Genomic DNA, 54,557 nt, shown 5'->3' with positions numbered 1-54,557 from the left:
ACACCTCCGACGGCACGGGCCTGCACCACCTGGTGTTCGAGGTGGTCGACAACTCCATCGACGAGGCGCTGGCCGGGCATTGCGACGACATCGTCGTCACCATCCACAGCGACAACTCGATCTCCGTCACCGACAACGGCCGCGGCATTCCCACCGGCGTGAAGATGGACGACAAGCATGAGCCCAAGCGCTCGGCCGCCGAAATCGCGCTCACCGAACTGCACGCGGGCGGCAAATTCAACCAGAACAGCTACAAGGTGTCGGGCGGCCTGCACGGCGTGGGCGTGAGTTGCGTGAACGCGCTGAGCGTGAAGCTGCGCCTCATCGTGCGCCGCGAGGGCAAGATCCACGAACTCGAATTCAGCCGCGGCTTCGTGCAGAACCGCCTGCTCGAAACCGTGAACGGCGTCGAGGTGTCGCCGATGAAGGTCATCGGTGACACCGACAAGCGCGGCACCGAGGTGCACTTCCTGCCAGACACCGAGATCTTCAAGGAAAACGCCGATTTCCATTACGAGATCCTGAGCAAGCGCCTGCGCGAGCTGAGCTTCCTGAACAACGGCGTGCGCATCCGGCTGCTCGACGAACGCACCGGCAAGGAAGACGACTTCTCGGGCACCGGTGGCGTACGCGGCTTCGTGGAGTTCATCAACAAGGGCAAGACCGTCCTGCATCCGAACTCGTTCTATGCCGCTGGCGAAAAGCCGGCCGACACCTACGGCGGCATCCCGGGCACGCACATCGGCGTCGAAGTGGCGATGCAGTGGAACAGCGGCTACAACGAGCAGGTGCTGTGCTTCACCAACAACATCCCGCAGCGTGACGGCGGCACCCACCTCACGGGCCTGCGCGCCGCGATGACCCGCGTCATCAACAAGTACATCGAAGAAAACGAGTTCGCCAAGAAGGCCAAGGTCGAAGTCACCGGCGACGACATGCGCGAAGGCCTGTGCTGCGTGCTGAGCGTGAAGGTGCCTGAGCCCAAGTTCTCGAGCCAGACCAAGGACAAGCTGGTGTCCAGCGAAGTGCGCGCGCCGGTGGAAGACATCGTCGGCCGCCTCTTGACCGACTACCTGCAGGAGCGCCCGAACGACGCCAAGATCATCTGCGGCAAGATCGTCGAGGCCGCCCGCGCCCGCGAGGCTGCGCGCAAGGCCCGCGAAATGACGCGCCGCAAGGGCGTGCTCGACGGCATGGGCCTGCCCGGCAAGCTGGCCGACTGCCAGGAGAAGGACCCCGCGCTGTGCGAGGTCTATCTGGTGGAGGGCGACTCCGCCGGCGGCTCCGCCAAGCAGGGCCGCGACCGGAAGTTCCAGGCCATCCTGCCGCTGCGCGGCAAGATCCTGAACGTGGAGAAGGCGCGCTACGAGAAGCTGCTCACCAGCAACGAAATCCTCACGATGATCACGGCCCTGGGCACCGGCATCGGCCGTGCCGGCGCCACCAGCGCGGGCGGCGGGGCGGACGACTTCAACGTCGCCAAGCTGCGCTACCACCGCATCATCATCATGACCGACGCCGACGTTGACGGCGCCCACATCCGCACGCTGCTGCTCACCTTCTTCTACCGGCAGATGCCGGAGCTGGTGGAGCGCGGCCACATCTACATCGCGCAGCCGCCGCTGTACAAGGTGAAGGTCGGCAAGGAAGAGCAGTACCTGAAGGACGGCCCCGCGCTGGACGCCTTCCTGCTCAAGGTGGCGCTGAAGGACGCGAGCATCGAGACCGGTGGCCCCAACTCGACCACCCTCTCCGGCGACACGCTGGCCGAGCTCGCGCGCAAGCACCAGCTGGCCGAAGCCGTGATCGCGCGGTTGCGCAACTTCATGGATGCCGAGGCCCTGCGCGCCATTGCCGACGGCGTGGCGCTCGACCTCGACACCACGCCCGCGGCCGAAGCCTCGGCCGTGGCGCTGCAGGCCAAGCTGCGCGAGCTCAACACCACCGGCGTGCCGGCCGAGGTGAGCAGCGAGTTCGACGCCCGCACCGACAAGCCGCTCTTGCGCATCAGCCGCCGCCACCACGGCAACATCAAGAGCAGCGTGCTGACGCAGGACTTCGTGCACGGCGCCGACTACGCCGCGCTCGCCGAAGCCGCCAACACCTTCCGCAATCTCCTGAGCAGCGAGGGCGCCATCGTCCGCCGCGGCGAAGGCGAGCGCGCCAAGGAAGAAAAGGTGGCCGACTTCCGCATCGCGATGAAGTGGCTCATCGGCCAAGCCGAGAACGCCACCTCGCGTCAGCGCTACAAGGGCCTGGGCGAAATGAACCCCGCGCAGCTGTGGGAAACCACCATGGACCCGACCGTGCGCCGTCTGCTGCGCGTGCAGATCGACGATGCCATCGAAGCCGACCGCGTGTTCACGATGCTGATGGGCGACGAGGTGGAGCCGCGGCGCGAATTCATCGAGCAGAACGCACTGCGGGCGGCGAATATCGACGTCTGATGGCTGAAAATTCCCGACCCGGTCGGTGAAACGAAAAAAGGAGCGGCCAGCATTGCTGGGCGCTTTTTTTTCGAGCCATAAGACCCACCAACCCGCCGCGCCGAGTCGTCTCGACAGCCCTTTGTCGCCCATTGGTACTTTCACCAATAAGCCCTGTTTTGTCAGGCAAAAGTCAGCAGAAACTCTCAGAGTTGAGTTCTAAAGTATTACTTCTGCTCGCGGACCTTGCCTTGGCCTTGTTTGAGGAAAGGCGCCCAAAAGCGATCTGGAGGGTGCGATGTGCGTCACCAGCATGAATTCCGTCGTGGCTTCGGAAACGACGTATCGGGTGTGGACGGACGATCCCGCCGGCTTCTCTACCCAGAGGATCACGCCGATGCACCACAGCTTCCACGAGCATCCGCTGTTTCAGGTGCCTGAACTCGTGAAGCTCGGGATGGAACTCTCGAAGCTGGACCAATGCAGGTTCATGAACCCGGACAGGACGGTCGCGTCCAGGCTCGCGCACGACAGCCGGCCGCCCGACGGGCGCAGCATTGCGGAATTCTTCAAGCGCGTGGAGGAGCCGGGCTCGTCGGTGGCCTTCTACAACATTGAAGTGATCCCGCGCTATCAGGCCCTGCTGATGTCGGTGGTGAATTCGATGCGCGCCCTCGTCGAACGCGAGCAACCGGACATCTTCAGGGTGAACGGATTCGTTTTCTTCTCCGCCCCGCCTTCCGTCACGCCCTTTCACATCGATCGCGAGAACAACTTCTGGCTGCAGTTGCATGGCCACAAGATCCTCAACGTCTGGGACCACCGCGATCGCAGCATCGTGCCGGCGGATGCGGTGGAGGATTTCATCGTCACGCAATCGCTCGGGAAAGTGCGCTTCGACGAAGCGTTCTTGCCGCGCGGGTTGGAATTCGATGCGCAGCCCGGGGATGCCGTCTATTTCCCGAGCACCTCGCCTCATATGACGAGATCCACGGTCGACCGGACTGCCGCCCCTGGCGATCGCCTGTCGATCTCCATCGGCGTGACTTTCTACACCGCGGCGACGCGCAAGGTGGCCCGCATTCACCAAGTGAACCGGCTGATGCGCAAGTGCGGAATGTCTCCCTCCTATCCGAGCGAGTCGCCCCATGCGGACGCCGCCAAATCCGCCGTCGGCGGCCTGGTGGGCGCCTGCCGCGCGCGGCTCGGCGCAGCGCGCGCCCAGTTCATCTGCATGACCTCCGCGCGGCGAGTCAAGCACACGCCGCCGCCGGGCTCCTATTGAAAGCCGGCCTGCCCGCTCGAAACGGGGCAGCGCCGCCTTGCCGGCCGGCCCGGCTCATCAGATCGACCGGTGCACGCGAACCGTGCTCCTGCCGCCCCGGCCACCCTGCACCATGCGTGCGACGCGTGCCAGGCCGCCGGTCCCGCTGGCCGCACGGCCGACCAGCGCACCGCCGGCGGCGCCCGCCAGCAGGCGTCGCGGTAGCGAATGGCTGCGCCCCGCGGTCAAGAGCAGCAGGAGGCCGGCACCAAGCACGGCAAGGTGCTCGCCGGGGAAGCCGCGCCGCTGCGCGTCCATTCTTCGCATGGCTTTGATCCTGGATCCGATGGTCATTTGAAGCTCCTTTTCTGTACGAACTTTCTTCATAGCGAGCGGTTCGGTGCACCTCTGTAGGCGCCGAGGACGTGCACCGCGTCGAATCGGGCCCACAGCGCGGCACTCTCAGGGTTTTCATAGAGAAGAACCCCCGAAAGGGCGCCGACGCCCGTCACACGTCTGTCATCAGCTATTAAAACAATAGCGTTCAGTACTTCCCCGAGGATCCTTCCTCGTAAACGCTATATCTAGCCCGACTCTTGCTAAGCAAAATCCTCGACGGATTTCACGTCACCCCATGATCGAGGACTCGAAGCAATGAACCTTATGCGTCTGCGGCAGCCGGTGGCTGCATTGGTACTGGGCGGCACAGCAGCATTCTTCGGGACGATGACATCGGCCCATGCGTTCTCGAACCCGCCCATCCAGATGGCGCAGGGCGTCGAATACATGTGCGGCGGCACGAACAAGGCCGAGGCGGCCTTCATGCAGATGGTCTCGCCGCGCTGGGCAGCCACCATCGAGTTCGGCATCAACGACAGCGCGCAGCGCGGCAATTTCCCGGTGCGCGCGGCGGTCCAGGTGCGCGAGAAGTACACGGGCCGCCCCGTGATGGAAGCGCAGTCGCACGGGCCGTACATGCTTGCGCGGCTGGATCCGGGCGCCTACGACGTGAACGTGACGCTCGGCGGCCTCACGATGACGCAGACGCTGACGGTGATTGCGGGCGTGCCGGCCCGGGCGGTGTTCATGTGGCCGTCGAACTTCGACATGGCCTCGGTGATGCCGCCGATGCCGCAGGCACTCGCGCAGACCTCGGCGGCGCGCTGAGCTTCCCCTCTGTCTTCTTTCCCGGCCCCGGCCGGGTCCGGCCCTTTCCGTTAAGCCTTGCCTAAGCCGTGCGCCGCACAGTGGCGCCGTGGCTTTCCCCGGCCACGCAGACTGGCAAGCAAGAAAGGACCAGACCATGATCGCCCGGATTTCATCGCAGACGCGGCCCCTGGCGGCCGCCATGCTGTGCGGCGCCGTTCTTCTCGCGGCGCTTTCCTCTTCGGCGCACGCAACGTTCAACCCGCCGATCCGCATGACGCACGGCATCGAATACATGAGCGGCGGCATCGGCAGCGACGAGGCCAAGCTGATGGAGACGGTGGCGCCGCGCTGGCCGGCCACCTTCGAATTCGCGATCAAGGACCACAAGGGCGCCGAGTTCGCCTCCGACGTGCGCGTGACCGTGCGCGACAGCCACGGCACGGCGCTGCTCGACAACGTGGAGTCGGCCGGTCCGTTCATGGTGGCGCGGCTCGACCCGGGCACCTATGAAGTGGAGGCTCGCTTGCGCGGAAACACGCTCAAACAGATGCTGCAGATCAGGCCCGGCACGCCCGCTCGGGTGGCATTCGTGTGGCCGGCGGGCACCGATATGGCTTCTGCCGGCACGCGCGCGGTGCAGTGATCGGCGAGCACCGGCCCGGCGGCGGCGTGCCGGAACGGGGGCTTTGCCGCTCACGTCGATCGCAGCGCACGCTATCCGGCTGCCCGGCGCTATAGAAAAAATAGCGGGGCGCTGGCCGGAGACCGCCTTGAATGCGCGGCATGCGCCTTGCAGATGCCGTGTCCCGGGCCATGCCCGTTCCCATTGCCCCCATGCCGATACGTTCCCTGAGCGTGCTTACCGCGCTCCTGCATGCCTACATTGCGCTGCGCCTGCTGCCAGCGCTGGCCATGCTCACGCCGGCCTGGCCGCTCGCGCTGGCCGCGCTCGCCATCTCGGCCTTGACGATCCCGCTGCCTTTTGTCTCGCGCCGCGCCGGACGCAAGGCCTCGACGGGCGAACTGCTCCAGTGGACGGGCCTGATCAGCATGGGCTGGTTCTCCTCGCTGTTCGTGTCGACGCTGCTGCGCGACGCGGGGTTGCTGCTCGCCTGGCTCGCGAGCGTGCTGTTCGGCGCACCGGTGCCCTGGCATGTCGTGCTGCCCTGGAGCGCGATGGCCGTGCTGGTGCTGGCCACGCTGGTGTCGATGGTCGGCTTCCTCAATGCCCGCCGCACCGCGGACGTGAAGCGCGTCGAGGTTCCGATCCGCGGGCTGCCCGCGGCGCTCGAGGGCTTCACGATTGCGCAGCTCAGCGACATCCACGTCGGTCCGACGATCAGGAGCGCCTACATCCAGCGCATCGTCGACGCGGTGAACCGGCTCGGCGCCGATGCCATCGCGATCACCGGCGACCTGGTGGACGGCAGCGTGGCCGAGCTGCGCGAGCACATTGCGCCGCTGGCCGGCCTGCGCGCGCGCCACGGCACCTTCGTCGTCACCGGCAATCACGAGTACTACGCGGGCGCACATGCATGGATCGACGAGCTGCGCAGGCTGGGCCTGAAGGTGCTGCTCAATGAGCACGTGGTGCTGCAGACGCGCAACGTGCGGGGCGCCCAGAACGACGAAGAGCTGTTCGAGAGCCAGCTGGTGCTGGCGGGCGTGACCGACTACACCGCCGGCCACTTCGACGCCGCGCACGCCAGCGACCCGCACCTGGCGCTGTTCGATGCGCCGCCGCTGGTGCACACGCGGGTGCTGCTTGCGCACCAGCCGCGCAGCGCGACGCTGGCGGCCCAGGCCGGCTACCAGTTGCAGCTGTCGGGCCACACGCACGGCGGCCAGTTCTTTCCGTGGAACCTGTTCGTGCCGATGCAGCAGCCCTTCACCGCCGGCCTGCACCGGCTGCACGACATGTGGGTCTACGTGAGCCGCGGCACCGGCTACTGGGGGCCGCCCAAGCGCTTTGGCGCGCCGTCCGAGATCACGTTGTTGACGCTGGTGATGGCGCGCGGCTGAACGCGCCGGCGCGCTCAGCCGCGCAGTTCGGCGGCCAGCCGCCGGGCGTTCGAGGTGGCTGCAGCGTGGATCGGCTTCAGCCCTTCGCGCGCAATGCGCACCGCCGCGCCCGAAAGCCGGCTGGCCGTGCCCGCCGCCCGGGCCGTGGCTTGCACGAAGGCGTCGCTGCGCTCCGCAGCCTGCGCGGGGGTGACGCTGCCGGCCATTGACAGAAAGGCCCCGGCACTCAGAAGCCATTGCTGCAGCGCGCGGTTCGCCAGCGAGACATGGCTGCTGTGCCATTGCCTGACCATGGCGGCCCCCGATTCACCCGCGGCGGCGAGTTTTTCATTTCCCATGAGTTGAAACTCCGCGAGATCGGCCGCGCTGGGCGCGAGCCCCGCCTTGGCCATGCGCCCGGTGCGCATCTGGATCACGGACCCGGAGGACAGCAGCATCTCCTGGGTCTTGAGGGCCACGTCGACCCACAGCATCAGCGGGTTGGACAGGCGAGCGACGGAGGTAAGGGATGGCATGGGCGATCTAGGAGGACGGATGAGCCCCACTATAGACGCGAGGCGCAGCAATTGCTGCACCGCAACAAAATCGACTCCGCATTTCTGTTGAACAAGTCCTACTTTCCGACATGGCAATAGCCTCGACCCAAGGCGCGGACCGCAGCGGAAAGTAATTATTTCTTTTCTTTCCTTTCATTATTTGCAGATAACAACCACATCATGAAAGCACACAGGTCCGCGTCCCTCGGGGCCGCCGTGTTCGCAGGCGTCCTGAGCCTGCTGGGCGCACCGGCTCATGCGTTCGAAGACAGCGCGCGCGGCTTTTATTTCGAGGGCGGCCATGCGCCGCATGGCGACAAGGGCGGCACCGAGTCGGCCACGGTGGGCGTGACGCTGCCGTGGTCGCCGCGCCAGCCGGTGCACGAAGGGGCGCTCACTTCGTACTGGGACCTGTTCGCGAGCCATTGGCATGCGCCGGCCCTGGGCAGCGGTTCGCGCAACTACACCCAGATCGGCGCGATCTACACCTGGCGCTACCGCTTCGACAGCGGCAGTTCGCCATGGTTTGCCGAAGGCGGCGTCGGCGGCACGGTGATGGACCACCTCTACAGGACGCCCGACCGGACCTTCAGCACCGCGTTCCAGTTCACCGAGGTGCTGGGCGTGGGACGCAGCTTCGGCGAGAACGGCAAGCATGAACTGACATTGCGGCTGCAGCATTTTTCGAACGCCGGCATCAAGAAACCCAACCCGGGCGAAAACTTTGTCCGGCTGCGCTACACCTATCACTTCTAGCGCTTCAACGGCGCGGTATGCCGCCAGCGCCGCGCGCGCAGTTCGGTGACGAAGTAGGCCACCGTGGCCACGCCCAGCGGCAACAGATAGTAGAGACCGCGGTAGACCAGCAGCACGCCCAGCAGCCGGCCTTGCGCCACCTCATGCGAGAGCAGGGCAAGGAACACCGCCTCCAGTACGCCCAGGCCCGCCGGCACGTGCGTGACCACGCCGGCCACGGCGGCCACCAGCAGCACCGCGAGCACCGTGTGGTAGGCCACCGCGCCCTGCAGCAGGACCCAGATCACGCTGCCGATCAGCGCCCAGTTCAGGCACGACATGGCCAGCTGCAGCCAGGCCATCCGAAGAGAGGGCACCTTGAACGGATAGTGGCGCAGCCGGAACACGTGCCCGCTGGCCAGGGCGCACAGCACGAAGTAGCCCGCGGCCAGCAGCAGCAGCACCGCGCCCAGGATGCGCAGCCCGCCATTGCCGACCTTCCATTCGGCCGGCAGCGCCAGTGGCCAGAAGCAGAAGGCCAGGCCGGCCACCACCAGGTAGCCGAGCCAGTTGGTCAGCATGCTGAAGCCGAGCACGCGCGTGATGGTGCCGTTGGGAAGGCCCAGCCGCGAGTAGAGCCGGTAGCGGAACGCCACGCCGCCCACCAGCGAACCGAGGTTGAGGTTGAAGGCATAGCTGATGAAGGTCACGCCCATGACGGTGCGGGCGCCGAGCGGATGGCGCGTGAGATGGCGGCCCAGCAGGTCGTAGGTGCTGTAGGTGGCAAAGCTGCCGGCCGCCAGCGCGCCGGCCAGCCACAGCGTGGCCGCGGGCAGCGCGCGCATGGCGTCGAACACCTCCTGCCAGTCGATGGAACGCGCCTGGCTCACGAGCAGCCAGGCGATCAGGCCGAAGAAGGCCCAGACCGCGCTGCGCCGCAGCCAGGGCCACCAGGGCCGGCGCGCGAGTCTCGCGGTGCGTGTGGTCACTGGGCGGCCTCCATGCGCTTTCGGAACGGCCGGTGGGCGCTCATGCCGCTTCCGTCGGCGTGGCCCCGTTGTCGCCGGCAGCCTCGCGCTTTTCGCGTTTTTCGCGCTTCTCGGCAAGCTCGGTGGCCTCGGCCGGGGTGAGGCGCGGCACCTGCCGCGGCAGCCAGCCCAGCCACGACGGATACCAGCGCAGGAAGTGGAAGATGAAGAAGCTGCGCGCCAGCCGCCAGCCGCTCCATCCGGTCTCCAGGTCGGCCACGCCGATCTGCTGGCAGCTCTCGCGCATCAGCTTGTCCATGCGCTCCCACAGCAGCTGGTTGAAGGCCTTGCCGCGCGCGAACACGTTGGCCTCCAGGTTGAGCGACAGGCTCAGCGGATCGAGATTGCTCGAGCCGACCGTGCTCCACTCGTCGTCCATCAGCGCGACCTTGGCATGCAGCGGGCGGTCGCAGTATTCGTAGATGCGCACGCCCGCATGCAGCAGGTGGTGGTAGAGCATGGTGGCGGCCGTCTTGACGATCGGCATGTCGGGCTCGCCCTGCAGGATGAGCCGCACATCCACGCCGCGCCGGGCCGCACGGCGCAACTCCTTGATGAGCCTGTAGCCGGGAAAGAAATACGCGTTGGCAATCACGATGCGCTTGCGCGCGGCGCGGATCGCGGCCAGGTATTCGCGTTCGACGTCGCCGGTGTGGCGGCGGTTGTCGCGCGTGATGAGCACCGCCTCCACATCGCCGACAGGCTCCCGGTCGACGGGCGGCGCCTGCTTGAGCCGGCGTCGGAACCAGCGCGGCCCCTTGTCGCCGAGCGCGATGGCGCGCAGCACGAACTGGTGGATCTGCGCCACGACGGGCCCGCGCAGCTCCACCGCGTAGTCCTGCTTGGCCTTGGGCCCGAAGTCCAGCAGATGGTCGGCCGAATAGTTGATGCCGCCCACGAACGCGAGTTCGCCATCGACCACCACGATCTTGCGGTGCATCCGCCGAAACACGTTGAGCCGCTGGCCGAGGATGCGCTGCCCTGGATCGAACACCCGCACCCGCACGCCCACGGCGCTCAACTCCGCGATGAATTCGCGCGACAGGTCCGGCGAGCCAAAGCCGTCGACCATCAGGTCGATCTTCACGCCGCGCTGGGCCGCCGAGCGCATGGCGGCATGCAGCGCAAGGCCCACCTTGTCCTCGAACAGGATGAAGGTCTCGATGATGACTTCGCGCTGCGCCTCCCGAATGGCATCGAACACGCGCGGGAAGAACTCCTCGCCGTTCTCGAGCAGCGCAATGCGGTTGCCGCCCACCCATCGGCCGACGTTATCCATGGCGTTCACCGCAGGTCATGGGTGGGGCCCGCTTCAAAGATCGATGTTCGCCACCAGCGGCGCGTGGTCCGACAGGTGCGACCAGGGCTTGCGCGGCAGCACCACGGGCGCGTGCACGCCCGCGTTGCGAACATAGATGCGGTCCAGCGGCAGCAGCGGAAAGCGCGCCGGAAAGGTCTTGGCGGCCGAGCCGTTCGCATGCACGAAAACCTCGCGCAGCGCGGCGCCTTCCTCCAGCACCTGGTGGGCACGGCCGCGCCAGTCGTTGAAGTCGCCCGCGACGATCAGCGGCGCATCGGCCGGCACCTCGTCGCGCACGATGTGCAGCAGCAGTTCCAGCTGCTGCTGCCGGTGCGCCTCGGCCAGGCCGAGATGCGCGCAGATCGCATGGACGTCGACCGTGCGGCCCGGCAGCCGCAGCACGCAATGGAGCAGGCCGCGCTTTTCGGGCCCGGCCACCGACACGTCGTGGTTGCGGAAATGCACGATCGGAAACTTGGACAGCACCGCGTTGCCGTGATGGCCCCTCGGGTACACGGCGTTGCGCCCGTAGGCGAACTGCGGCCACATGGTGTCGGCCAGGAACTCATAGTGCGGCGCCTCGGGCCAGTTGTTGACCTTGCGCGAGTGGCGCGAATGGGTGCCGAGCACTTCCTGCAGGAACACCACGTCGGCTCCCACCGTGCGCACTGCGTCGCGCAGCTCCGGCAGGATGAACTTGCGGTTGAGCGCGGTGAAGCCCTTGTGGGTGTTCACCGTCATGACCTTGAGCGAAGTCGGCGCTGCGGCGGCAAGTGGAATCGGTGAGGAAGACATCGGTGTTGTGGTTGTACGTTGCCGCGCCCGGCGCGCCTGTAGGAACGCGCCACCTTCTTTGCCGCCTTTCACCAGGCGACGGCCGGCTCCTACAGGCAGGCCTGCCACACCCCGACACGGGGCGCATGGGGGGCCTCCTACGGTGGTTTTCAGGCTGCGGGAAACAAGCCAGCGGTCTTATTCATCATCACTTTCAAAGGAACGCACCATGAAGCACGCAATCCTTCGCGCCACGGCGCTGGCCGGCCTGATGGCCGCGGCCGGTGCCGCCATGGCGCAAGCCACATCGATACCCGCCCAGCCGGACCCGGCCGTGGGCGGCCAGGCCAGCACGCAGACGCCTGCCGGCGTGCCCAACCCGCCGCAGCGCCCCGACGCCAACATGCCGGTGTCGCGCGAAGCCGTGAAGGCCGAGGCGCGCGCCCACAATCGCAACAACACCAACAACCTGGTGCCCAAGGGCGAGGCGACCACCACCATGAACGGGCAGCCGAACGCGATGCCGCAACCCACCGGCGAGATGTCGCGCGCCGAGGTGAGCCAGCTGGCCCGCAAGCCCAAGCCCCAGTTCGGCCAGCGCGGCGAGCGGCCGGACGTGCCCACCAACCCGATCGAAAGGACCGGCACGCCCCAATAGCCGTCCATGTACGAAGAAAGCCCGCGGTGCTCGAGGCATCGCGGGCTTTCTTCATGGGGGCGCCGCTTCCGGCGCCCTGATGATGGTCAGCTCTTGGCGGGTTGCCCGTCAGTGGCGCCGTGACCATGGTGGCCGCGGTGGCCATGCATGCCGACGTGCACCGTCTCCGCGTCGAAGGTCTTCTGCTGCTCGGGCGTCAGCGCCGCATAGAAGGCTTTGGTGGCTTCGGCGCGCTTGGCGAACCTGGCGCTGCGCTCGGCCTGGCGGGCCTGCATGCGCTCCAGCCGCTCGGGCGTGGTGAGCTTGGCGAATTCCGCACGGTCCATGCGCTGCGCACGGGCCCCGGCCGGCGGCTGGCTGGCCGCTGCGAACGTGTTCCACGCGCTTTCCTGTCCGGCGTTCAGCTTGAGCTTTTCCTTCAGCGCGGCAAGCCGCTGGGCGCGGTGCTCCTGCATGCGCTCCATGCGCTGTGCCGGGTCCATGCGCTTGTGCTGCGCCTTGGGTGCTGCGCTGCCCTCGGCCTGCGCAACGGCGGCGGTGGGCGTGGAAGTCGAAGTGCCGGATGCCGCCGGAGCCTGTTGTGCAAAGGCGCCCGAAGAGGCGAGGGCGGCCGAGCCCAGAAGGCTGGCCCAGACGATGCGTTGGCGAAGAGAGATCATGAGAAGTGCTTCCTTTCGAAGAAGCCCGCCGCCAATGGGCAGCAGGTGAGACGAAGTGTGGAAGACCTCTGTATCGGCGAGGTGAGCCGGAAGTGAGCGTGCGTAAAGAATCATGAACGCGCAGGCTCTTCGCGCCCGCGGCGTGGCTTACTTGGGCCTTGGCGGCTTCAATCCGCGATCGGGCCGCTGCAGCTTGCCCGCGCGCAGTTCGCCCACGGCCAGTGCCACGGCACGGGCCACGTTGCGCACTTCCTCCTGCACGCCTTCATCGGCATCGAGGCTGTCGTGGCTGGTTGCGTAGGGCTCGTAGTAGCCGATGTAGCGGTCGAGCCGGGCCTGCGCGCCCGCGTCGACCAGGCCCATCCAGTCGAGCCAGTCCGACAGGTTGCGCCGCACGCTCTCGGCGCCGGCCACGTCGCCGTGCACCACCAGCCCGTAGACCCGTCCCGCCAGGTGCTTGGGATAGCCCCAGCCCTGGAGCTCGAGGGCCTTGGCTTCATCGGGCTTCTTGCCGTGGGTGCTGGTGGGGTCGGGGTTGCCGCCGTCGGCGCATACCAGCCGGTCGGTCATGAGCTTGAGCGGACTGGCGGACTGATACCAGTGCGTGGGCGTGAACAGGATCACGCCGTGCGCGGCCACCCAGCGCTCGTAGATCTCGTTCATCCAGTCGCCGGTCTGGCGCATTGCATGGTTGGGATAGCAGCTGCAGGGCCAGTGGCACAGCGGCATGGCGGTGGACACGCAGCCCTTGCAGGGATGGATGTGGCGCCCGTAGTCGGAGGCGAGCAGGCTCAGGTCGAGCACGTCGACGTCAATGCCGCAGCCATCGAGCACTTCGCGCGCGAGCTGCAGCAGCCGCCAGCTCTTGGAGATCTCCCCCGGGCAGGTGCCGTCGTTGCGCGGCGAGCCGTTGACCAGCAGCACGCGCGACTTCGTCTGCGCCTGGCCCCAGGCGGCCTGCGCAGCGTTGATGCGCGCCCTGGCTTCGAGCCAGTCGACCGAAAGTTCGTAGTCGGGGTCGGCATGGCCGGGTCCGGCCTTGCGCGTGACGGGCGCCTTGCGGCCCTGTTCGTAGGCCTCCCATGCGATGAGCTCGATGCGCTGCAGCGCCTCCTTTTCGGACTGGAAGGCAGGGTCCTGGAACGGCTGCATGAAGCGCTCGTGGAACTGGTCGCGCTTCAGTGTTTCGGGTGCCTGTCCCTTGCGGACCTCGGGGGCTTTGATCGTGCGGTGGGGCATGGCGGCCAATCTATGCCCCATCCGTGCGCCCGTGACCTGCGGGCGATGCCGATTTTCGGTAGGCCTGCGACTACATCAAGCGCCGAACTTGCCGCTCTGGAAGTCCTCCATGGCCTGCCTGAGCTGCTCCTGCGTGTTCATCACGAACGGGCCGTACTGCGCGATCGGCTCGTGCAGCGGCTTGCCGGCGATCAGCAATGCGCGCGCCGGGCTGTGGTTGGTGGCCCCGGCGCGCAGCACCACGCCATCGCTGCCGGGATCGTTCGCAAGAATGGCCATGCGGCGCGTGGGCACCTCGCTGCCCGCGATCCACACCGACTCGCGGAATGCATAGACGAGCGCGTTGTGGTCGTCCGGCAGGGGATGGGCGAACTCGGTGCCGGGCGGCAGGGTGATGTCGAGGTAGAGCGGCTCGGTGTGCTCGCGCCGAACCGCACCCTCGATGCCGTGGCTCGCCCCCGCGATCACGCGCACGTGCACGCCCGCCGCGGTGGTGTATTCCGGAATCTCCTCGCTCTGGATGTCGCGATACCAGGGCTCGCGCATCTTGTCCTTGGCGGGCAGGTTGAGCCAGAGCTGGAAGCCTTCCATCAGGCCGTCCTCCTGCTCGGGCAGTTCGCTGTGGACGAGCCCGCGGCCGGCCGTCATCCATTGCACGCCGCCGTTCTGCAGCAGCCCTTCGTGGCCGGCGCTGTCGCGGTGCCGCATGCGGCCCGCGATCATGTAGGTCACGGTTTCGAAACCGCGGTGCGGATGGCTGGGAAAGCCGCCGATGTAGTCGCCCGGGTTGTCGCTGCCGAAGGCGTCGAGCATCAGGTAGGGGTCGAGCCTTTTCTGCAGCGGCTGCTGCAGCACGCGGGTGAGTTTGACGCCGTCGCCATCGCTGGTGGAAACACCGGCCACGATGTGGTCGATGCCGCGCGGCGTGGCCACGGGATCGGTCGGGTGGTTGGCGTGGTGGTTTGCATTCGTCATGCAGCCATGGTGGCACTAACCGCCCAACCGCGCCACCCGGTAGGAATTGCGGAATCTGCCTCGGCGCGCTGCTGCGGCTTCAGCGCGGCCACTGCTGGCGCTGCCAGTAGCGGTACTGCCACTGCGTCGAGAAACCGGCACGCCGGTAGAGCGCGTGGGCGGCCATGTTGTGCGCGTCGACCTGCAGGAACACGCGCTCGAAGCCGCGCTCGAGTGCGGCCCGCGCGAGGCCCGCCAGCACGCGCCCGGCCAGGCCCCGGCCGCGCTGCGACTGCTCGGTTCGCATGCCGTGCACGCTGGCCCACCCGTGGCCGAAGGCCATGGCGCCCGCCGCGACGGTCCGGCGGCCCTCGCGCACGCTGGCATAGAGCGAGCCCTGGGCGCGCGACAGCGCCCGCACGCGGTGGGCGCCGTCCACGGGATCGAAGCCCTCGCCGAGGAACAGGGTGGCCCAGGCGTCGTCGGGCGCAAGGTCGACGTCGGCCAGCGCGGCGCCGGCCGGCGCCACCTCGCGCATGCGCCGTGCGGAGCCGATCTGCACGCAGGTCGGCGAGTCGCCGACGTAGTGCCGCTGCTCCAGCTCGGACTGCAGCGCCACGAAAGAGGGCACATCGGCCAGGCGGAACGCGGGCACGAACTGGCGGCGGTCGTAGCGGTCCTCGATGCGGTCGATCGTGCGGCCTGCGACCGGTTCGCGGTGCAGCGGAACGGCCGACCTGGCGCGCTTGACGGTGCCATCGTCGAAGGGCAGCAGCCAGCCGTCGAGCTCTTCGACGGCCAGCGGCGAAACGGCGGCCACGGTGGCGCGCTCGATGGCTTCGACCTCGTTCATGGAAAAGCCTCCGGTGCGGTGAATCTGGCGGCCGCCACGCTCTTGAGCAGTGACTCGCGCTGGTTGCGGCTGATGCCGCGCACGCTCTCGGCGACCCATTTGGTACGGTCCGGGTCGATCTGCCCGTCGCGCCGCCATTGCTCGAGCACCGCCTGCGGCTTGTGCAGCATGGACGCGAGCCAGACCGCCTGCGCGGGCTCCAGGCTGCGCGCGGAGCGCTTGAAATAGCGCCGGGCGGCGGCTTCGGCGCCGCACAGGTTGCCGCCCCACGGCGCGTTGTCCAGGTAGAGCTGCAGGATGCGCGCCTTGCCCAGCGTCTGTTCCATTTCGACGGCGTAGAGCAGCTCGCGCAGCTTGCGTTCCGCCGTGCGGTCGCTGCCGGTCACCAGCATCTTGGCGAGCTGCTGCGTCAGCGTGCTGCCGCCGCGCTTGGGCTGGCCTTCCTTCTGGTTGTTGTCGATGGACGCGACGATTTCCGTCAGGTCGTAGCCGGCGTGGGTGAAGAAGCGCTGGTCTTCGGCCGCGATGACGGCGCGCGCCAGCCAGCTGTCGTTGGCCAGCTTCGACGGTGCGCCGCAGCTGGTGCGCGCGCCGAGCATGGCTTCGGTGCCCAGCCCCTCGACGGTGAACTGGCTGACTGTGGGCTGCACCGTGAATGTGGCCTCGGGCAGCATGACCTGCCCGCGCAGCGCCAGCGTGCCGCCGATGCGGGCGCGCTGCAGCTCGGGCAGGTTGGGCGCGAGCACGGCATACCAGCGGGCAATCGGTGCGTCCTTGATGTCGGCGCTGAGCTGCAGGCCCCTGCCCTTGGGCGGGAGGTGTCCTTCCCATTGGCCCTGGAGCATGGCGGCCGCGTCGGCGCTGCGGGGCGTGGCCTCGATGGTGCCGGCCAGCGTGTTGCCGTCCCGCTTCACGGTGGCGACCAGGCCCTCGAACACGATCGGCTGCGCGCCGAGCGCGGCAACCTCGGCGCTGCAGGGCGCGCAGCGCACTTCGAACACGCCCGCCGCGTCCTTCCAGGCGAAGTGCAGGGTGCCGAACCGGCTGTCGAACGCGTGCCCGTCCAGCCGCGGCGCGAACCAGGACGAGGTGGCCAGGCGCACTGCCGTCGGCACGCCCACCGCCATGCGCAGCGGGCCGGCCTCGACCGTGGTGCTCCATTCGCCCGCCGCTGGCGCAAGCACCAGTTTTACTATCAGGAAGATAGCAACGCACGTTGTCACGACAAGGGCCAGCAGCCCGTAGATCACGAATCGCAGAAACTGTTTCACAAAACTCTCATCACATCGGCCTCGCCACCGTCACAGCTTGCCACGGACCGCTCGAGCGTCCACTGGCCGCCGCCCAGTACCAGGCTGAAGTGTCGGTGAAAGCCGTGCCTTCGGCATCCACGATGCGCTCGCAAACGCGGATCTTTTGCGTGCTGTGCCGTTGCGCAACAAAACAGCGCCACAGCCGCTCCTGCACATCGCGTTCGAGGCGTGCCTGCTCGATGCGAAAACCGAGCGCGCGGTAGCAGTCGGCCGCCGGATGCAGCATGCGCGTGGGGGCATTCACCGCGCGCATCACGATCGTCTGCGTGCCGTCGGTCATGCGGCCGATGGCGCCCGGAAAGCGGTCGGCAAAGCGCTGCTCGACGTCGCCCAGCGCCAGCGGCCGCAATGGAATGCCGTCCCACTGGCTGGGCCATTCATGCGAGGCCATGGCCATCGGAGCTTCGGGCGGCGCACGCAGCGCCGCCGCGGTCGACCACAGCACGCACAGCAGTATTGCGAGCGCAAAGGCCGTCTTGTGGCCGATGCGGTTGATGAAATGGTTGGCAAACAGGGCTTCAAAGAACCGTGTCGACATGGCGGCCTCCTTGGGTGGTGATCAGGCCCGGGATCGGCTGCTCGGCGAACGGGGGCTCGGTGCGCACCGGCACCATCAGGCGCGCGATGCCGCCGCACACGGCGGCCAACACCAGCAACCCGAGCAGGTTGTGCGCCCAGGGCGCCAGCGGATGGCCTGCGCCTTCGAATGCAATCAGCATGCTGTTGCGCAGGATGTTGCCGCCCAGCACCAGCAGGCCGACCATCGGCAGCCGGCGCAGGAAGCCGCGGTCGCTGCGGCGGGCCCAGAGGGCAACGGCGCACGCCGTGAAGTAGCCGAGCCACACCATCTGCACGCCCGAGCACGGCGCATCGACGATCACCAGCCGGCCATCGACCACCAGGCTCGCGCCCTCGCGCGCCACGCTGAAGGCCGGCGCCAGCAGCCAGCGGCTCGCCTCGGCCGTGAGCACGCGCAGCGGATAGCCCGCATAGAACTGCAGCGACGACAGCAGCGGCAGCGCGAGCACCGCCAGGCCAGCCACCGGCAGCGCGGCCACGCGCCGCGGCAGGAAGGCCAGCAGGCCGCATGCCAGCGCCAGCACGGCCACCAGGCCCGTGGCGAGCGGCGGCAGCGCGGGCAGGGCGCCGAGCCCGGTGCGCAGCACGGTCGCCAGCACCGTGCCGGCGCCCGCCAGTGCGAGCCAGCCCAGCTGCGGCGCGGCCCGCAGTTCGCGCCGGCAGCGCCATGCCAAGGCGGCGAGGGCGGCCAGCGCCAGCAGGCCCAGCGGATCGTCGGAGCCGTCGCGCAGCCGCCGGACCATCCAGGCCCAGGTCGGCGCGAGTGCGGCGAATTGCAGTGCGAGCCAGCCGGCGGCCGGTGCGCGGTCGACGTGGATGCCCCAATCCACGATGCGCGGATGGCGATGGGCGAGTGCGGCCAATGACATTTTTCTTTTCCTGGCTCAGGCCGTGAAGCGGCGCGGATCGTTGCGGCGCGCGCGGCGGCGCAGCATCGCGAGCATCGACAGCACCACGGCAATGGCCCCCAAGGTCTCGGGCTCCGGCGTGCTGGGCACCTCGGCGCCGAGTGCGAGTTCGCTCACGCCCTGCGGCAACGGCAGCGGCTGGTTCACGCCCACGCTGTTCTGCGGCGCGGGGTTGCGCACCACCTTGTCGACGGCGATGAAGCTGGTGTACTGGGTCAGCAGGCTGTACTTCAGGCCGAGCTCGGTGATGCGCTCCTTGAAGGCGCTGCAGCCCTCGAGCGTCTCCTGGTCGCTCAGGCTCTGGATGCGGTGGCGCGCCCACAGCGTGCGCAGCGCGGCGGTGTCCTGGCGCAGCTGCGGGTCGATGCGCAGTTCCTGGCGGTACGGGCCATTGGCACCCTGGCCTTCCACGATGACACGGCCCCTGGCTTTGCCTTCCGAATCCGCGCGCCACTTGCCGAACACGATCACCGGGCGCTCGCCCAGCACGTCGGGCAGCGCCTGCGGCTCCACGTCGTACACGTCGAGCCCGCCGAAAGTCACCTTCACGTTGGTGAGCACCGGCGACTCCACCATGCGGCGGAAGCGCGCGGCCTGCTCGGGCGCCTGGATCGGGTCGGTGATGATGAAGGGCTCGCCCATGCCGGCGCGCGCAATGCCTTCCATCAGGCTGCGGTTCACCGACGAACCGATGCCGAAGGCGAACACATTGGCCTTCGAAAGATTCTTGCGCACCAGTTCGAAAGCCTCGCGCTCCACGCTCACGTAGCCGTCCGTCACCAGCACCACGGTGCGCGAGACCTTCTCTTCCTTCGGTTCGGCGTAGACGCGCTTGAGCGCGGGAATCAGCTCGGTGCTGCCGCTGCCGCTGTAGTTCTGGATGGTGGCCAGCGCCTGCTCGATGTTGGCGCGCGTGGCCGGCACCGAGCGGGGAGAGAGCATCTTGTTGCTGCCCGAGAACAGCAGCACGTTGAAGGTGTCGCTCGGCCGGAGGCCGCCGATCAGGCGTTCGAGCACGGTCTTGGCGGTGTCGAGCGGAAAGCCGTGCATCGAGCCCGAGATGTCGACCACGAAGATGTAGTCGCGCGGCGAAATGGCGCTGGCGGCCACGGCCTTGGGCGGCTCGACCATCGCGAGGAAGAAGTTCTCGGCGCCGCCGTCGGTGTTCTGGCCCTTGTAGAGCATCAGGCCCGATTCGATCCTTTCGCCCGCAAGGCGGTAGTCGAGCACGAAGTCGCGATTGTCCGCGGGCCGGCCGTCGGGCGCGAGTGCGATGTCGGCGTGCCGGTCTTCGTCGCTCTTCTTCACCTCGATGGCGTGGGACGACGAGCGCACCTCCTTCAGCCCCATGGGCGTGTCGATGCTGGCCTTGAGCCTGAAGCTGGTGTTCAGCGCCACATCTGCGCGCAACGTGGGCTGCGCCACCCACTTGGCCTGGGCGTTCTCCGACTGCGGGCTGCTGTAGCGCGGGCCCACCACGGTGGGAAAGACGAACGCATAGTTGCCCGACTGCGGCACCAGCAGTTCGGTGTAGCGCAGCTCCACCTTCACGTCGTCGCCCGGCAGGATGTTGGCGACGTTCATCTGGAACACGTTGGGCAGGTGCTGCTCGAGCAGCGCGGCGGTCTTGCCTTCCTTCTTGGCGGCGTCGTACTCGATCTGCGCCTGCTGCTTCTCGCGGATCTGCGCGGTGATCAGGCGGTCGGCCAGGCGCACGTTGAGGCCGCTGACCGCAGCCTTGGTCGAGCCCGGAAAAACATACTTCGCCTCGATGGCGCGCTGGCCTTCGTTGCGGTAGGTCTGCGTGACAGTCACGTCGGCAATGACGCCCGATATCTTCACCGCCACCTCGGTGGCCTTGAGCGGCAGGCGGTCGACCGAGGGGTCGTCGCTCTTCACGAAGAAATACGGGCTCTCGGTCTTCAGCCGCGGGCCCGGTGCTTCCTGGGCATGCACGGGGTTGAGGCTGAGCGCGACGAAGCCCGCCGTGGCCAGGCTCACGGTGGCGAGCCAGAGCCAGCGGCCGGGACGGGTGGAGGTGTGGGCATCCATGGCGGTGTGGTGTTGGTGTCCGTGCGAACTTGCACAGCCGCAACTGTCGGCACCGCGCGAGAAGGAAATTGGAAGGCTGCTTGAAGTCCGGCCACCGGATGCCGCGTTGTGTGAAGCCTGTGTGAAGTCCGCCGGCGGCCGCGCTTCACACGCGCTTCGGATGGCGCGGCGAGCATCGCGGCTTCGACAACCGACGAGGAGAAAAAACATGTTCCAGTTGCTCAAGGCCCTGCAGGGTTCGATGCTGGTCAAGGTGGCCGGGCTGCTGATGCTCACGCTCCTGCTGTGCATTCCGCTGGCCGAGATCAATGCGATCAACCGGGAACGCGGCCACAGCCAGCGCGAGGCGGCCGAGGAGCTTGCCGCCACCTATGCGGGCCCGCAGACCGTCGTGGGCCCGCTGCTGCTGGTGCCCTACGTGGAGCGCTGGATGGAGCCGCTGCGCAATGCGCAGGGCCGGGTGATCGGCCAGGAGGCCCGCAGCAAGGAAATGACCCACGTGATGTTTCCCGACAAGCTGCACATCGAGGGGTCGATGGCACCGCACGAACGCTACCGCGGCATCTTCAGGATTCCGTTCTATACGCTCGACGCCACGCTCGGCGGCGGCTTTGCGGCTTTCGATCCCCGATCGGTGGCGCACAGCGAAACCGATTCGCGTATCGAGGTCAAGGCACCATTCATCGTCTTCGGCGCAAGCGACCTGCGCGGGCTCGATGGTTCGCCTTCGATCGCGATGAACGGCGAGGCTTTGGGTTTCAGGCAGCGCGTGCCTGGCCTGGCAGACGATGCCCCGCTGTCCGACGGCATCCACGCACCGCTCACCGGCGCCGCGCTGGCCGCATGGGAGGCGAAGGCGCCGCTGCCCTTCGAGATGAAGCTCGGGCTGGTCGGGCAGGACACGCTCTCGATGGTGCCGATTGCCGACGAGACCACCGCCCACCTGAAGTCGCCCTGGGCGCATCCGAGTTTCGGCGGCCGCTTTCTCGCTACCCAGCGCGAAGTGACGCCGCAGGGCTTCGATGCGCACTGGCGCGTGTCCTCGCTCGTGACTTCCGCACGCGAGCAGGTGCGCGCCGGGCTGTCGGGCCGCGGCGATGCCGCCAGTGCCGCCACGGCTGCTGCTGTGGCTGCAACCAACCATGCGCAACGCAACCTCGGCCCGCTGCAAACCTTCGACGTCTCGCTCGCGCAGCCGGTCAACGTCTATTCGATGAGCACCCGCGCCGGCAAGTACGGCGCGCTCTTCATCGGCCTGGTGATCATGGCGGCCTTCATGTTCGAGCTGTTCCGCAGGCAGCGCATGCATCCGGTGCAATACGGGCTGGTCGGCCTGTCGATCGCGCTGTTCTTCCTGCTGCTGCTGGCCCTGTCCGAGAAGCTGGCGTTCTGGCTGGCCTATGCCAGTGCGGCCGGCGCGAGCGTGCTGCTGCTGGGCATCTATTTCAGCGCGGTATTGCAAAGCTGGAAACGCGGCGCGGGCTTCGGGGCCTATGTCGCGGTACTCTATGGCGCGCTTTACGGCCTGCTGGCATCGGAAAGCAATGCCCTGCTGCTCGGCGCCCTGCTGACATTCGGCATGCTGACGGTGCTGATGCTCGCCACGCGCAAGGTCGACTGGTATGCACTGTCGGCCGGGAACCCCCGAACGCCCGAGCCGGTCTTACCTGAGGCGGCCGCGTCCGTGTAACCAACGCTACGGACTGTTTTTTTCCTTACCTTTTTGCCATTGATTCCCATGGACGATTCTTCTCCTTCCACCGAGCCCGCGCGCTCGCAGCGTTCAGCGAAGCTGCGGCGCGCGGCGCGGTGGAGCGCCATCGCGCTCGGCTGCGGCGCGCTGGTGCTGCTGGTGGCCGCCGTCGTCGCGGTGGCCGCCATCTATCCGCGGCTGCCCGACATTTCCGAGCTGGCCGACTACCGGCCCAAGCTGCCGCTGCGCGTGTATTCGGTCGAAGGCACGCTCATCGGCGAGTTCGGCGAAGAACGCCGCACGCTCACGCCCTTTGCGAGCATTCCCAAGGTCATGAAGGACGCCGTGCTCGCCGTGGAGGACGCGCGTTTCTACGACCATGGGGGCGTCGACTACAAGGGCTTCGCACGCGCGGCCGTGGCCAGCCTCAAGGGCGGCCGCAAGCAAGGCGCATCGACCATCACGATGCAGGTGGCGCGCAACGTCTACCTGAGCTCCGAACGCACGCTGAGCCGCAAGGCCTACGAGATCTTGCTGGCCCTGCGCCTGGAGCAGCAGCTCAGCAAGGACCAGATCCTGGAGATCTACCTGAACCAGATCTACCTGGGCAACCGCGCCTATGGCTTCGCGGCCGCATCGGAAGCGTATTTCGGCAAGCCGCTGCAGAACGTCACGCTGGCCGAAGCTGCCATGCTGGCCGGCCTGCCCAAGGCGCCCGGCGCGAACAACCCGGTGGCCAATCCGCGGCGCGCCCGCGCACGCCAGCTCTACGTGATCGACCGCATGCAGGAAACCGGCTTCATCACCGCCGAGCAGGCGGCCGAAGCCAAGAAGGAAGAGCTGCACCTGCGCGATGCCGCCGATCCGGAGCGGCTGCATGCCGAATACGTGGCCGAGACGGTGCGGCAGATGATGTACGCGCAGTACGGCGACAGCATCTACACCAGCGGCATGAAGGTCTACACCTCGCTGGTCGCGGCCGACCAGGCAGCCGCCTACAGGTCGCTGCGCAAGGGCATCATGGACTACGAGCGGCGCCAACCCTATCGCGGTCCCGAGCGCTTCGTCGATCTGCCGGCCGATCAAAAGGAAGCCGACGAGGCGGTGGACGAAGCGCTGGCCGAGCATCCCGACAACGGCGACGTGATGGCCGCGGTGGTGCTGGAGGCCGGCAGCAAGGAAATCAACGCGGTGCGCGCGAACGGCGAAACCATCCAGATCACCGGCGAAGGGCTGCGGCCTGCGCAGTCGGGCCTTGCGGCGAAGGCGCCGCCCCACATCAAGATCCGCCGCGGCGCAGTGATCCGAGTCGCGAAGACACCCAAGAACACCTGGGAGATCACACAGCTGCCCGAAGTGGAGGGCGCCTTCATCGGCATGGATCCGCGCACCGGCGCCATCAAGTCGCTGGTGGGCGGCTTCGATTTCGGCAAGAACAAGTTCAACCACGTCACGCAGGCCTGGCGCCAGCCGGGCTCGAGCTTCAAGCCCTTCATCTATTCGGCCGCACTCGAAAAGGGCTTCACGCCCGCGACCATCGTCAACGACGCACCGCTGTACTTCGAGCCGAGCACCCCTGGCGGCCAGCCCTGGGAACCGAAGAACTTCGACGGCGGCTTCGAAGGCCCGATGCCGCTGCGCACCGCACTGATGAAGTCGAAGAACCTGGTGACGGTACGCCTGCTGCAGGCCATCGGCGCGCCGTATGCGCAGGAGTGGATCACCCGGTTCGGCTTCGACAAGGACAAGCATCCGGCCTACCTGCCGATGGCGCTGGGCGCCGGTTCGGTCACGCCGATGCAGATGGCCACCGCCTACTCGGTGTTCGCCAACGGCGGCTACAAGGTCAATCCGTACCTGGTCACGCGCGTGACCGACCTGCGCGACAAGGTGCTGCTCGAAACCGAGCCGCCGGCACTCGACGAAAGCCGCCGCGCCATTCCCGAACGCAACGCCTTCATCATGGATTCGCTCCTGCAGAGCGTGGTGAAGGGCGGCACCGCCGCGCGCGCCTACCAGGCACTCAAGCGCGACGACCTGTTCGGCAAGACCGGCACCACCAACGATTCCTTCGACACCTGGTTCGCGGGCTTCCAGCCCACCACGGTGGGCATCGCATGGATCGGCTACGACACGCCGCGCCAGCTGGGCGTGCGCGGCGAAACCGGCGGCAGCCTGAGCCTGCCGATCTGGATCGGCTACATGCAGGCGGCGCTCAAGGGCGTGCCGGTCAGCAAGATTGCCGAGCCGCCGGGCGTCGTCAACATCGATGGCGAGTGGTACTTCGACGACTTCACGCCGGGCCACAGCGTGGCGAGCCTGGGCGTGGAGAGCGAGGCGCCGCCAGTGCCGGCCGAAGAACTCTCGGGTGTGCCGCCGCCGCTGGGCCCGCCGCCGCAGCCCGAAGAGCGCAACCGCATCCTCGATTTCTTCCGCTGAGGCACGGCGGGAAGGAGCCGCACCGGGTCTCTACACTCGGTGCGGCTCCTTTCGCTTTACCTTCCCACGCTTCTCCCCCATGGAAATCCTCATCCTGGCGACGTCGATCATCGTCGGCGCCTACATCCTCAAGTCCAGGGACCAGCGCCAGCGCATCGCGCTGCTGGGCAGCCACCTGGGCAGATACCAGATCGAAAGGCTGATGGAGAGCCTCACCGAAGGCTACCTGCGCTGCCTGGGCGAGGACAGCGCCGAGCGGCGCCAGCAGATCTGGAGCCTGCTCGACTCCACCGAGGAAAAGCTCTCGGCCCAGTTCGACAGCTTTGCCGCCGAGTTTGCGCGCGTCGACGCGGCCGACGCACGCGTGAGCAAGCTGCCCGTGGCCATTCCGTTCGCGCACAAGCTGTTCCCGGCCGCGACCTTCGACCTGCGCGAGGCGCTGGCGATCCACGCGCGCGGCATTGCCGATGTCATGCGCAACGATGCGGGCCGCACGCCCAAGGCCAAGGCCTTCACCATGTCGGCCGAGCTGTTCCTGATGCAGCACACCTGCCACTGGTTCTGCAAGTCGAAGACGGTGGCCTCGGCCCGCATGCTGGCGCGGCACAAGACCTCGTACGAGCAATTGCTCGAGGCCGTGAGCCCCGCAACGCGCCGGGCCTACGCAGCACTCACGGGCCAGTAATCCGCTCAGTGGTGTGACAGCAGCGGCAGCGTGAGCGTGGCCACCGCGCCGCCGCGCGCCGCATTGCCGAGCTCGATGCGCCCGCGGTGCAGCGCGGCAATCTCCTTCACGAAGGCCAGCCCGAGCCCGGTGCTCTTCTTCCGGCTGTGCGGCCGCGCGAGCGAATAGAACTTCTGGAAGACCTTTTCCTGTGCGTAGTCCGGAATGCCCGGACCATGGTCGCGCACGCTCACGCGCGCCAGCTTCGAGGTGGTCTCCAGCGTCAGCAACACCTCGCTGCCCTGCGGTGAAAAATCGATCGCGTTGTCCAGCAGGTTGCTGATGGCGCGACGCAGCAGGAACGGATCGCCCTCGGTGCGGGCCTCGGCGCGGATGTTCACGCGCAGCTGGATGCTGCGCTTGGCCGCCGCGGGCTGCGCGCTGAGGGCGATGTCCTCGATCAGCGAAGCCAGCGCCACCGGCTCCGTGCGGTCCAGCCCGTGGCGGGTTTCCAGTGCGGTGAGCTCCATCATGCGGTCGACGATTTCCTGGATGCGCTGCGTCTCGCGTTCGATGTTCTTCAGGAAGCGCTCGCGCTCGGCATGCGGCATCGACGGCTCCTGCAGCAGCTCGGCCGCGCCGCGGATCGCCGAGAGCGGGCTCTTCACTTCGTGCGTGAAGGTCTGCACGTAGTCGGCCACGTAGTTGCGGCCGGTCAGCGCATCGCGCATTTCGCTGAAGCCGGTGCGCACCGCATCGACCGCGCGCCGCGCCATGCGCGAAAGGCTCAGCGTGCGCTGCGCGCGCACCCAGGCCCAGTAGTCCGAGATCAGCCCGAAAGGCCGCACCAGCCAGACCGAAACGATCACCGCCAGCAGCAGCAGCGCCAGCCCCGAACCGACGCCCACCCACAACGTGCGGGCGCGCGCGTCCTCCACGAACTGGCCGAAGCTCTGCACCGGCTTGCCGACGCTCACCATGCCGACGATCTCGTTGTTCCACCGGATCGGTGCGCCCACGTACATCACCGAAGTGCGGGGGTCGCCGTCGACGTCGCGCGAGGTGCGCGCGCCGTACAGGCCGGCAAGCGTGCGGCTCACGTCGCTCCACTGCGAATAGTCGGCGCCCAGGTGCCTGCCGAGCGAATCAAACACCACGCGGCCGCTGCGGTCGGTGACGTACACGCGCAGCTCGACGCGGTTCTTGTGCAGGTTGTAGATCTGTGCGGAGAACTCGCGCGCATAGACCGTGCGGAACAGCGGCTCGAGCCGCGCGGTGTTGAGGGCGCCCGCGATCACGTCCTGCTCGACCAGGCTGGCCATGAGCTGCGAAGTCTCGACCAGCGATTCCTCGGCCGATTCGCGATAGCGCGGATCGATGTCCGACACCACGCGGTAGAGCAGGAACGCGATGCCCGCCGTGTAGATCAGCAGAATCCCGATAAAGATGCGCGTGCGCCTGCTCACGGCGCGTTGAGAGGCAATTCTTCGTTCAGCGCATAGCCGGTGCCGCGCAGCGTCCGGATCGGCTCCACGTCGGGCGCCACGGCCTTGAGCTTGGCGCGCAGGGTCTTCACATGGGCGTCGACGGTGCGGTCGAAGCTGTCGCTCGCGTCGTCCCAGACCAGCTGCAGCAGCTCGTCGCGCGTGAACACGCGTCCGGGCCGCTGGACCAGCAGCCGCAGCAGTCCGTATTCGTAGCGCGAGAGCTCGAGCAGGCGTCCGTAGTAGCGGATCTGCATGCGCTCGTTGTCCAATGCAAAGGGCATTGCGGGGGGCTGAGCGGGCGCTGGAGGCGCCGCGCCCGGAATTCGAGGGGGTACCCCATCGCCGGGGCCTGCGGTCCCTCCAGGGGCGGCTCGTGCGCTGCGCCGCAGGATGGTGCGCACCCGCGCCACCAGTTCGCGGGGCGAAAAGGGCTTGGCAATGTAGTCGTCGGCACCGAGTTCCAGCCCCACCACGCGGTCGATCTCGTCGCTTCGGGCCGTGAGAAACAGCATCGGCACCTCGGCGCCGCCCTGCGACTGGTTCAGCGCGCGCAGCCGCTTGAACAGCTCGAAGCCGTTGAGGTCGGGCAGCCCCACGTCCAGGATCGCGAGCGCCGGCGGCTCCTGCGCGAACTGCGCGATGGCGTCTTCGGCCGTGGCGCACCAGACCGGCGTGAAGCCGTCGCTCTTCAGCACGTACTGGAGGGTGTCGGCAATGCCCGATTCGTCTTCGGCGATCAGGATCCGCGGTTTGAAGCTCATCCCCGGATGTTAGCGAGCGGGCGCCGTCCGGCGACGGCCGGTTTGGCCGCGTGGCGCCGCGAACACGGCGCGGCCGTTCACGGACTTTTTTTCGGGCGCGGCGCTGTCCCCATTTCTATTTCTTATTTCTCTTATTCAAATTAGTAGTAGTAGATAAGGGCGGGGCCGGTCTGTGGACATGGCACTTTTTCCCTTGCGTGACATGGACTTGTCATGCCCGCGTCACTGTGCGCAGCTGCGCTTCCGTGCTGTCGCGCCAAAAGGAACAACATTGCTGGAAGCGCCGGCCCTGTGGATAACGCCCTGCTTGTGCCGGAAATCTCCCCAGAGTTGTCCTTTGACACGCTCCGGAAAATCTGCCAAAGGCGTTTTCCCGTGCGAGAAATTCATTGCCTCATATTTGGGCAGACTGTAGATTTTTCATATAGATCAACCACTTAGCTTTCTCTTACAAGGAAGTGCGAGTGTTATCCACAGAGTTGCCCAAGCTTTGTGGGGAGAACCGGCGGCGGAACCTTTGGGCCCCATGCCGAACGAACTTTGTCCCTCAACCAGTGGAAATTCGAACGTGACACCTTCCGAAACCCGGGCCATCGTGTCCCTCAGCCTCCTGGCCGCCTTCGTCGATGGCGAGAAGCACGAGCGCGAACGTGCCGAGATCAAGCGCATTGCCGAAGGTCTTTCGCAAGCCGACGGCGTGAACCTGCCCACGCTCTACCAGGACGTCCTGATGAAGCGCGTCTCGCTGGCTTCGGTCGCGGGCGAGCTGAAGAGCACGGAATCGAAGCAGCTGGCCTACGAGATGGCGGTGTGCGTGTGCGATGCGGACGGCGCGCAGTCCGATGCCGAGCGCATGTTCCTGGCGGACGTGCGCACCTCGCTCGGGCTGGCTGCCTCGGCGGCGCAGTTCTCGCAGCAGGCGGAAGAGATTGCGGCAGCGGTGCCGGCGGCGGCCACCGGCACGGGCACGGCCGTCGCGCCAGCTGCCGCTGAGCCATCGCCTGACAGCGCGGAGCTCGACAAGTCGATCCTCAATGCGTCCATCCTCAACGGCGCGCTCGAACTGCTGCCCGAGACGCTCTCGACCATGGCGATCATTCCGCTGCAGATGAAGCTGGTCTACCGCATCGGCAAGGCCTACGGCTACGAACTCGACAGCGGCCACGTGAAGGATTTCCTGGCCACGGTCGGCGTGGGCCTGACCTCGCAGTACCTGGAGCAGGCCGGGCGCAAGCTGCTCGGCGGCCTGCTCGGCAAAATGGGTGGCGGACTGCTGCGCGGCCTCGGCAACCAGGCGGTGAGCTCGGGCATGAGCTTCGCCTCGACCTATGCATTGGGGCATGTGGCCAAGCGCTACTACGCCGGCGGCCGCACGCTCTCGGCGCAGATGCTCAAGGACACCTTTTCGGGCGTGGTGCAGGAAGGCAAGAGCCTGCAGACCCAGTACCTGCCGGCCATCCAGGAAAAGGCCCGCACCCTCGATGCCGGAAAGGTGCTGTCGCTGGTCAGGGGAGCCTGATCCCCTTTTTCAGGAACACCGTGGGAGAGCCTATCTGGCCAGGTCGTCGAGGATCGGGCAGTCGGGGCGCGCATCCCCGTGGCAGCAGTGCACGAGGTGCGCGAGCGTGTGGCGCATCGACTGCATGTCGGCAATGCGCTGCTCCAGTTCGCCCAGGTGCTTTTGCGCGATGCGCTTCACGCTCGAACTCGCACGCCGGCGGTTGTGCCACAGGCCCACGAGCTCGGCGATTTCCTCCATCGAGAAACCGAGATCGCGCGAGCGCTTGATGAAGCGCAGCGTGTGGATGTCGGCATCGCCGTACTGGCGGTAGCCGCTTTCGGTGCGCGCCACCGGGGGCAGCAGGCCCAGGCCCTCGTAGTGCCGCACCATGCGCGCCGAGACACCCGAGAGCCGTGCGGCCTCGCCGATCGAGATGGTGGTGCCGAAGCTGCTCATTGGACCCTGTAGCCGGCGTTCTCTATTGCTGCCACGATGTCCTTTCGAGGCTGCGCGCTCAGCACGTCGACATGGCCGGTTTCAAGATCCACCGTGACCTGCGCCTCGGGGTCCACCGTCTGTACCGCGTTCTGCACCGCGCTCACGCAGTGGCCGCAACTCATGCCCGAGACCTGGAATTTCTGGCTCATCGTCTTTGCTCCTGTTGAATGAAATGAAGTGAACGAACCGCCAGTTTGAACCTTCTCATGATGTCAATGTCCAGCGCAGGGACACTGCGTACCCCGGCTTGACCTTGCCATGATGTGAGACTTTAGCCTCGGGGCATGGACAATCTGCTGCACAACTTGAGCGACCCGATGAGCACCCTGGATCTTTCCGTCGGCGGCATGACCTGCGCCTCTTGCGTGATGCGCGTCGAACGCGCGCTCAGGAACGTGCCGGGCGTGCAGGAGGTCAGCGTGAACCTCGCCACCGAATCGGCGCGCGTGACCGCCGCCGGCGGCGAGGACCTGGATGCCCGCCTGCGCCGCGCCGTGCGTGCCGCCGGCTACGAGCCGCGCGCGGCCGGCAGCGCGGCCGACGAGGCGGCTGCGCTGTCGCCCTGGCATGGCTTCGCGCCCGTGGCCATCGGACTGCTGCTGTCGATACCGCTGCTCGCCCCGATGCTCGGCCAACCCTTCGGGCAGGACTGGATGCTGCCGCCCTGGCTGCAGCTGCTGCTGGCGGCGCCGGTGCAGTTCTGGCTCGGGGCGCGCTTCTATCGCGCAGGCTGGCATGCCGCAAAGGCGGGCACCGGCAACATGGATCTGCTGGTGGCGCTCGGCACCAGTGCGGCATTCGGCCTGTCGCTCTGGCTCTGGTGGCGCGCGGCCACGGGCGTGCATGCGGGGCACGGCGGCGTGCCGCATCTGTATTTCGAAGCCTCGGCGGTGGTGATCACGCTGGTACTGCTCGGCAAGTGGCTGGAGGCGCGCGCCAAGCGGCAGGCCACTTCGGCGATCCGCGCGCTGCAGCAGCTGCGGCCCGAAACCGCGCATCTAGTCGGCCCGCGCGGCGAAAGCGACGTGCCGCTGGCCGAGGTGATGGTGGGCGACCGGCTCGCGGTGCGTCCGGGCGAACGCGTGCCCGCCGATGCGCGCGTGATCGAGGGGCAGTCCGAGGTCGATGAATCGATGCTCACGGGCGAGCCGCTGCCGGTGCCGAAGGGACCTGGCGACGCACTGACGGGCGGCGCGGTCAATGGCGACGGCCGCATGGTCGTCGAGGTGCGCGCGGTGGGTGCCGAGAGCGTGCTGGCGCGCATCATCCGCCTGGTCGAGGACGCGCAGGCGGCCAAGGCGCCGATCCAGCGGCTGGTGGACCAGGTCGCGGCCGTGTTCGTGCCGGTGGTGCTGGCGATTGCGCTGGCCACGCTGGCAGGCTGGCTGCTTGCGGGCGCCGGCATCGAGGCTGCCATGATCCATGCGGTGGCCGTGCTGGTCATTGCCTGTCCCTGTGCGCTGGGCCTGGCGACGCCGGTTGCCGTGATGGCCGGCACCGGTGTGGCGGCGCGCCGCGGCATCCTCATCAAGGACGCGCGGGCGCTGGAGCTTGCGCACCGCGTCGGCACCGTGGCCTTCGACAAGACCGGCACGCTGACGCTGGGCCGGCCGGTGCTCACGGCGCTGGTGCCGGTGGCGGGCGGCAGCGATGAAGCCGCATTGCTCGCAACCGCCGCCAGCCTGCAAGGCGGCAGCGAGCATCCGCTGGCGCGTGCCGTGATGGCTGCTGCCGCACAGCGCGGCGTGCAGGCACCGCCACTGAATGCGATGCAGGCGATGCCTGGCCGCGGCGTGCGCGGTCTGGTGAATGGCGAACCCTGGGCCATTGCCAGCCTGCGCTGGTGCGCGGAGCTCGGCGCCGTGATCGACGCCGCGCAGCTCGAGCATCTGCACGGGCAGGGTGCCACCGTATCCGCATTGCTGCGTTTCGACGCGGCGGGTGCTGCCCGGGTGCAGGCGCTGCTGGCCTTTGCCGACGAGCCCAAGCCCGAGGCCGCGCAAGCCATCCGCACGTTGCATGCACGCGGCCTGCGCGTGGTGATGATCTCGGGCGACAACCTGCGCGCCGCGCAGGCCATGGCGGCGCGGCTCGGCATTGCGGCCGAGGACGTGCGCGCCGAGGTGCTGCCCGCCGACAAGGCAGCGCAGGTCAGCGCCTTGAAGAAGAACGGCCAGGTGGTCGCGATGATCGGCGACGGTGCCAACGATGCGCCCGCGCTGGCCGCGGCCGACGTGGGCATTGCCATGGCGCCTGCGGGTGGCGGCACCGACGTGGCGATGGAAGCGGCGGGCATCACGCTGATGCGCGGCGACCTGTCGCTCGTGGCCGAAGCGCTCGAGCTCTCGGCGCGCACGGTGGCCAAGATCCGGCAGAACCTGTTCTGGGCCTTTGCCTACAACGTGGCCGGCATTCCGCTGGCCGCCTTCGGGCTGCTGAGCCCGGTGGTGGCGGGTGCGGCGATGGCGCTGTCGAGCGTCAGCGTGATGGCCAATGCGCTGCTGCTGCGGCGCTGGAAGCCTTGAGCCCTCCCCGTCGATCTCAGTCGATCAGCAGCGCCAGCAGGTGGTCGTCGATGTAGTCGGCCTGGCCGGCGCGCTTGTAGAACTTGCGCAGGGTGCCTTCGTACTCGAAGCCCAGCTTCTCGTAGAAGCGCAGCCCCGGCGCGTTGTCGCTCTCGGCGTAGAGCTCGATGCGCTTGACCCCCTCGGCCTTGAGCCTGGCGATGGCATCGCTCACCATGGCCTGCGCAACGCCCTTGCCGTGCAGCGACGGATCGACCGCGAGCGTGCCGAAACAGGCCACGTGCCGCGCACGGCCCGGGTAGCGCGTCGCGCGGTAGAAGCCTGCGACGCGGCCATCGGCTTCATAGACATAGAAGCTGCGGCTGTCGACCAGCTCCTTGTAGATGGCGCGGAATTCATCGAGCGGCATGGGGTCGTAGCCCAGGAACGGGACCACGCTCTCGTGCATGTAGATGGAGAAGACCGCTTCGAGGTCCTGGGGGGTGGCGAGCCTGCGCATGGATGACGGATTTTCTGCGGATGCGGCGACGAAAGCGTCAGCATACCCAGTCCGTCGTTGCGCTCCTCAGCGGTCCATGGCGCGGCCCGCGACCAGCACGGCGTTGGTGCCGCCGAACGCGAACGAATTGGAGAGCACGTAGCGCAGGTCGCGGGCTTCGCGCGCCTCGCCGAGCACGAAGTCGACGTCGAAGGCTGCGTCGGGCACCCGAAGGTTGGCCGTCGGCGGAAGCACCCCTTGCGCCAGCGTTCGCAGCGCCGCCACCAGTTCGATCGCGCCGCCGCCGCCCAGCACATGGCCGTGGATGGCCTTGGTGGCGCTCACGGGCGTGGCACGGCCGAATACTTCGCGGATGGACGCTGCCTCGGCCGCATCGCCCGCGGTGGTGGCGGTGCCGTGTGCATTGATGTGGCCGACCTGCGCGGCCTCGATGCCCGCATCGCGCAGTGCCGCGCGCATGGCGCGCACCTGGCCGGCGGGATCGGGATTGGTGATGTGCGTGGCGTCGCAGTTGGTGGCATAGCCCGCCAGAAAGAGCGAAGAGGCACGGACGGCGCTTCGCGCGCCGGCATCCGATTCAAGCACCAGCGCAGCCGCGCCTTCGCCGAGTGCGAAGCCTGCGCGGTCGCCGGAGAACGGGCGGCAGGCGCTGCCGGGTGCACCGGGCGGCGGCGGCGCCGTCACGCGCATCGCATGCCAGCTGGCCATCACGCCCGGCGTGAGCATGGCCTCGTGCCCGCCGACGATGGCCGTGTCGATCCAGCCGCCCCGGATGGCGCGCATCGCCTCGCCGATGGCCACGGCCGACGACGCACAGGCACAGGCATACGCAATCGCCGCGCCCTGTGCGCCGAACTGCAGTGCGAGTTCCGCCACCGCGGCGTTGGGCATCACGGTGAGCACTGTCGTGGGCCGCATGCGGCGTCGCTCGCCGTAGAGCGCGCGCGTGGTGTCGTCGAAGCTGCCGGCGCCGGCCAGGCCGCTGCCCCAGAAGATGCCAAGGCGTTCGGGGTCGACGCTGCCGGACCGGAGCCCGGCCTGCGCGGCGGCATCGCGCGCGGCCGCGACTGCCATGGCGGTGCCCCGATCGAGTGGCAGGCGCGAACTGCTGCGCACGGCGGCCGCATCGAAATCGCAGGCGGCCACGGCCAGTTCGGCCGGATCGAGGCCTTCGATCTCGAGCGTTCGCGCGCGGACTGCGGAACGTCCGTTGAACAGTGCGTCGTCGAACGACTCGGCGGTGCAGCCCAGCGGTGTGATGAAGCCGATGCCCGTGACGTGAACGCGCGCGCCGCTCACGCCTGCACGGCCATCGGCGAATCGAGCTTGCAGTCGATCTCGGCCTCGATCGCCTCGCACAGGCGGCCGAGCGTGATGCCGGCCTCGCGCGGATCGAGCCGGTCTTCGGGCAGGCGAAGATGGAAGGCGTCTTCCACCGCGAACACGAACTCCATCAGCGAAAGCGAATCGAGACCGAGCTCGGACAAGGCGGCTCCGGGCGCGATGTCGTCGCGTGCCACGTCGAACTGGTTCACCAGGATGGCTGCGATGCTGTTGAAGACGGGCGAAGAAGAGGAAAAAGAAGAAGAGGGCATGGCGTGCTTTCTTTCAGGCGGCAAAGGAGCGTGCGGGCAGGGCGCCGATGGCTTCGGGCGTGCCATGGGCCACGGCATCGGCGAAGGCGGAGGTTTCGCGCACCACCTGGTGGCGGTCGTTGTCGATCGTGATCATGTGGTAGCTGTTGGCGAGCACCACGCTGCGGAACGTCCCGCAGCGAAGCCCGCGCGCGAGGATGTCGAGATTGGCGAGGCTGGCCACCTCGTCCTCGCGTGCATGCAGCGCGAGGACGCTGCCGCATTGCACGCGGTGCAGGTTGCGCCTCACGTGACGGATCAGCCGGTCGTGCTCGCGCAGGTGGCCCACGCCGATCACCGCGCTGCCGGCGCTCGACACCTTGCGGTGGCGCAGCTCGCGCTCGATCCAGGCGCGCACGCGCTCGTTCTTCACGCCGTAGGGCGGGCGTTCGCGGTATTGCCAGAACCGCCCGAGCGGCGTGTAAAAGGCCAGCGGCAGCAGCACCTGGGTGCGCGGCACGGCCCAGCCGTCGAAGCGCAGCGTGGTCGACATCAGCACCAGCGCATCGACGCCGCTGCCGCAGCGGATGGCCGCGCCGAGCGCCAGAGAAGCACCGGCCGAGATGCCCACCAGCATCACGCGCTCGTGCTGCGTGCGCAGCGCCTTCACCCGTGCCTCGATGGCGTCGATCCAGCGTTCGTACGGCAGGGCCTGCTGCACCGGTGCGGCGGCATCGAAGGAGTAGCCATCGACACGCATCGGATGCACTGGGTAGCCGCTCGCGCGCAGGGACGATTGCACGGTCAGGAGCTCGTCAGGTGTGCTGCATAAACCATGCAGCAGCACGATGGCCGTGCGCCGCACCGCGGGGTGCACCACGCTCAGGAGATCGGAGGGATCGCGGGCGCTCATCGCGTTGTCGCTGCGGCCTGGAAAGAGACCCGTGCCGCAGGTTGCTGTCGTATGCTCATGGCGCGTTTATCGCCGGGGTGTGCTGACCGGCCGCTGACCCTCCTTCGCGCAAGAATAGGCACTTCAAACCACCATACACACCATGCGAATCCTGCTTGTCGAAGACGATGCCGTGCTGCGCGACGTGATGCTGCGCAGCCTTGCGGATGCCGGCCATCGGGTCGACGTGTCGACCAACATCGAGGACGCCGACCACCTCTGGCGCGTGCAGCCTTTCGATGCGGTGCTGCTCGACCTGAACCTGCCGGCTACGGCCAGTCCCACCAGCGGCCTGGCGAGCGGCCTCAACGTCCTGCGCCAGGCGCGTGCGCGCGGCGACCGCACGCCGGTGCTGGTGCTGACGGCGCGCGGCCGCACCGAGGAGCGCATCGCGGGCCTCGATGCCGGTGCCGACGACTACCTGGGCAAGCCCTTCGATCTGGCCGAGGTCGAGGCGCGGCTGCGCGCGCTGGTGCGGCGGGCCAAGGGCACCGAAGACATCGTGCTGCTGGGCCAGCTCAAGCTGGACCGCAAGGCACGCCGCTTTTCCACCGCAAGCGGGCCGCTCGACCTGCCGGCGCGCGAGTTCGAGGTGCTGTGGGAGCTGATGAGCCCGCCGGGCCGCACGGTGAGCAAGCGGGCCCTGTCCGACAAGCTCTCCAGCTTCGACGAATCGCTGGGCGACAACGCGCTGGAGGCCTTCATCTCCCGGCTGCGCAAGAAGCTGGCCGGCTCGGGCGCGGGCATCCGCACGCTGCGCGGCATCGGCTACCTGCTCGAAGCCGAAGTGTGAGCCGTACGCATCCGGCCGCGCCCGCGCCATCGAAGGCAGCGCCTTCGCTCACGCGGCGCGTGCTGCGCAACGTGCTGGTGCCGCTGGCGCTCACGTGGATGGTGGGCGCGGTGATCGCGCTGGTCATCGCAAATTATTTTTCCGAGCAGGCCTTCGACCGCGCCATGCTCGACGACGCCTATGCGCTGTCGGCCAACGTGCAGGCGGGCGAGCGCGGCATCGAGCTGCTGCTCACGCCGCGCGAAGTGGCCACGGTGCTGTTCGACCAGGTCGACAAGATCTACTTTGCGGTGCAGCGGCTCGACGGCACGCTGATCTCGGGCCAGGCGGGCCTGAAAGCACCGCTGCCGGCGGCTGGCGCGCACTATCGCTTTTCGGACGTGAATTACGAAGGCAAGGTCCTGCGCGCGGTGGTGCTCGAGCCTGTCACCGAGCCTGACCGGCTGATGCCCTACCGGGTGGTGATTGCGCAGACCACGCTGAGCCGCGCGGCGCTGGTGCAGCGGCTGCTCGGCTATGCGCTGGCGCCGCAGGTGCTGCTGCTGATACTGCTCGCGGTATGGCTCTGGCATGGCATTCGCAGCGACCTGCGCCCGCTCGGCGAACTCCAGCAGGCGCTGGACCGCCGCGATGTGCACGACCTCTCTCCGGTCGCGGTGGTGCGCACCTCGCGCGAGGTGCAGCGCCTGGGCAATGCGGTCAATGCGCTGTTCGACCGCCTGAACCACAGCGTGCGTGCGCAGCGCGAGTTCGCGGGCAACGTGGCGCATGAGCTGCGCACGCCGCTGGCGGGCATTCGCGCACTGGCCGAATACGGGCTTGCGCAGCACGACTCCACCGTGTGGCGCGAGCAGCTCGCGCGCGTGGCCGAGCGCCAGGCCCGCGCGAGCCATCTCATCGACCAGCTGCTGGCGCTCGCGCTCGCGGACGAGGCGCGCACCGGCCTTGCGCGCGAGCCGGTGCGTCTCGACATATTGGCTGAGCAGACGGTGCTGCGGCACCTCGCGCGCGCCGATGCGCACGGCGTCGACCTGGGTGCGCGCGGCCTCGACGAGCGCGTGACGGTGCTTGCGAACGAAGCATTGGTCGAGGGCATTCTCGACAACCTGATCGACAACGCGCTGCGCTACGGCGGACGCACCATCACCGTCGAGCTGGCGGGCCGCACCCTGAGCGTGATCGACGACGGCCCCGGCATTCCGCTGGAAGCGCAGCGCGACCTGATGCAGCGCTGGGCGCAGGGCCCGGCGGGCCAGAAGCTGGGGCAGGGCTCGGGCCTGGGCCTGTCGATCGTGGCGCGCTATTCGGAGCTGCTGGGCGCCGATCTGCGGCTCGATGCGGCCGAGCCCACGGGGCTGCGGGTGAGCATTACCTTCGCGGAGCTCCGCGCGGGCACTGTCGCCGATGCGGGTGGTACGGGCGCGGCGCGCGCTGCCTGAGGTGGCGCGGCGTTCAGGCCTTCGCCGGCTTGCGCGGGGAGATGCGAGTGCGCGACTCGAACTCCACTTCGCCTTCGATCTCTACGGGGATGTTGAACGGGAGCTCCGCCATGCCGACGGCACTGCGCGCGTGCGCACCGATCGACGGGCCGAAGAGCTCGAGCACGAGATCCGAGAAGCCGTTGATGACGGCGGGCTGTTTGTCGAAGCCCGGTGCCGAGGCCACCATGCCGAACACGCGCGTCCAGGCGGTGATGCGGTCGAGGTCGCCGAGTGCGCGCTGCAGGCTGCCGAGCATGGCCAGTGCGGTGAGCCGCGCCGCCGCATAGCCTTGCTCGACCGTCAGCTCGCGGCCCAGCTTGCCGAGCGGGGCGGCAATGGTGCCGTCGGCATTCAGCGGACCGTGCCCCGAGACGATGGCGCGGCGCCCGGCAATGCGCACGAAGGCGAAGGGCAGCACCACGCCGGGCGGCGGCGTGACCGGCGGCGGCAGCACGAGGCCGAGCGTTGCGAGTCGCTGTTCGATGCGGGCCATGCATTTTTCTCCTGCGGCGGTTGGATCCGCCGCCGCATCTTGCCAGGGCCCCGCCGCGGCCGCGAGGGACTCAGTCCAGCGTCGGATAGTCCGTGTAGCCCTTGACCCCGCCGCCGTACATGGTGGCCTTGTCCACGGTGTTGAGCGGCGCGTTCTCGCGCAGGCGGCGCACCAGGTCGGGGTTGGCGATGAAGGGCTTGCCGAAGGCGACAAGGTCGTCGCCTTCCTTGACGGCCTGGTCCGCGAGCGGCTTGTCGTAGCCGTTGTTGACCATCCATGCGCCCTTGCCGCCGGCCTGGCGGTAGGCGGCCTTGAGCGCCTCGTAGTCGAAGGGACGGTCCTCGATCTCGCGCGGACCGCCGGTGGCGCCTTCGATGATGTGGATGTAGGCTAGGCCGAGCGGGGCGAGCTGCTTCACCACGTAGGTGAAGAGCGGCTGCGGATCGGAATCGTGCACGTCGTTGGCCGGCGTCACGGGCGACAGGCGGATGCCGGTCCTGCCGCCGCCGACCGCGTCGACCACGGCGCGCGTGGCTTCGAGCAGCAGTCGGGCGCGGTTCTCGATGCTGCCGCCGTAGTCGTCGGTGCGCTTGTTGCTGCCGTCCTTGAGGAACTGGTCGAGCAGGTAGCCGTTGGCGCCGTGGAGTTCCACGCCGTCGAAGCCGGCGGTTTCCACCGCGTTGCGCGCGGCGGCCGCATAGGCGTGGACGATGCCGGGCAGTTCTTCGGCGTCGAGCGCGCGCGGCTCGGAGGTTTCGACGAAGGTCGGCACGCCCTCCTTGATGAGCACGGTCTTGGTCCTGGCGGTGATGGCCGAAGGCGCGACAGGCTTGCCGCCGCCGGGCTGCAGTTCGCTGTGCGACACGCGGCCCACATGCCAGAGCTGCACCACGATCTTGCCGCCCTTGGCATGCACCGCATCGGTCACGCGCTTCCAGGCGTCGAGCTGCTCGGTGCCGTAGAGGCCCGGCACGTCGGCATAGCCCTGGCCCTGGTGGCTGATGGCAGTGGCTTCGGTGATGAGCAAGCCGGCGCTGGCGCGCTGCGCATAGTAGGTGGCGGCAATGTCCTGGGGAATCGCGTTGGGCGAGCGGTTGCGCGTGAGCGGTGCCATCACGACGCGGTTGGCGAGCTGCAGGTCACCGGCTTGTACGGGATCGAAAAGGGAGGGCATGGCGGAACGTCAAAGAGTGGGACGGAGGACGCGAGGCTAAACCTGGGCGGCCAAACCTGCTGTCGCACGGTTGTCCGATTGCTGCTAGGCGTTCAGGCCGCTGCAAATGCGAGCAGTTCTGCCCCCACGCGCACGCCTCGCCCTTGCCGGCTTGTGGCTGAGAGCAGCCCGGGGTTTTCCTGCGGGTGGACGGGCCGCTTTGCGACTCTTGCGAGCTTCTGCCGACTTCTTCTTACTTCAGCAGGCCTTCGGCCTTCATCGCCTCTTGAACAGCGGGACGAGCAGCCACGCGCGCATGCCAGGCCTGGAGATTGGCGAAGCCCGAGATGTCGACGCCGGTGGACTTGGCCCAGTTGGTGACGGTGAACAGGTAGCCGTCGGCCACGCTGAACTGGTCGCCCATCAGATAGGACTTGTCGGCAAGCTGCCCGTCGAGCCATCCATAGCGCGATTTGAGCTTGTCCTTGAAGATCGCCTTGGCTTCTTCGGGCATGTTCGGGTTGAACAGCGGGCTGTAGCCCTTGTGCATCTCGGTGCCGATGAAGGTTAGCCACTCCTGCAGGCGGTAGCGCTGCAGCGTGCCGGCGGCCGGTGCGAGGTTCTTCGTCGGGGCCAGGTCGGCGATGTACTGCACGATGGCCGGGCCTTCGCGCAGGCGCGTGCCGTCGTCGAGTTCGAGCATGGGCACGTAGCCCAGCGGGTTGATGCCGTAGTAGTCAGTGCCGTCCTGCAGCTTGTGGGTCTTGGTGCTGGCCAGCACGGGCTCGAAGGCAAGGCCTGCCTCGTGCAGCGCGATATGGGGCGAGAGGGAGCAGGCACCGGGCGAGTAATACAGCTTCATGCGAAGAAATCTCCAATATTGGGAATATGGATAGCGGGAATCGATCCATGGACCAACGGGGATGCTAGCGGGTTTGCCCGCTGGGCGTTTGTCCTACGGCCGCTCGCGCGGGGCGACTATCGGGGCGGCTGCGGCCGGTTCCTAAGCTCCCCCGCACGGTGGGCGAGGCTCGCCGCAAGGAGTTTTCAGATGTTGAAGTACGCGATTATTTTTGCCTTGATCTCGCTGGTGGCCGGGGTGCTGGGCTTCGGCGGCATTGCGGCAGGCGCAGCCGGCATCGCAAAGTTGCTGTTCGGGTTGTTCCTGGTCCTGGCGGTGGTGTTCGTGGTCCTGGCGGCACTGGGGATCGGCGCAGTGAAAAAGGTGATCGACTGATGCAGCATCCGGCACCTGTCTGGCCGCGGGCCCGTCCGCTCGGACTGCTGCTGCAAAGCCCGGCCCATCGCGTGGTGCGTGTGCTGCTCGTGACCCAGAGCCACTGGCAGCTTCCAGAGCACCGCTCGCGCCGGCGGCGCGTCTGAACGCCGCATTGTTGCTATTAAAATAATAGCAAACTATCCAGGATACAAGAGGGATCGGCTGGGTCCGGGGTGATTCAGGCGCGATTAACCATATTGCCCGCATTTCGGACGCAAAGCGGCACCCCCGATTAAAATTGGTGCCCCCTTTGCGCAGCGCACGCGTCAGTAGTGCGCCCCCTCTTTCAAATGCTGTACCCCGAAGAATTCGATTGTGTAGTCGTCGGCGGTGGCCATGCCGGCACCGAAGCCGCGCTTGCCGCCGCACGCATGGGCGCCAAGACGTTGCTGCTCTCCCACAACATCGAGACGCTGGGGCAGATGAGCTGCAACCCATCGATCGGCGGCATCGGCAAGGGCCACCTCGTGAAAGAGGTGGATGCGCTGGGCGGCGCGATGGCCATTGCGACCGACGAGGCGGGCATCCAGTTCCGTATTCTCAATTCGAGCAAGGGGCCGGCGGTGCGCGCCACCCGCGCGCAGGCCGACCGCGTGCTGTACAAGGCCGCGATTCGCCGCCGCCTCGAGAACCAGCCGAACCTGAGCCTGTTCCAGCAAGCCGTCGATGACCTGATGGTGGAGGGCGACCGCGTGGTCGGCGCCGTCACGCAGGTGGGCATTGCCTTTCGTGCGCGCACCGTGGTGCTCACCGCCGGGACTTTTCTCGATGGCCGCATCCATGTGGGCCTGGACAACTACCAAGCCGGACGCGCGGGCGATCCGCCGGCGGTCAGCCTGTCGGCGCGGCTCAAGGAACTCAAGCTACCGCAGGGCCGCCTGAAGACCGGCACACCACCGCGCCTGGACGGCCGGAGCATCGACTTCTCGAAGTGCACCGAGCAGCCCGGCGACGGCATGCCGGGCGGGGCAGGGCCGATGCCCGTGTTCAGCTTCATGGGCCGGGTCGACATGCATCCGCAGCAGATGCCGTGCTGGATCACCCATACCAATGCGCGCACGCACGACATCATCCGTTCGGGCTTCGACCGCAGCCCGATGTTCACGGGCAAGATCGACGGCGTCGGTCCGCGCTACTGCCCGAGCGTGGAAGACAAGATCAACCGCTTTGCCGACAAGGAAAGCCACCAGATCTTTCTCGAGCCCGAAGGCCTGACGACCAACGAGTACTACCCCAACGGCATCTCGACCAGCCTGCCGTTCGACATCCAGTACCAGCTCGTGCGCTCGATGCCCGGGCTTGAAAACGCCCACATCCTGCGACCCGGTTACGCCATCGAGTACGACTATTTCGATCCGCGCGAGCTCAAGAGCAGTTTCGAGACGCGCTCGATCAAGGGCCTGTTCTTTGCCGGGCAGATCAACGGCACCACCGGCTACGAAGAGGCAGCGGCCCAGGGGCTGTTTGCCGGCATCAATGCCGCGCTCCAATGCCGCGAAGAAGAGGCGTGGCTGCCGCGCCGTGACGAGGCCTACCTGGGCGTGCTGGTGGACGATCTGATCACCAAGGGTGTGACCGAGCCGTATCGGATGTTTACCAGCCGTGCCGAATTCCGGCTGCAGCTGCGCGAGGACAACGCCGACATGCGCCTGACGGAAGCAGGGCGCAAGCTGGGCCTGGTGGACGACGCGCGCTGGGATGCTTTCAGCCGCAAGCGCGACACTGTTTCACGTGAAACAGAACGACTCAAGTCGATCTGGGTGAACCCGCGCAACCTGCCGGCGTCCGAATCCGAGCGCGTGCTCGGCAAGGCCATCGAGCATGAATACAACCTGGCCGACCTGCTGCGCCGGCCCGATGTGAACTACCAGACGCTGATGTCGCTGGACGGCGGAAAGTACAGCGCAGGGGCTGCACTCACTGAAACCGAGATCGAGCAGATCGAAATCTCGGCCAAGTACTCGGGTTATATCGAGCGCCAGCACGACGAAGTGGAGCGCGCCGCGCATTTCGAGAACCTGCGCCTGCCGGCCGACTTCGACTACAGCCAGGTCAAGGCGCTGAGCTTTGAGGTTCGGCAGAAACTCGACAAGCACCGGCCTGAAACCCTGGGCTTGGCATCGCGCATTTCGGGTGTCACGCCGGCCGCCATTTCCCTGCTGATGATCCATTTGCGCAAAGGCGGCCACAAGGCATTCAACCGCGATGCAGACTCGGAAGCGGCTGCTGAATCGCAGCCCGCCCAATGAGCGCGCCCATCGACACGCTGCGCCAGGGCGCGGCGGCCCTGGGCACGGCCTTGAGCGATGCGCAGGCGGAACAGCTGCTGGCCTACGGCACGCTGATGCTCAAGTGGAACAAGGTCTACAACCTCACGGCGCTGCGCGACCCGGCCAGCGTGCTGACGCACCATCTGCTCGACAGCCTGGCGGCCGTGGCGCCGTTGCAGCGTGAATGGGCAGGGAAGGGCAAGTTGCTCGACGTCGGTTCCGGGGGCGGCCTGCCGGGCGTGGTGATTGCCGTCATGCGGCCGGAGCTCGAGGTGAGCTGCCTCGATGCCGTGGCCAAGAAGGCGGCCTTCGTCCAACAGGTGGCAGCCGAACTCGGATTGCCCAATCTGCGCGGCCTGCACGCGCGCGTCGAATCGCTGACGGGCAGCTATGAAGTCATCAGCTCCAGGGCCTTTGCCTCGCTGCCTGATTTCTTCAACGGGTCCAGGCACCTGCTCGCGCCGGGCGGCGTCTGGCTGGCCATGAAGGGCAAGGTACCCACCGATGAACTCGCTGCCTTGCCCCAAGGTATCGCAGTGTTTCACGTGGAACAATTGACCGTTCCTGGCCTGGACGCCGAGCGCTGCATCGTCTGGGCGCGCCAGGAAGCGGCCTGAATCGCCAAAAAAGAGGCCGCCGCACCGGTGAAAGCCGGTGCCGAACGATCCTCGCCGGGCCGGCCTCGCTTAGACTCGACGCCTCCCCCTGGCTCTCCTTCTCGAGGCAAATCCCATGTTCGGCATTGCTGACTACGGCGCATTCGTCGCCGCCATCGTCCTCTTTCTCCTGATTCCCGGTCCGGGCAACCTCGCGTTGATCACCTCGACCAGCAAAGGCGGGATCCGTGGCGGCCTGGCGGCCACGCTGGGCGTGATCGTCGGCGACCAGTTCCTGATGTGGGCGGCGGTGGCGGGCGTGGCGGCTGTGCTGGCGGCCTATCCGGCCGCGTTCAAGGCGGTGCAGTGGCTGGGCGCCGTCTACCTCGCATGGCTGGGCGCCAAGATGCTGCTGGCCAAGCCCGGCGCGGCACCCATCCTGAACATTCGCCCCAGCCACTTCATGCGCCAGGCCCTGGCCATCACCTTGCTGAACCCCAAGGCCATCGTGTTCTACATGGCTTTCTTCCCGCTGTTCGTCGACCCGGCGCGCCACCAGGGCGTGGTCACTTTTGGCGCCATGGCGCTGACGATTGCTGCGCTGACCTTCCTCTACGGCCTCACTTCGACGCTGCTCACGCACTTTCTGGCCGAGCGCATCCGCGCCAATCCGCGCATTTCGGGCAGGCTCGAAAAGCTCGCGGGCGTCTTCCTGATCGCCTTCGGCATCAAGCTCGCCATTTCCCGCTGATTCTCATATGGCCAAGATTTTCTGCATTGCCAACCAAAAGGGCGGCGTCGGCAAGACCACCACCACCGTCAACCTGGCCGCCGGGCTGGCCAAGGTGGGCCAGCGGGTGCTGATGATCGACCTCGATCCCCAGGGCAATGCAACCATGGGTTCGGGCATCGACAAGCGCCAGCTGGAGCTCACGGTGTACGACGTGCTGCTTGAGTCGGCTTCCGTGGCCGAGGCGCGCGTCAAGGCCGACAAGCTGGTGGAAGGCGGCTGCGGCTACGACGTGCTGGGCGCCAACCGCGAGCTGGCCGGCGCCGAGGTCGAGATGGTGGCGCTCGACCGCCGCGAAAAACGCCTGCGCACCGCGCTCGCGACGGTGGGCGCCGAGTACGATTTCGTGCTGATCGACTGCCCGCCGAGCCTGAGCCTGCTGACGCTCAACGGCCTGTGCGCCGCCCATGGCGTGATCGTGCCCATGCAGTGCGAGTACTTCGCGCTCGAGGGGCTCACGGACCTGGTCAATACCATCAAGCAGGTGCACGCCAACCTCAACAAGAACCTGCAGATCATTGGCCTGCTGCGCGTGATGTTCGATCCGCGCATCACGCTGCAGCAGCAGGTGAGCGAACAGCTCAAGGCCCACTTCGGCGACAAGGTGTTCGATACCGTGATTCCGCGCAACGTGCGGCTGGCCGAGGCACCCAGCTATGGCTTGCCGGGCGTGGTGTTCGATCCGGCCGCGCGCGGCAGCCAGGCCTTCGTTGCCTTTGCCAAGGAGCTGGTCGAGAAAATGCCGCCCGCCAGCGCCTTTGCATCCGGAGCCGTTGCGCCTCCCATTGCCCCGGTCGGGCCGGTCGCACCGCCCAACCTGGCCGTTCCCGAGGACGTGCTGTCGCCGGCGGGTGGCCCCGATTCGGGCGAGAAAAGCTTCTGATGGCAGCGTCCCGTGTCTTCCTGCTGCCGGGCTGGCAGAACAGCGGCCCCGGCCATTGGCAGACCCGCTGGGAGTCGGTCCATGGCGACCACCGCGTCGAACAGCACGACTGGATGCGGCCGCTGCGCGGCGACTGGTCCGCGCGGCTCGAGGAGGAGGTGCTGGCGGCGCCCGGGCCCGTGGTTTTTGCGGCGCACAGCCTGGGATGCATCCTTGTTGCGGCCTGGGCCGCGCATTCGCGCAACACGCACAAGGTGCGGGGCGCACTGCTGGTGGCGCCCGGCGACGTCGAACGCGACGACCTGCGCCAGCTGATTCCGGGCTGGGCGCCCATCGTGCGCCAGCCGCTGCCCTTTCCCTCGGTGCTGATCGCCGCCAACGACGATCCCTACTGCGAGGCCGCGCGCTCGTGCCAGATGGCCGTCGGCTGGGGCGCGCGCTTCGTCGACGCCGGTGCGGGCGGCCACCTGAATGCCGAATCCGGCCTGGGCGACTGGCCCCAGGGCCGGCAACTACTGAACGAAATCTCGAAAGACACGCACTGATGGCGACCAAGAAACCCAAGGGCCTGGGACGCGGCCTCGAAGCGCTGCTCGGCCCGACGGCCGCGCCGTCCGCCGACCCCACCGGCGCCGACGAGGGCGCGGCCGCGCAGAATCCGAACACGCTGATGCTCGACGAGATGGTGGCGGGTGTCTACCAGCCGCGCACCCGCATGGACGAAGGCGCTCTGTACGAACTGGCCGAGAGCATCAAGGCGCAGGGCATCATGCAGCCGATCCTGGTGCGCCGGCTCGATGCCGAATCGGCCGCCGCCAAGAACGCCGAGTACGAAATCATCGCGGGCGAGCGCCGCTTCCGCGCTGCCCGGCTCGCGGGCCTGGACCGCGTGCCGGTGCTGGTGCGCGATGTGCCCAACGAGGCCGCGGCGGCCATGTCGCTGATCGAGAACATCCAGCGCGAAGACCTCAATCCGCTCGAAGAAGCCCAAGGCCTGCAACGCCTGGTCTCAGAGTTTGGGCTCACTCACGAAGCTGCCGCACAGGCCGTGGGCCGGTCGCGCAGCGCGGCCAGCAACCTGCTGCGCCTGCTGAACCTGGCCGAGCCGGCGCAGCAGATGCTGATGGCGGGCGACATCGACATGGGCCATGCCCGCGCGCTGCTCTCGCTCGACCGCGGCACGCAGATCACCGCCGCCAACCAGATTGCGGCCAAGAAGATGTCGGTGCGCGAAGCCGAGGCGCTGGTGAAAAGGCTGGCGGCCGAGTTCACCCTCACGCCGTCTCGCCGCAGCAACGATGGCGAGAAATCGCGCGACCTGCAGCGCGTGGAAGAGGAACTGGCCGACCTGCTGACCGCCGAAGTCGAGGTCCGCATCAAGAAGCGCAGCAAGCGCGGCGGCAAGGTGGAGGAGAGCGGCGAGCTGGCCATCCACTTCGGCTCCATCGAGGCGCTCAACGGGCTGATCGAGCGCATCCGCCGAACGGCCTAGGCGCGGAGGCGTCCAGTCGGACATTCGCGTGATTGATTCTTGCAATCTTTTACGCGTATCCTCGCCGCTGACGTTTCAACACCAGATCTCGAGGAGAGGGAGTTCATCATGAAGTTCAGGACAAAGTTTTCGTTCGCGGCCGTGGCCGTGGGCGCTCTGCTGCTGACCGGTTGCGTGACCACCGACATGCAGATGGGCAGCCAGTCGGCCAAGACCATGGCCACGGGCAGCGCGGCAGGCTCCGCCACCGCCGGCGAAAGCAGCCAGCTCGAGCGCTGCGAATCGCCGCTCGGTACCGTCTCGCTGATCGAGAACGTCAATGCCGGTTGGTACACCATTCTCACGGGCGAATACCGCCTGCCGCCCACGGCCAACCTGCTGCGCCTGCTGGTGCAGCAGTCGAACTGCTTCGTGGTGGTCGAGCGCGGCGCGGCCGGCATGAACGCGATGACGCGCGAGCGCGCGCTCATGCAGTCGGGCGAAATGCGCGGCGGCAGCAACTTCGGCCGCGGCCAGATGGTGGCGTCCGACTACGGCCTGTCGCCCGAGATCGTGTTCAGCAACAGCGATGCCGGCGGCATCGGCGGCGCGCTGGGCGGACTGGTGGGCGGCGGCCGTGGCCGCGCCCTGGCGGCCGTCGGCGGCAGCTTGCAGACCAAGGAAGCCAGCGCGCTCCTGACGCTCATCGACAACCGCTCGGGAGTGCAGGTCGCGGCCTCGGAAGGCAGCGCCTCCAAGACCGATTTCGGCGCCTTCGGTGCCCTCGCCGGCCGCAGTGCCGGTGGCGGCCTCGGCGGCTACACCAACACGGCGCAAGGCAAGGTGATTGCCGCGGCCTTCATGGACGCCTTCAACCAGATGGTGCGTTCGCTGCGCAGCTACAAGGCGCAGACGGTGCGCGGCCAGGGCCTGGGGGGCGGCGGCCGACTGGGCGTGGATGGCGGCGCGGCGCCGTCGCAGACCTACGTGCCGGCCGAGCAGCCGGCGCCCACGCGCCGCCGCAAGTAGGCCGCAGGGCGCACGCCCAGCAACAGAAAAGCCCGGGGCTCTTGCGAGCCGCCGGGCTTTTTCACGGGCGCTTTCGAAGGATCAGAGCGCGAAGATCTTCCCGGGATTCATGATGTTCTTCGGGTCGAGCGCGCGCTTGATCGTGCGCATCATGTCGATCGCACCCACGCCTGCTTCCGTCACCAGGAAGTCCATCTTGTGCAGCCCCACGCCGTGCTCGCCGGTGCAGGTGCCCTCGAGTGCCAGCGCGCGGCTCACGAGCGAATGGTTCAGTTCCTCGGCCTTCACGCGCTCTTCGGGAATGTTCGGGTCGAGCAGATAGCCGAAGTGGAAATTGCCGTCGCCCACGTGGCCGACCAGGAAGTAGGGGATGCCGCTGGCATCGGCCTCGGCCACGGAGTCGAGCAGGCAGTCGGCCAGGCGCGAGATGGGCACGCAGGTATCGGTCGAGATCACGCGGCAGCCGGGGCGCGACTGCACGGCCGCAAAGTAGGCGTTGTGCCGGGCGGTCCACAGGCGCGTGCGCTCTTCGGGCGTGCTGGCCCATTCGAAGGCATTGCCGCCGTGGCCGCTCGCGAGCTCCTGCACCGTCTCGGCCTGTTCCTTCACGCCGGCCGGCGAGCCGTGGAATTCCATCAGCAGCATCGGCTCTTCGCGCAGGTTCAGCTTGGCGTAGGTGTTGACCATGCGCACCGTGTTCACGTCGATCAGCTCCACGCGCGCGATCGGCACGCCCAGCTGGATGGTCTCGATGGTGGTGCGCACCGCGGCCTCGATGCTCGGGAACGAGCAGATCGCGGCCGATACCGCCTCGGGCAGAGGATAGATGCGCAGCGTGATCTCGGTCACCACGCCCAGCGTGCCTTCGCTGCCCACCATGAGGCGTGTGAGGTCGTAGCCGGCGGACGACTTCTTCGCGCGCGTGCCGGTGCGGATGACATCGCCGCCGGCTGTGACCACTTCGAGCGCCAGCACGTTCTCGCGCATGGTGCCGTAGCGCACCGCGTTCGTGCCGCTCGCGCGCGTGGCGGTCATGCCGCCGATGGAGGCGTCCGCGCCCGGATCGATCGGAAAGAACAGGCCCGTGCTCTTGATCTCGTCATTGAGCTGCTTGCGCGTGACGCCGGGCTGCACGGTGACGGTGAGGTCGTCGGCATTGACCGACAGCACCTTGTTCATGCGCGAGACGTCAATGCTGATGCCGCCCTGTACCGCGAGCAGGTGGCCTTCGAGCGATGAGCCGACGCCGAAGGGGATGACCGGCACGCTGTGCTCGCTTGCGAGCTTCACCGCATCGGCCACGTCCTGCGTGCTTTCGGCAAACACCACGGCCGACGGCGGCGGCGCGTCGAACGAGGACTCGTCGCGGCCATGCTGCGTGCGCACGGCCATGGCCGTGGAACAGTTGCTGCCGAAGCGCGCTTTCAGGCCCTCGATCAGGCTGTCGGGCACGTCGCGCAGATGAAGCTCCGGCATCAGGTGCGAGGTTTGGGTCGGGGCGTTCATCGGGCGTCTCCTGGTCGTGAAAGGGGAGCGGGGGCTCTGTCCGGCCATTTTACGGAGCGAGCACCATAATGCGCTTCGGAAAAGCCATGAACCCTACGACCCTCGCTGCGCTCGCCGCATTCCCTTCGCAGCTCGAAGCCCACTACGCGGCCATTCCCGACGCGTTCCGGCATTGGGCGCCGCCCTCGTGGGAGGGCGTGCCCAGCGAGGCTTTCACGGCCATCGAGCAGCTCTGCCATGTGCGCGATATCGAGGTCGAGGGCTATCACGTGCGCTTTCGCCGCACGCTGGAAGAAAGCCATCCGACGCTGGCCTCGATCGACAGCGAACCGCTCGCCATTGCGCGCGCCTATGGCATGGCCGACGCGGCAAAGGTGCTGGCTGAATTCCGCATCGCGCGTGCCCGGACCATGGAAATCGTCTCGAACCTGACGGAGGTGCAACTTGCGCGCACGGCCGTGTTCGAAGGCTATGGGCCGCTCACGATGCGCAGCCTTGTCCACTACCTCTGCAGCCACGACCAGCAGCATCTGGCGGGCCTGCAATGGCTGGCCGGCAAGATCGATGCGTCGAAGGCCGCGGTCGCCGCATAAACCAGGAGCAGCCACCATGGGCAACCGACTTTCGCAGATCGCCACCCGCACCGGCGACGACGGCACCACCGGCCTCGGCGACAACACCCGCGTGCCCAAGGACCACCTGCGCGTGCACGCGATGGGCGACGTGGACGAGCTCAACTCGCAGATCGGCCTCTTGCTGTGCGAGCCCCTGCCGGAGCCCGTGCGCGAATTGCTGGTCGACGTGCAGCACCAGCTCTTCAACCTGGGCGGCGAGCTTTCGATGCCGGGCTACACGCTGCTGAAGGCCGACGCGCTGCTGCAGCTGGACAACGCACTGGCCGAGCACAACGCGGCCTTGCCGCGCCTGGCCGAATTCATCCTCCCCGCGGGCACGCGCGCGGCCTCGCTCGCGCATGTGTGCCGCACGGTGGCGCGGCGGGCGGAGCGCGCGGTGGTGGCGCTCGGCGCGACGGCCGAACTCAACGATGCGCCGCGCCAATATCTCAACCGGCTCAGCGACCTGCTCTTCGTGCTCGCGCGCGTGCTCAACCGGATGAACGGCGGCGACGACGTCTACTGGAAGAGCGAACGCATGGCACGCGCCGCAGCGGCAGACGCAGCCGAGCCCAACGACGAAGAAGGAAGCCCATCATGACGACGAAGAAAATGCCTGCCCGTGCATTCGCACTGGCTGCGACAAGCGCCGCACTCCTGCTGCTGTCTGCCGCTGCTGTTCACGCGCAGAGCGCCGACAGTCCGCCCACGGCGCAACCGGCGCATACGCTCAAGCCGCCGCCGCGTGACAGCAAGGTCGTGAACAGCGTGCAGCGCGGCACCAACGCCGCCGGCCGCGGCATCGACCGCGCCGAGGACGCGACGCGGCGCGGCGTCAACAATGTTTCGGAAAAAGCCAGCCGGCCGGTGCGCAGGGTGGGCGAAGCCTTCGGACGCAAGCTCGCGCCGGGTTCGAGCGGCCGCACCGCGCCGCCGCCTGTGGGGCCGCAGGGCAGCGCGCCCTGAGCGAGAGCCGCCGCGGCGAGGCAGGCCAACCGGAATGGCAAGAAACATAGAGATCAAGGCCCGCATCGACAGCGTGGAACGCGTGGCATCCATCGCCGCGAAGCTCGCCGATTCAGGCCCCATTGAAATCGCGCAGGACGACACCTTCTTCCGCTGCGAAAACAGCGCCGACCGCCTCAAGCTGCGCATTTTCGCGCCCGACCGCGCCGAGCTGATCTTCTATCGCCGCGCCAACAGCAGCGGCCCGAAGGAATCGTTCTATCTGATCTCGCCCACCACCACGCCCGATGCGCTGCGCGAATCGCTCACGCTCGCCTGGGGCCAGGCCGGCCGCGTGCGCAAGCAGCGCCGGCTTTTCATCGTGGGCCGAACGCGCGTGCACCTCGACCGCGTGGAAGGGCTGGGCGAGTTCCTCGAACTCGAGGTGGTGCTGAGAGAAGGCGAGTCCGCCGAGGCTGGCACGGCCGAAGCGCATGCGCTCATGGCGCAACTGGGCATTGCGTCCGGGCAGCTCGTGCAGGGTGCCTACGTCGACCTGCTGCAGGCCGCCTGAGCCTTGCGGTCCTCAGCGCCAGCCCGCGGCCTTGAACTGGTCGGCGAGCTGCTGCGCAACACGGGCATAGCCTTCGGCATTGGCATGGATGCGATCGGAGCGCAGCGATGCGTCCGACAGCACGCTCGAATACACATTGGGCACAAGCAGCGCCTGCCCTGACTTCGCCACCTCCTCGTAGAACGACGCATCGCTCAGCGACCCGACAGCCGCGCGCATCGCGTCGGGCGAAGGCGTGGCCAGCAGCGCGACGTGCGGCGTGTGCGCGCGCGCCTGGCTGACAAGGGCCGCGAGGTTGTCGCGCGTGGCCGCGGGCGGCACGCCGCGCAGCATGTCGTTGCCGCCGATGCCGATCAGGACCGCGTCGTAGCTGGCGGCGGCCAGCAGCGGCGGCAGGCGCTCCAGCGCGCCGGCCGAGGTGTCGCCATTGAGGCCCGCGTTCTCGATCTGCCAGCCCGTGAGCTCGCCGAGTTTCACGGGCCAGGCGGCCTCGGGCGGCGCGCCGTAGCCGAAGGTCAGGCTGTCGCCCAGTGCGAGCACGCGGGCGTCGGCTTTCAGTGCGGCAGCGGAGGGCTTGCGCTTGCCGCAGGCGGCCAGCACGGCGCTTGCAGGCAGGCCGGCCAGCAGGTGGAGGAGGTGTCGTCGCTTCATGCTGCGCGCGAGCTTAAACGCAGTCCAGGAATCGCCTGCCTGCGCCTTCGCTCAATCGGAACGCTTGAAGAAGCGGTACAGGCCCGCGACCAACATGACGGCGCCCAGGAGAGCACCGGCGGTCTGACCGCCTTGATAGCCGCCGATTCCGGCAGGCGGCCCCGACATGAGCCACTTCAGGAGCATGCCCCCGCCCCACACGATGCCGATGGCACCAATGATCTTGTCACGCATGTTGATGAATGGCGCCTCCACGCCTCTGCTGCTTTGCAGGCCCATTGTCGCCAGAGCCCCGGGCCGGGCGCAAATCGGTACCGCGAAACCCGGCTTGAAGGACAACGCGCCGCCGCGATACCAGCACTTACCTGATTTCACCTGACCGCGACCTGATGCGTGCAGGGCGGACACAAGCGCCACTGACAATGGACTCGTCATCAACACGAAGGAGTTCCAGATGATCATCAAGTCAAAGAGCATGGCCGTCGCTGCTGCGGCGCTCGCGATGTGCATGGCAGCGGGAAGTGCCTTCGCACAGGACCGGGGCCACGATCGCGATCATGACCGCGGCAACGATCGAGGCAACGGCCGCTACGAACAGCAGGACCGCCGGTTCGACCGGCACGACGACGATCGTCGCGGCGACCGCTACGGGCGCCAGGACTATCGGCCGGGCCGGCAGTTCGACCGCGCCGGCTACCCCCAGCCGCACGCGGAGTGGCGTCGCGGCGGGCGCGTGCCCCATGAATACCGTGGCCGCAACTACGTGGTGAACGATTGGCGCGCCTACCGCCTGCAGCAGCCGCCGCGCGGCTACCAGTGGGTGGGCGTGGGCGGCGACTACGTGCTCGCGGCCATTGCGACCGGCGTGATCGCGCAGATCATCGTGGGCAGCCAGTAACCAGCCGGGCGCGCAGGCTGCTGCGCACCGGACATTTCAAGACCGCCGCGGGGCTTCCTGCGGCGGTCTTTTGCTTTGTCGGGCGCGAGGCTCTCAGGCCACCACCGTGGGCAGCGACTGGGCGCAGACATTGCGCCCGGTGATGGTGAGCCGCAGGCCGCCGCCGTGCCATTCGAGCCAGTTCAGGCTCACGTAGGCCTCGATGTCGCTGTCGTCGATGCGGTCCGCCTGGCGGCTCTGCAGCAGCTCCACCGTGGCGGGCAATGCCCGCCTCAGCCGCTCGCGCCGTTCGGCGGCATCGGCGGCCTTCAGGGCGGCCCTTGTTTTCTGTTGCTGCTGCGGGGTCGATGCCATTGCTGATCCGTTCCGGGAAGCCAAGGAATTAACCCGAATGTACGCCCCCTGTGTGAAGCGGCGCGCATCTTTTTAAAACCTGTTGCTGCAGGCGCCGAAGACGTTGCGCGGGCCCTAGATTTCGTAGTGCGATCCCTTCGCTTCATCGCCCAGAGCCTTTTCGACGACCGCGCGCGTCAGCGTGGGTGCGAACGACTCGATGAAGGCGTAGACGTACTTGCGCAGGTAGTTGCCGCGGCGAACCGCGAGCTTGGTCATGTTGATGCCGAAGAGCCGGCCCGCATCGAGCGCGCGCAGCTGCGTGTCGCGCTCCGTCTCGTAGGCCACGCCGGCCACGATGCCCACGCCCATGCCCAGCTGAACGTAGGTCTTGATCACGTCGGCATCCATCGCGGCCAGCACGATGTTGGGTTCGAGCCCGTGCTGCGCAAAGGCCTCGTCGATGCGCGAGCGGCCGGTGAAGCCGGTGTCGTAGGTGATCAGCGGATGGCGCGTGAGCGCCTCGAGCGTCAGCGGCGCATCGAGCAGCGCGTGGCCCGGCGGCACGATCACCGAATGCGTCCAGCGGTAGCAGGGCAGGGCCACCAGCTGGGGATAGTCGCCCAGCGCCTCCGTTGCAATGCCCACGTCGGCCTCGCCGTCGATCAGCATCTGCGCGATCTGCCTGGGCGAACCCTGGTGCAGGTGCAGCTTCACGTTGGGAAACTGCGCGCGGAATTCCTGCACCGCCACTGGCATCGCATAGCGCGCCTGCGAATGCGTGGCCGCCACCGAGAGCAGGCCGCTTTGCTGCGCCACGAACTCCTGCCCGGCATGGCGCAGGTTGCTGCTCTCCATCAGCATGCGCTCGATGATCGGCAGCACGTGGCCGCCCGGCTCCGTGAGCCCGGTGAGCCGCTTGCCGGCGCGCACGAAGAGTTCGATGCCGAGCTCTTCCTCCAGCTCGCGGATCTGCCGGCTCACGCCCGGCTGGGAGGTGTGGAGGGTATGGGCGACTTCGGTCAGGTTGAAGCCGCAACGAACGGCCTCGCGTACCGAGCGCAGTTGTTGGAAGTTCATCTGGCGCGGAGAAGATCGGGAGGAGAAGGCACAGGCCCGCGGCGGGCCGAGCGGCGATTCTCGGCACAAGTGCTCATGCGGGGAACGATGCGTTTGTTGGTTTCACATGAGCAAAACATCTGTGCCGGCCTGCTGCCGATGCCGCGGCCAGCGAGTTTGCAATTTCGCACGACTGTGCTAAAGTTGCCGGCATGGACGCCAAGACCCAGAAAAGCGAACTCACCCGCGCCGCCATCGTCGGCGCGGCAATGGACCTTGCGCTGGCCGAAGGCCTGGAGGCCATCACGCTGCAGGCCGTGGCCAGCCGCTTGGCGCTCTCCAAGAGCGGCGTGTTCTCGCGCGTGGGCTCGCGCGAAGCGCTGCAGAAGGCGGTGATCGAGGAATACGGCCGCCGCTTCCTGGCCGACGTGTTCGTGCCGGCCATGCAAAAGCCCAAGGGCCTGGCGCGCCTCAACGACATCGTCGGGCGCTGGATTGCCCGCACCCGCGACATCGAGGCCGAAACCGGCTGCATCTACATGGCGGGCGCCTTCGAATACGACGACCGCGAAGGCGAGCTGCGCGACCTGCTGTTCGGCGAGATCACGCGCTGGCGCGCCGCGCTGCGCCGCACGGTGCTCCAGGCGGTGGAAACCGGCGAGCTGCGGCCCGACACCGACCCGGCGCAGCTGGTCAG

57 protein-coding genes (2 of these 57 running past the window's edge) are annotated in these 54,557 nt (G+C 67.6%); 28 read left to right on the top strand and 29 right to left on the bottom strand.

Annotation, left to right across the window (positions count from 1 at the left end):
* Positions 1 to 2,447, top strand: the 3' portion of a protein-coding gene (gyrB, locus tag IB278_RS18920) for a DNA topoisomerase (ATP-hydrolyzing) subunit B (RefSeq protein ID WP_145738931.1). It extends 178 nt beyond the left edge of the window; the window shows 2,447 of its 2,625 coding nt (coding positions 179-2,625); its start codon lies off the left edge, out of view; its stop codon occupies positions 2,445 to 2,447.
* Between the two features lie 277 nt (positions 2,448 to 2,724).
* A complete protein-coding gene (locus IB278_RS18915; RefSeq protein WP_192324820.1) occupies positions 2,725 to 3,711 on the top strand; it encodes a JmjC domain-containing protein in 987 nt (328 codons plus the stop codon).
* Positions 3,712 to 3,768: 57 nt separating this feature from the next.
* On the opposite strand, the gene IB278_RS18910 is transcribed toward IB278_RS18915, so the two are convergent.
* A complete protein-coding gene (locus IB278_RS18910; protein ID WP_309933522.1) occupies positions 3,769 to 4,017 on the bottom strand; it encodes a hypothetical protein in 249 nt (82 codons plus the stop codon).
* A gap of 327 nt (positions 4,018 to 4,344) precedes the next feature.
* On the opposite strand from IB278_RS18910, the gene IB278_RS18905 reads away from it, so the two are divergent.
* The 3 genes from IB278_RS18905 (at position 4,345) to IB278_RS18895 (ending at position 6,861) form a co-directional block, all read left to right on the top strand.
* Positions 4,345 to 4,857, top strand: a complete 513-nt coding sequence (locus IB278_RS18905; RefSeq protein ID WP_145738925.1) for a hypothetical protein — start codon at positions 4,345 to 4,347, stop codon at positions 4,855 to 4,857.
* Positions 4,858 to 4,993: 136 nt separating this feature from the next.
* Positions 4,994 to 5,482, top strand: a complete 489-nt coding sequence (locus IB278_RS18900; protein ID WP_192324816.1) for a hypothetical protein — start codon at positions 4,994 to 4,996, stop codon at positions 5,480 to 5,482.
* Positions 5,483 to 5,613: 131 nt separating this feature from the next.
* Complete coding sequence (locus tag IB278_RS18895) at positions 5,614 to 6,861, top strand: metallophosphoesterase (protein ID WP_192324814.1); 1,248 nt, start codon at positions 5,614 to 5,616, stop codon at positions 6,859 to 6,861.
* Between the two features lie 14 nt (positions 6,862 to 6,875).
* Here the strand turns inward: IB278_RS18895 and IB278_RS18890 are convergent, their stop codons facing one another.
* Positions 6,876 to 7,376, bottom strand: coding sequence for a polyhydroxyalkanoate granule-associated phasin (locus tag IB278_RS18890; protein ID WP_145738921.1), 501 nt, complete (start codon positions 7,374 to 7,376; stop codon positions 6,876 to 6,878).
* A gap of 201 nt (positions 7,377 to 7,577) precedes the next feature.
* On the opposite strand from IB278_RS18890, the gene IB278_RS18885 reads away from it, so the two are divergent.
* Complete coding sequence (locus tag IB278_RS18885) at positions 7,578 to 8,153, top strand: acyloxyacyl hydrolase (RefSeq protein ID WP_145738919.1); 576 nt, start codon at positions 7,578 to 7,580, stop codon at positions 8,151 to 8,153.
* On the opposite strand, the gene IB278_RS18880 is transcribed toward IB278_RS18885, so the two are convergent.
* From IB278_RS18880 to IB278_RS18870, 3 genes are read right to left on the bottom strand one after another with little or no spacing between them, the layout of a single operon-like run.
* Positions 8,150 to 9,121, bottom strand: coding sequence for a lysylphosphatidylglycerol synthase domain-containing protein (locus IB278_RS18880; protein ID WP_145738918.1), 972 nt, complete (start codon positions 9,119 to 9,121; stop codon positions 8,150 to 8,152). The genes IB278_RS18885 and IB278_RS18880 overlap by 4 nt on opposite strands.
* 40 nt (positions 9,122 to 9,161) lie before the next feature.
* Entirely contained in the window at positions 9,162 to 10,439 is a 1,278-nt protein-coding gene (gene clsB / locus IB278_RS18875) for a cardiolipin synthase ClsB (RefSeq protein WP_145738916.1), read from the bottom strand.
* 33 nt (positions 10,440 to 10,472) lie between these two features.
* A complete protein-coding gene (locus tag IB278_RS18870) occupies positions 10,473 to 11,255 on the bottom strand; it encodes an endonuclease/exonuclease/phosphatase family protein (protein WP_018903409.1) in 783 nt (260 codons plus the stop codon).
* Between the two features lie 208 nt (positions 11,256 to 11,463).
* Here IB278_RS18870 and IB278_RS18865 point away from each other — a divergent pair, with 208 nt between their 5' ends.
* Positions 11,464 to 11,892, top strand: a complete 429-nt coding sequence (locus IB278_RS18865) for a serine/threonine protein kinase (protein ID WP_192324812.1) — start codon at positions 11,464 to 11,466, stop codon at positions 11,890 to 11,892.
* 86 nt (positions 11,893 to 11,978) lie between these two features.
* Here IB278_RS18865 and IB278_RS18860 read toward each other — a convergent pair whose 3' ends face one another.
* The 8 genes from IB278_RS18860 to IB278_RS18825 form a co-directional block, all read right to left on the bottom strand.
* Positions 11,979 to 12,551 (bottom strand): Spy/CpxP family protein refolding chaperone, encoded by a 573-nt coding sequence (locus IB278_RS18860; protein ID WP_192324810.1) that lies wholly within the window; start codon positions 12,549 to 12,551, stop codon positions 11,979 to 11,981.
* Between the two features lie 147 nt (positions 12,552 to 12,698).
* Positions 12,699 to 13,790, bottom strand: a complete 1,092-nt coding sequence (locus tag IB278_RS18855; protein WP_145738911.1) for a flavodoxin family protein — start codon at positions 13,788 to 13,790, stop codon at positions 12,699 to 12,701.
* 75 nt (positions 13,791 to 13,865) lie between these two features.
* A complete protein-coding gene (locus tag IB278_RS18850; RefSeq protein WP_145738909.1) occupies positions 13,866 to 14,765 on the bottom strand; it encodes a pirin family protein in 900 nt (299 codons plus the stop codon).
* A gap of 79 nt (positions 14,766 to 14,844) precedes the next feature.
* Positions 14,845 to 15,597: a GNAT family N-acetyltransferase gene (locus tag IB278_RS18845; RefSeq protein WP_192324808.1), complete on the bottom strand. Its 753-nt coding sequence runs from the start codon at positions 15,595 to 15,597 to the stop codon at positions 14,845 to 14,847.
* Positions 15,594 to 16,868: a biosynthetic peptidoglycan transglycosylase gene (locus tag IB278_RS18840; RefSeq protein WP_192324806.1), complete on the bottom strand. Its 1,275-nt coding sequence runs from the start codon at positions 16,866 to 16,868 to the stop codon at positions 15,594 to 15,596. The genes IB278_RS18845 and IB278_RS18840 overlap by 4 nt, the downstream gene beginning before the upstream one ends.
* Positions 16,869 to 16,878: 10 nt before the next feature.
* Complete coding sequence (locus IB278_RS18835) at positions 16,879 to 17,448, bottom strand: hypothetical protein (protein WP_192324804.1); 570 nt, start codon at positions 17,446 to 17,448, stop codon at positions 16,879 to 16,881.
* The gene (gene xrtQ, locus IB278_RS18830; RefSeq protein WP_145738902.1) at positions 17,429 to 18,358 is read right to left on the bottom strand and encodes an exosortase Q; all 930 of its coding nucleotides are present in this window, start codon (positions 18,356 to 18,358) and stop codon (positions 17,429 to 17,431) included. The genes IB278_RS18835 and xrtQ overlap by 20 nt, the downstream gene beginning before the upstream one ends.
* Before the next feature lie 15 nt (positions 18,359 to 18,373).
* Positions 18,374 to 20,449: a VIT and vWA domain-containing protein gene (locus IB278_RS18825; protein ID WP_192324802.1), complete on the bottom strand. Its 2,076-nt coding sequence runs from the start codon at positions 20,447 to 20,449 to the stop codon at positions 18,374 to 18,376.
* A gap of 208 nt (positions 20,450 to 20,657) precedes the next feature.
* On the opposite strand from IB278_RS18825, the gene creD reads away from it, so the two are divergent.
* The 3 genes from creD to IB278_RS18810 all read left to right on the top strand — a co-directional run bounded on the left by creD (position 20,658) and on the right by IB278_RS18810 (position 25,266).
* Complete coding sequence (gene creD, locus IB278_RS18820; RefSeq protein WP_192324800.1) at positions 20,658 to 22,139, top strand: cell envelope integrity protein CreD; 1,482 nt, start codon at positions 20,658 to 20,660, stop codon at positions 22,137 to 22,139.
* A gap of 48 nt (positions 22,140 to 22,187) precedes the next feature.
* The gene (locus IB278_RS18815) at positions 22,188 to 24,581 is read left to right on the top strand and encodes a penicillin-binding protein 1A (protein ID WP_192324798.1); all 2,394 of its coding nucleotides are present in this window, start codon (positions 22,188 to 22,190) and stop codon (positions 24,579 to 24,581) included.
* Positions 24,582 to 24,660: 79 nt separating this feature from the next.
* Positions 24,661 to 25,266, top strand: a complete 606-nt coding sequence (locus tag IB278_RS18810; protein WP_145738896.1) for a hypothetical protein — start codon at positions 24,661 to 24,663, stop codon at positions 25,264 to 25,266.
* A 5-nt stretch (positions 25,267 to 25,271) separates the two neighbouring features.
* Here IB278_RS18810 and creC read toward each other — a convergent pair whose 3' ends face one another.
* Both creC and creB read right to left on the bottom strand, forming a co-directional pair.
* On the bottom strand, positions 25,272 to 26,711 hold the full coding sequence (gene creC, locus IB278_RS18805; RefSeq protein ID WP_192324796.1) for a two-component system sensor histidine kinase CreC: 1,440 nt from the start codon (positions 26,709 to 26,711) through the stop codon (positions 25,272 to 25,274).
* Positions 26,708 to 27,493 (bottom strand): two-component system response regulator CreB, encoded by a 786-nt coding sequence (gene creB / locus IB278_RS18800; protein ID WP_145738892.1) that lies wholly within the window; start codon positions 27,491 to 27,493, stop codon positions 26,708 to 26,710. The genes creC and creB overlap by 4 nt, the downstream gene beginning before the upstream one ends.
* A 568-nt stretch (positions 27,494 to 28,061) precedes the next feature.
* Between creB and IB278_RS18795 the strand changes: the two genes are divergently transcribed.
* Positions 28,062 to 29,012 (top strand): YcjF family protein, encoded by a 951-nt coding sequence (locus tag IB278_RS18795; protein WP_145738890.1) that lies wholly within the window; start codon positions 28,062 to 28,064, stop codon positions 29,010 to 29,012.
* A 30-nt stretch (positions 29,013 to 29,042) separates the two neighbouring features.
* On the opposite strand, the gene cueR is transcribed toward IB278_RS18795, so the two are convergent.
* Both cueR and IB278_RS18785 read right to left on the bottom strand, forming a co-directional pair.
* Complete coding sequence (gene cueR, locus IB278_RS18790) at positions 29,043 to 29,450, bottom strand: Cu(I)-responsive transcriptional regulator (protein WP_145738888.1); 408 nt, start codon at positions 29,448 to 29,450, stop codon at positions 29,043 to 29,045.
* The gene (locus tag IB278_RS18785; protein WP_018903395.1) at positions 29,447 to 29,641 is read right to left on the bottom strand and encodes a heavy-metal-associated domain-containing protein; all 195 of its coding nucleotides are present in this window, start codon (positions 29,639 to 29,641) and stop codon (positions 29,447 to 29,449) included. Before IB278_RS18785 ends, cueR begins: the two co-directional genes overlap by 4 nt.
* Positions 29,642 to 29,776: 135 nt before the next feature.
* On the opposite strand from IB278_RS18785, the gene IB278_RS18780 reads away from it, so the two are divergent.
* Positions 29,777 to 32,017, top strand: coding sequence for a heavy metal translocating P-type ATPase (locus tag IB278_RS18780; RefSeq protein ID WP_192324794.1), 2,241 nt, complete (start codon positions 29,777 to 29,779; stop codon positions 32,015 to 32,017).
* Between the two features lie 16 nt (positions 32,018 to 32,033).
* On the opposite strand, the gene IB278_RS18775 is transcribed toward IB278_RS18780, so the two are convergent.
* The 4 genes from IB278_RS18775 to IB278_RS18760 form a co-directional block, all read right to left on the bottom strand.
* Complete coding sequence (locus tag IB278_RS18775; RefSeq protein ID WP_192324792.1) at positions 32,034 to 32,516, bottom strand: GNAT family N-acetyltransferase; 483 nt, start codon at positions 32,514 to 32,516, stop codon at positions 32,034 to 32,036.
* Positions 32,517 to 32,582: 66 nt separating this feature from the next.
* Positions 32,583 to 33,815 (bottom strand): beta-ketoacyl-[acyl-carrier-protein] synthase family protein, encoded by a 1,233-nt coding sequence (locus IB278_RS18770; protein WP_192324790.1) that lies wholly within the window; start codon positions 33,813 to 33,815, stop codon positions 32,583 to 32,585.
* On the bottom strand, positions 33,812 to 34,111 hold the full coding sequence (locus tag IB278_RS18765; protein WP_145738880.1) for an acyl carrier protein: 300 nt from the start codon (positions 34,109 to 34,111) through the stop codon (positions 33,812 to 33,814). Before IB278_RS18765 ends, IB278_RS18770 begins: the two co-directional genes overlap by 4 nt.
* Before the next feature lie 13 nt (positions 34,112 to 34,124).
* A complete protein-coding gene (locus tag IB278_RS18760; RefSeq protein ID WP_192324788.1) occupies positions 34,125 to 35,003 on the bottom strand; it encodes an alpha/beta hydrolase in 879 nt (292 codons plus the stop codon).
* 142 nt (positions 35,004 to 35,145) lie between these two features.
* Between IB278_RS18760 and IB278_RS18755 the strand changes: the two genes are divergently transcribed.
* Both IB278_RS18755 and IB278_RS18750 read left to right on the top strand, forming a co-directional pair.
* The gene (locus IB278_RS18755; RefSeq protein WP_145738875.1) at positions 35,146 to 35,835 is read left to right on the top strand and encodes a response regulator transcription factor; all 690 of its coding nucleotides are present in this window, start codon (positions 35,146 to 35,148) and stop codon (positions 35,833 to 35,835) included.
* Positions 35,832 to 37,274, top strand: a complete 1,443-nt coding sequence (locus tag IB278_RS18750; protein ID WP_192324786.1) for a sensor histidine kinase — start codon at positions 35,832 to 35,834, stop codon at positions 37,272 to 37,274. The genes IB278_RS18755 and IB278_RS18750 overlap by 4 nt, the downstream gene beginning before the upstream one ends.
* A 13-nt stretch (positions 37,275 to 37,287) precedes the next feature.
* Here the strand turns inward: IB278_RS18750 and IB278_RS18745 are convergent, their stop codons facing one another.
* The 3 genes from IB278_RS18745 to gstA all read right to left on the bottom strand — a co-directional run bounded on the left by IB278_RS18745 (position 37,288) and on the right by gstA (position 39,824).
* Positions 37,288 to 37,809, bottom strand: coding sequence for a RidA family protein (locus tag IB278_RS18745; protein ID WP_145738871.1), 522 nt, complete (start codon positions 37,807 to 37,809; stop codon positions 37,288 to 37,290).
* 70 nt (positions 37,810 to 37,879) lie between these two features.
* Complete coding sequence (locus tag IB278_RS18740; RefSeq protein ID WP_145738869.1) at positions 37,880 to 38,983, bottom strand: alkene reductase; 1,104 nt, start codon at positions 38,981 to 38,983, stop codon at positions 37,880 to 37,882.
* 232 nt (positions 38,984 to 39,215) lie between these two features.
* On the bottom strand, positions 39,216 to 39,824 hold the full coding sequence (gene gstA, locus IB278_RS18735; protein ID WP_145738867.1) for a glutathione transferase GstA: 609 nt from the start codon (positions 39,822 to 39,824) through the stop codon (positions 39,216 to 39,218).
* Between the two features lie 189 nt (positions 39,825 to 40,013).
* On the opposite strand from gstA, the gene IB278_RS18730 reads away from it, so the two are divergent.
* The 8 genes from IB278_RS18730 to IB278_RS18695 all read left to right on the top strand — a co-directional run bounded on the left by IB278_RS18730 (position 40,014) and on the right by IB278_RS18695 (position 47,280).
* A complete protein-coding gene (locus IB278_RS18730; RefSeq protein WP_145738865.1) occupies positions 40,014 to 40,199 on the top strand; it encodes a DUF1328 family protein in 186 nt (61 codons plus the stop codon).
* Between the two features lie 332 nt (positions 40,200 to 40,531).
* A complete protein-coding gene (gene mnmG, locus IB278_RS18725) occupies positions 40,532 to 42,490 on the top strand; it encodes a tRNA uridine-5-carboxymethylaminomethyl(34) synthesis enzyme MnmG (RefSeq protein ID WP_145738863.1) in 1,959 nt (652 codons plus the stop codon).
* Positions 42,487 to 43,128 (top strand): 16S rRNA (guanine(527)-N(7))-methyltransferase RsmG, encoded by a 642-nt coding sequence (gene rsmG, locus IB278_RS18720; RefSeq protein WP_145738861.1) that lies wholly within the window; start codon positions 42,487 to 42,489, stop codon positions 43,126 to 43,128. The genes mnmG and rsmG overlap by 4 nt, the downstream gene beginning before the upstream one ends.
* 115 nt (positions 43,129 to 43,243) lie before the next feature.
* Entirely contained in the window at positions 43,244 to 43,858 is a 615-nt protein-coding gene (locus IB278_RS18715; protein WP_145738859.1) for a LysE family transporter, read from the top strand.
* 7 nt (positions 43,859 to 43,865) lie between these two features.
* On the top strand, positions 43,866 to 44,780 hold the full coding sequence (locus IB278_RS18710; RefSeq protein WP_012745213.1) for a ParA family protein: 915 nt from the start codon (positions 43,866 to 43,868) through the stop codon (positions 44,778 to 44,780).
* Positions 44,780 to 45,325: an RBBP9/YdeN family alpha/beta hydrolase gene (locus IB278_RS18705; protein WP_192324784.1), complete on the top strand. Its 546-nt coding sequence runs from the start codon at positions 44,780 to 44,782 to the stop codon at positions 45,323 to 45,325. Before IB278_RS18710 ends, IB278_RS18705 begins: the two co-directional genes overlap by 1 nt.
* Complete coding sequence (locus IB278_RS18700; RefSeq protein ID WP_145738856.1) at positions 45,325 to 46,272, top strand: ParB/RepB/Spo0J family partition protein; 948 nt, start codon at positions 45,325 to 45,327, stop codon at positions 46,270 to 46,272. Before IB278_RS18705 ends, IB278_RS18700 begins: the two co-directional genes overlap by 1 nt.
* A gap of 108 nt (positions 46,273 to 46,380) precedes the next feature.
* Positions 46,381 to 47,280, top strand: coding sequence for a CsgG/HfaB family protein (locus IB278_RS18695; protein ID WP_192324782.1), 900 nt, complete (start codon positions 46,381 to 46,383; stop codon positions 47,278 to 47,280).
* 81 nt (positions 47,281 to 47,361) lie between these two features.
* On the opposite strand, the gene IB278_RS18690 is transcribed toward IB278_RS18695, so the two are convergent.
* Positions 47,362 to 48,786 (bottom strand): FAD-binding oxidoreductase, encoded by a 1,425-nt coding sequence (locus IB278_RS18690; protein WP_145738853.1) that lies wholly within the window; start codon positions 48,784 to 48,786, stop codon positions 47,362 to 47,364.
* A gap of 86 nt (positions 48,787 to 48,872) precedes the next feature.
* Between IB278_RS18690 and IB278_RS18685 the strand changes: the two genes are divergently transcribed.
* From IB278_RS18685 to IB278_RS18670, 4 genes are read left to right on the top strand one after another with little or no spacing between them, the layout of a single operon-like run.
* A complete protein-coding gene (locus IB278_RS18685; RefSeq protein ID WP_192324780.1) occupies positions 48,873 to 49,379 on the top strand; it encodes a DinB family protein in 507 nt (168 codons plus the stop codon).
* Positions 49,380 to 49,395: 16 nt separating this feature from the next.
* A complete protein-coding gene (locus IB278_RS18680) occupies positions 49,396 to 50,001 on the top strand; it encodes a cob(I)yrinic acid a,c-diamide adenosyltransferase (protein WP_192324778.1) in 606 nt (201 codons plus the stop codon).
* Positions 49,998 to 50,366: a hypothetical protein gene (locus IB278_RS18675; RefSeq protein WP_145738847.1), complete on the top strand. Its 369-nt coding sequence runs from the start codon at positions 49,998 to 50,000 to the stop codon at positions 50,364 to 50,366. Before IB278_RS18680 ends, IB278_RS18675 begins: the two co-directional genes overlap by 4 nt.
* A gap of 34 nt (positions 50,367 to 50,400) precedes the next feature.
* Positions 50,401 to 50,919, top strand: a complete 519-nt coding sequence (locus IB278_RS18670; protein ID WP_192324776.1) for a class IV adenylate cyclase — start codon at positions 50,401 to 50,403, stop codon at positions 50,917 to 50,919.
* A gap of 12 nt (positions 50,920 to 50,931) precedes the next feature.
* Here the strand turns inward: IB278_RS18670 and IB278_RS18665 are convergent, their stop codons facing one another.
* Positions 50,932 to 51,570, bottom strand: coding sequence for a GDSL-type esterase/lipase family protein (locus tag IB278_RS18665; protein WP_145738844.1), 639 nt, complete (start codon positions 51,568 to 51,570; stop codon positions 50,932 to 50,934).
* 51 nt (positions 51,571 to 51,621) lie between these two features.
* On the bottom strand, positions 51,622 to 52,047 hold the full coding sequence (locus IB278_RS33865; protein ID WP_225613009.1) for a hypothetical protein: 426 nt from the start codon (positions 52,045 to 52,047) through the stop codon (positions 51,622 to 51,624).
* Here IB278_RS33865 and IB278_RS18655 point away from each other — a divergent pair.
* Positions 52,025 to 52,468 (top strand): RcnB family protein, encoded by a 444-nt coding sequence (locus IB278_RS18655; protein ID WP_145738842.1) that lies wholly within the window; start codon positions 52,025 to 52,027, stop codon positions 52,466 to 52,468. The two genes, IB278_RS33865 and IB278_RS18655, sit on opposite strands and share 23 nt — an antisense overlap.
* A 93-nt stretch (positions 52,469 to 52,561) precedes the next feature.
* On the opposite strand, the gene IB278_RS18650 is transcribed toward IB278_RS18655, so the two are convergent.
* Both IB278_RS18650 and IB278_RS18645 read right to left on the bottom strand, forming a co-directional pair.
* Complete coding sequence (locus IB278_RS18650) at positions 52,562 to 52,822, bottom strand: hypothetical protein (RefSeq protein ID WP_012745225.1); 261 nt, start codon at positions 52,820 to 52,822, stop codon at positions 52,562 to 52,564.
* Positions 52,823 to 52,936: 114 nt separating this feature from the next.
* Positions 52,937 to 53,881 (bottom strand): CysB family HTH-type transcriptional regulator, encoded by a 945-nt coding sequence (locus IB278_RS18645; RefSeq protein ID WP_145738840.1) that lies wholly within the window; start codon positions 53,879 to 53,881, stop codon positions 52,937 to 52,939.
* Between the two features lie 191 nt (positions 53,882 to 54,072).
* Between IB278_RS18645 and IB278_RS18640 the strand changes: the two genes are divergently transcribed.
* Positions 54,073 to 54,557, top strand: the 5' portion of a protein-coding gene (locus IB278_RS18640) for a TetR/AcrR family transcriptional regulator (RefSeq protein ID WP_145738839.1). 118 nt of this gene lie beyond the right edge of the window; 485 of the gene's 603 nt are visible here — the first part of the coding sequence; its start codon is at positions 54,073 to 54,075; its stop codon lies beyond the right edge, outside the window.

It is taken from the genome of Variovorax sp. VRV01 (genome assembly GCF_014852545.1).
Lineage (GTDB): Bacteria > Pseudomonadota > Gammaproteobacteria > Burkholderiales > Burkholderiaceae_C > Variovorax > Variovorax beijingensis_A.
The sequence above is the reverse complement of the archived record's forward strand: the minus strand, read 5'-3'. Positions and strand labels throughout refer to the sequence as shown.

Bases quoted from the DNA above. Each gene is read 5' to 3' on its own strand.
- IB278_RS18915 (WP_192324820.1), top strand. From the start codon at position 2,725: ATGTGCGTCACCAGCATGAATTCCGTCGTGGCTTCGGAAACGACGTAT.
- IB278_RS18910 (WP_309933522.1), bottom strand. From the start codon at position 4,017: ATGCGAAGAATGGACGCGCAGCGGCGCGGCTTCCCCGGCGAGCACCTT.
- IB278_RS18905 (WP_145738925.1), top strand. From the start codon at position 4,345: ATGAACCTTATGCGTCTGCGGCAGCCGGTGGCTGCATTGGTACTGGGC.
- IB278_RS18900 (WP_192324816.1), top strand. From the start codon at position 4,994: ATGATCGCCCGGATTTCATCGCAGACGCGGCCCCTGGCGGCCGCCATG.
- IB278_RS18895 (WP_192324814.1), top strand. From the start codon at position 5,614: ATGCGCGGCATGCGCCTTGCAGATGCCGTGTCCCGGGCCATGCCCGTT.
- IB278_RS18890 (WP_145738921.1), bottom strand. From the start codon at position 7,376: ATGCCATCCCTTACCTCCGTCGCTCGCCTGTCCAACCCGCTGATGCTG.
- IB278_RS18885 (WP_145738919.1), top strand. From the start codon at position 7,578: ATGAAAGCACACAGGTCCGCGTCCCTCGGGGCCGCCGTGTTCGCAGGC.
- clsB (WP_145738916.1), bottom strand. From the start codon at position 10,439: ATGGATAACGTCGGCCGATGGGTGGGCGGCAACCGCATTGCGCTGCTC.
- IB278_RS18870 (WP_018903409.1), bottom strand. From the start codon at position 11,255: ATGTCTTCCTCACCGATTCCACTTGCCGCCGCAGCGCCGACTTCGCTC.
- IB278_RS18865 (WP_192324812.1), top strand. From the start codon at position 11,464: ATGAAGCACGCAATCCTTCGCGCCACGGCGCTGGCCGGCCTGATGGCC.
- IB278_RS18860 (WP_192324810.1), bottom strand. From the start codon at position 12,551: ATGATCTCTCTTCGCCAACGCATCGTCTGGGCCAGCCTTCTGGGCTCG.
- IB278_RS18855 (WP_145738911.1), bottom strand. From the start codon at position 13,790: ATGCCCCACCGCACGATCAAAGCCCCCGAGGTCCGCAAGGGACAGGCA.
- IB278_RS18850 (WP_145738909.1), bottom strand. From the start codon at position 14,765: ATGACGAATGCAAACCACCACGCCAACCACCCGACCGATCCCGTGGCC.
- IB278_RS18845 (WP_192324808.1), bottom strand. From the start codon at position 15,597: ATGAACGAGGTCGAAGCCATCGAGCGCGCCACCGTGGCCGCCGTTTCG.
- IB278_RS18835 (WP_192324804.1), bottom strand. From the start codon at position 17,448: ATGTCGACACGGTTCTTTGAAGCCCTGTTTGCCAACCATTTCATCAAC.
- xrtQ (WP_145738902.1), bottom strand. From the start codon at position 18,358: ATGTCATTGGCCGCACTCGCCCATCGCCATCCGCGCATCGTGGATTGG.
- IB278_RS18825 (WP_192324802.1), bottom strand. From the start codon at position 20,449: ATGGATGCCCACACCTCCACCCGTCCCGGCCGCTGGCTCTGGCTCGCC.
- creD (WP_192324800.1), top strand. From the start codon at position 20,658: ATGTTCCAGTTGCTCAAGGCCCTGCAGGGTTCGATGCTGGTCAAGGTG.
- IB278_RS18815 (WP_192324798.1), top strand. From the start codon at position 22,188: ATGGACGATTCTTCTCCTTCCACCGAGCCCGCGCGCTCGCAGCGTTCA.
- IB278_RS18810 (WP_145738896.1), top strand. From the start codon at position 24,661: ATGGAAATCCTCATCCTGGCGACGTCGATCATCGTCGGCGCCTACATC.
- creB (WP_145738892.1), bottom strand. From the start codon at position 27,493: ATGAGCTTCAAACCGCGGATCCTGATCGCCGAAGACGAATCGGGCATT.
- cueR (WP_145738888.1), bottom strand. From the start codon at position 29,450: ATGAGCAGCTTCGGCACCACCATCTCGATCGGCGAGGCCGCACGGCTC.
- IB278_RS18785 (WP_018903395.1), bottom strand. From the start codon at position 29,641: ATGAGCCAGAAATTCCAGGTCTCGGGCATGAGTTGCGGCCACTGCGTG.
- IB278_RS18780 (WP_192324794.1), top strand. From the start codon at position 29,777: ATGGACAATCTGCTGCACAACTTGAGCGACCCGATGAGCACCCTGGAT.
- IB278_RS18775 (WP_192324792.1), bottom strand. From the start codon at position 32,516: ATGCGCAGGCTCGCCACCCCCCAGGACCTCGAAGCGGTCTTCTCCATC.
- IB278_RS18765 (WP_145738880.1), bottom strand. From the start codon at position 34,111: ATGCCCTCTTCTTCTTTTTCCTCTTCTTCGCCCGTCTTCAACAGCATC.
- IB278_RS18760 (WP_192324788.1), bottom strand. From the start codon at position 35,003: ATGAGCGCCCGCGATCCCTCCGATCTCCTGAGCGTGGTGCACCCCGCG.
- IB278_RS18755 (WP_145738875.1), top strand. From the start codon at position 35,146: ATGCGAATCCTGCTTGTCGAAGACGATGCCGTGCTGCGCGACGTGATG.
- IB278_RS18745 (WP_145738871.1), bottom strand. From the start codon at position 37,809: ATGGCCCGCATCGAACAGCGACTCGCAACGCTCGGCCTCGTGCTGCCG.
- IB278_RS18740 (WP_145738869.1), bottom strand. From the start codon at position 38,983: ATGCCCTCCCTTTTCGATCCCGTACAAGCCGGTGACCTGCAGCTCGCC.
- gstA (WP_145738867.1), bottom strand. From the start codon at position 39,824: ATGAAGCTGTATTACTCGCCCGGTGCCTGCTCCCTCTCGCCCCATATC.
- IB278_RS18730 (WP_145738865.1), top strand. From the start codon at position 40,014: ATGTTGAAGTACGCGATTATTTTTGCCTTGATCTCGCTGGTGGCCGGG.
- mnmG (WP_145738863.1), top strand. From the start codon at position 40,532: ATGCTGTACCCCGAAGAATTCGATTGTGTAGTCGTCGGCGGTGGCCAT.
- rsmG (WP_145738861.1), top strand. From the start codon at position 42,487: ATGAGCGCGCCCATCGACACGCTGCGCCAGGGCGCGGCGGCCCTGGGC.
- IB278_RS18715 (WP_145738859.1), top strand. From the start codon at position 43,244: ATGTTCGGCATTGCTGACTACGGCGCATTCGTCGCCGCCATCGTCCTC.
- IB278_RS18710 (WP_012745213.1), top strand. From the start codon at position 43,866: ATGGCCAAGATTTTCTGCATTGCCAACCAAAAGGGCGGCGTCGGCAAG.
- IB278_RS18705 (WP_192324784.1), top strand. From the start codon at position 44,780: ATGGCAGCGTCCCGTGTCTTCCTGCTGCCGGGCTGGCAGAACAGCGGC.
- IB278_RS18700 (WP_145738856.1), top strand. From the start codon at position 45,325: ATGGCGACCAAGAAACCCAAGGGCCTGGGACGCGGCCTCGAAGCGCTG.
- IB278_RS18695 (WP_192324782.1), top strand. From the start codon at position 46,381: ATGAAGTTCAGGACAAAGTTTTCGTTCGCGGCCGTGGCCGTGGGCGCT.
- IB278_RS18690 (WP_145738853.1), bottom strand. From the start codon at position 48,786: ATGAACGCCCCGACCCAAACCTCGCACCTGATGCCGGAGCTTCATCTG.
- IB278_RS18685 (WP_192324780.1), top strand. From the start codon at position 48,873: ATGAACCCTACGACCCTCGCTGCGCTCGCCGCATTCCCTTCGCAGCTC.
- IB278_RS18680 (WP_192324778.1), top strand. From the start codon at position 49,396: ATGGGCAACCGACTTTCGCAGATCGCCACCCGCACCGGCGACGACGGC.
- IB278_RS18675 (WP_145738847.1), top strand. From the start codon at position 49,998: ATGACGACGAAGAAAATGCCTGCCCGTGCATTCGCACTGGCTGCGACA.
- IB278_RS18670 (WP_192324776.1), top strand. From the start codon at position 50,401: ATGGCAAGAAACATAGAGATCAAGGCCCGCATCGACAGCGTGGAACGC.
- IB278_RS18665 (WP_145738844.1), bottom strand. From the start codon at position 51,570: ATGAAGCGACGACACCTCCTCCACCTGCTGGCCGGCCTGCCTGCAAGC.
- IB278_RS18655 (WP_145738842.1), top strand. From the start codon at position 52,025: ATGATCATCAAGTCAAAGAGCATGGCCGTCGCTGCTGCGGCGCTCGCG.
- IB278_RS33865 (WP_225613009.1), bottom strand. From the start codon at position 52,047: ATGCTCTTTGACTTGATGATCATCTGGAACTCCTTCGTGTTGATGACG.
- IB278_RS18650 (WP_012745225.1), bottom strand. From the start codon at position 52,822: ATGGCATCGACCCCGCAGCAGCAACAGAAAACAAGGGCCGCCCTGAAG.
- IB278_RS18645 (WP_145738840.1), bottom strand. From the start codon at position 53,881: ATGAACTTCCAACAACTGCGCTCGGTACGCGAGGCCGTTCGTTGCGGC.